At 50.7% G+C, this 57671-nt stretch carries 47 protein-coding genes; 19 read left to right on the plus strand and 28 right to left on the minus strand.

The features are described from left to right. Positions 1–93: 93 nt before the first annotated feature. Positions 94–420 (minus strand): thioredoxin family protein, encoded by a 327-nt coding sequence (locus tag ACNRUY_RS08855; RefSeq protein WP_488111295.1) that lies wholly within the window; start codon positions 418–420, stop codon positions 94–96. Between the two features lie 193 nt (positions 421–613). Between ACNRUY_RS08855 and ACNRUY_RS08860 the strand changes: the two genes are divergently transcribed. Beyond that, positions 614–1246 (plus strand): retropepsin-like aspartic protease family protein, encoded by a 633-nt coding sequence (locus ACNRUY_RS08860; protein WP_488111296.1) that lies wholly within the window; start codon positions 614–616, stop codon positions 1244–1246. A 3-nt stretch (positions 1247–1249) separates the two neighbouring features. On the opposite strand, the gene yieH is transcribed toward ACNRUY_RS08860, so the two are convergent. From yieH to ACNRUY_RS08895, 7 genes are all read right to left on the minus strand, one after another. Further along, a complete protein-coding gene (gene yieH, locus ACNRUY_RS08865) occupies positions 1250–1915 on the minus strand; it encodes a 6-phosphogluconate phosphatase (RefSeq protein WP_488111297.1) in 666 nt (221 codons plus the stop codon). A 41-nt stretch (positions 1916–1956) separates the two neighbouring features. Then, the gene (locus ACNRUY_RS08870; RefSeq protein ID WP_488111298.1) at positions 1957–2580 is read right to left on the minus strand and encodes a bifunctional 4-hydroxy-2-oxoglutarate aldolase/2-dehydro-3-deoxy-phosphogluconate aldolase; all 624 of its coding nucleotides are present in this window, start codon (positions 2578–2580) and stop codon (positions 1957–1959) included. Between the two features lie 23 nt (positions 2581–2603). Continuing rightward, a complete protein-coding gene (locus ACNRUY_RS08875) occupies positions 2604–3536 on the minus strand; it encodes a sugar kinase (protein ID WP_488111299.1) in 933 nt (310 codons plus the stop codon). Positions 3537–3605: 69 nt separating this feature from the next. Then, complete coding sequence (gene uxaC / locus ACNRUY_RS08880) at positions 3606–5045, minus strand: glucuronate isomerase (RefSeq protein ID WP_488111300.1); 1440 nt, start codon at positions 5043–5045, stop codon at positions 3606–3608. Positions 5046–5197: 152 nt separating this feature from the next. Next, positions 5198–5935, minus strand: a complete 738-nt coding sequence (locus tag ACNRUY_RS08885; RefSeq protein ID WP_488111301.1) for an FCD domain-containing protein — start codon at positions 5933–5935, stop codon at positions 5198–5200. Between the two features lie 174 nt (positions 5936–6109). Then, complete coding sequence (gene uxuA, locus ACNRUY_RS08890; protein ID WP_488111302.1) at positions 6110–7309, minus strand: mannonate dehydratase; 1200 nt, start codon at positions 7307–7309, stop codon at positions 6110–6112. Positions 7310–7381: 72 nt separating this feature from the next. Continuing rightward, the gene (locus ACNRUY_RS08895; RefSeq protein WP_488111303.1) at positions 7382–8932 is read right to left on the minus strand and encodes a mannitol dehydrogenase family protein; all 1551 of its coding nucleotides are present in this window, start codon (positions 8930–8932) and stop codon (positions 7382–7384) included. Between the two features lie 424 nt (positions 8933–9356). Here ACNRUY_RS08895 and ACNRUY_RS08900 point away from each other — a divergent pair, with 424 nt between their 5' ends. The 6 genes from ACNRUY_RS08900 (at position 9357) to ACNRUY_RS08925 (ending at position 16644) form a co-directional block, all read left to right on the plus strand. After that, on the plus strand, positions 9357–10358 hold the full coding sequence (locus tag ACNRUY_RS08900) for a TRAP transporter substrate-binding protein (RefSeq protein WP_488111304.1): 1002 nt from the start codon (positions 9357–9359) through the stop codon (positions 10356–10358). A 58-nt stretch (positions 10359–10416) separates the two neighbouring features. Next, positions 10417–10932, plus strand: coding sequence for a TRAP transporter small permease (locus tag ACNRUY_RS08905; protein ID WP_488111305.1), 516 nt, complete (start codon positions 10417–10419; stop codon positions 10930–10932). After that, on the plus strand, positions 10932–12233 hold the full coding sequence (locus ACNRUY_RS08910) for a TRAP transporter large permease (RefSeq protein WP_488111306.1): 1302 nt from the start codon (positions 10932–10934) through the stop codon (positions 12231–12233). The genes ACNRUY_RS08905 and ACNRUY_RS08910 overlap by 1 nt, the downstream gene beginning before the upstream one ends. 406 nt (positions 12234–12639) lie before the next feature. Beyond that, a complete protein-coding gene (locus ACNRUY_RS08915) occupies positions 12640–14436 on the plus strand; it encodes a glycoside hydrolase family 3 protein (RefSeq protein ID WP_488111307.1) in 1797 nt (598 codons plus the stop codon). Between the two features lie 111 nt (positions 14437–14547). Further along, on the plus strand, positions 14548–16035 hold the full coding sequence (locus ACNRUY_RS08920) for a UxaA family hydrolase (protein WP_488111308.1): 1488 nt from the start codon (positions 14548–14550) through the stop codon (positions 16033–16035). Between the two features lie 81 nt (positions 16036–16116). Continuing rightward, positions 16117–16644, plus strand: coding sequence for a YgjV family protein (locus tag ACNRUY_RS08925; RefSeq protein ID WP_488111309.1), 528 nt, complete (start codon positions 16117–16119; stop codon positions 16642–16644). A gap of 68 nt (positions 16645–16712) precedes the next feature. On the opposite strand, the gene ACNRUY_RS08930 is transcribed toward ACNRUY_RS08925, so the two are convergent. Then, positions 16713–17756 (minus strand): LacI family DNA-binding transcriptional regulator, encoded by a 1044-nt coding sequence (locus ACNRUY_RS08930; RefSeq protein ID WP_488111310.1) that lies wholly within the window; start codon positions 17754–17756, stop codon positions 16713–16715. A gap of 415 nt (positions 17757–18171) precedes the next feature. On the opposite strand from ACNRUY_RS08930, the gene ACNRUY_RS08935 reads away from it, so the two are divergent. The 8 genes from ACNRUY_RS08935 to melA all read left to right on the plus strand — a co-directional run bounded on the left by ACNRUY_RS08935 (position 18172) and on the right by melA (position 29987). After that, positions 18172–19968, plus strand: a complete 1797-nt coding sequence (locus tag ACNRUY_RS08935; RefSeq protein WP_488111311.1) for a glycoside hydrolase family 36 protein — start codon at positions 18172–18174, stop codon at positions 19966–19968. 246 nt (positions 19969–20214) lie between these two features. After that, complete coding sequence (gene melB, locus ACNRUY_RS08940) at positions 20215–21594, plus strand: melibiose:sodium transporter MelB (protein ID WP_488111312.1); 1380 nt, start codon at positions 20215–20217, stop codon at positions 21592–21594. A 190-nt stretch (positions 21595–21784) separates the two neighbouring features. Further along, entirely contained in the window at positions 21785–23971 is a 2187-nt protein-coding gene (locus tag ACNRUY_RS08945) for a metallophosphoesterase (RefSeq protein ID WP_488111313.1), read from the plus strand. A gap of 203 nt (positions 23972–24174) precedes the next feature. Next, positions 24175–25095 carry a hypothetical protein gene (locus tag ACNRUY_RS08950; protein WP_488111314.1) on the plus strand — a complete coding sequence of 307 codons (921 nt, stop codon included), beginning with the start codon at positions 24175–24177 and terminating at the stop codon, positions 25093–25095. A gap of 436 nt (positions 25096–25531) precedes the next feature. Then, a complete protein-coding gene (locus ACNRUY_RS08955; protein ID WP_488111315.1) occupies positions 25532–26428 on the plus strand; it encodes a sugar ABC transporter substrate-binding protein in 897 nt (298 codons plus the stop codon). Positions 26429–26430: 2 nt separating this feature from the next. Then, on the plus strand, positions 26431–27201 hold the full coding sequence (locus ACNRUY_RS08960) for an ATP-binding cassette domain-containing protein (protein WP_488111316.1): 771 nt from the start codon (positions 26431–26433) through the stop codon (positions 27199–27201). Next, on the plus strand, positions 27201–28223 hold the full coding sequence (locus tag ACNRUY_RS08965; protein ID WP_488111317.1) for an ABC transporter permease: 1023 nt from the start codon (positions 27201–27203) through the stop codon (positions 28221–28223). The genes ACNRUY_RS08960 and ACNRUY_RS08965 overlap by 1 nt, the downstream gene beginning before the upstream one ends. A gap of 396 nt (positions 28224–28619) precedes the next feature. Next, on the plus strand, positions 28620–29987 hold the full coding sequence (melA, locus tag ACNRUY_RS08970; RefSeq protein ID WP_488111318.1) for an alpha-galactosidase: 1368 nt from the start codon (positions 28620–28622) through the stop codon (positions 29985–29987). Between the two features lie 116 nt (positions 29988–30103). Here melA and ACNRUY_RS08975 read toward each other — a convergent pair whose 3' ends face one another. The 12 genes from ACNRUY_RS08975 to ACNRUY_RS09030 all read right to left on the minus strand — a co-directional run bounded on the left by ACNRUY_RS08975 (position 30104) and on the right by ACNRUY_RS09030 (position 43149). Further along, entirely contained in the window at positions 30104–30307 is a 204-nt protein-coding gene (locus ACNRUY_RS08975) for a hypothetical protein (RefSeq protein ID WP_488111319.1), read from the minus strand. Between the two features lie 83 nt (positions 30308–30390). After that, complete coding sequence (gene pepT / locus ACNRUY_RS08980; protein WP_488111320.1) at positions 30391–31623, minus strand: peptidase T; 1233 nt, start codon at positions 31621–31623, stop codon at positions 30391–30393. Between the two features lie 101 nt (positions 31624–31724). Further along, the gene (locus tag ACNRUY_RS08985; RefSeq protein WP_488111321.1) at positions 31725–33290 is read right to left on the minus strand and encodes an AbgT family transporter; all 1566 of its coding nucleotides are present in this window, start codon (positions 33288–33290) and stop codon (positions 31725–31727) included. 274 nt (positions 33291–33564) lie between these two features. Continuing rightward, positions 33565–33999, minus strand: coding sequence for an L-alanine exporter AlaE (alaE, locus tag ACNRUY_RS08990; RefSeq protein ID WP_488111322.1), 435 nt, complete (start codon positions 33997–33999; stop codon positions 33565–33567). A gap of 413 nt (positions 34000–34412) precedes the next feature. Beyond that, positions 34413–35732, minus strand: a complete 1320-nt coding sequence (gene pepQ, locus ACNRUY_RS08995) for a Xaa-Pro dipeptidase (RefSeq protein WP_488111323.1) — start codon at positions 35730–35732, stop codon at positions 34413–34415. Further along, on the minus strand, positions 35729–36193 hold the full coding sequence (locus ACNRUY_RS09000; protein WP_488111324.1) for a YjiG family protein: 465 nt from the start codon (positions 36191–36193) through the stop codon (positions 35729–35731). Before ACNRUY_RS09000 ends, pepQ begins: the two co-directional genes overlap by 4 nt. Continuing rightward, the gene (locus tag ACNRUY_RS09005) at positions 36186–36893 is read right to left on the minus strand and encodes a nucleoside recognition domain-containing protein (RefSeq protein ID WP_488111325.1); all 708 of its coding nucleotides are present in this window, start codon (positions 36891–36893) and stop codon (positions 36186–36188) included. Before ACNRUY_RS09005 ends, ACNRUY_RS09000 begins: the two co-directional genes overlap by 8 nt. A gap of 682 nt (positions 36894–37575) precedes the next feature. After that, positions 37576–38538, minus strand: a complete 963-nt coding sequence (locus ACNRUY_RS09010; protein WP_488111326.1) for an ABC transporter ATP-binding protein — start codon at positions 38536–38538, stop codon at positions 37576–37578. Between the two features lie 4 nt (positions 38539–38542). After that, positions 38543–39568 (minus strand): ABC transporter ATP-binding protein, encoded by a 1026-nt coding sequence (locus ACNRUY_RS09015; RefSeq protein ID WP_488111327.1) that lies wholly within the window; start codon positions 39566–39568, stop codon positions 38543–38545. A 66-nt stretch (positions 39569–39634) separates the two neighbouring features. Next, positions 39635–40555, minus strand: a complete 921-nt coding sequence (locus ACNRUY_RS09020; protein ID WP_488111328.1) for an ABC transporter permease — start codon at positions 40553–40555, stop codon at positions 39635–39637. A 12-nt stretch (positions 40556–40567) separates the two neighbouring features. Further along, on the minus strand, positions 40568–41494 hold the full coding sequence (gene nikB / locus ACNRUY_RS09025) for a nickel ABC transporter permease (RefSeq protein WP_488111329.1): 927 nt from the start codon (positions 41492–41494) through the stop codon (positions 40568–40570). 137 nt (positions 41495–41631) lie between these two features. Then, complete coding sequence (locus ACNRUY_RS09030) at positions 41632–43149, minus strand: glutathione ABC transporter substrate-binding protein (protein ID WP_488111330.1); 1518 nt, start codon at positions 43147–43149, stop codon at positions 41632–41634. An 851-nt stretch (positions 43150–44000) separates the two neighbouring features. On the opposite strand from ACNRUY_RS09030, the gene ribA reads away from it, so the two are divergent. After that, positions 44001–44594, plus strand: a complete 594-nt coding sequence (gene ribA / locus ACNRUY_RS09035; protein ID WP_488111331.1) for a GTP cyclohydrolase II — start codon at positions 44001–44003, stop codon at positions 44592–44594. A gap of 26 nt (positions 44595–44620) precedes the next feature. On the opposite strand, the gene ACNRUY_RS09040 is transcribed toward ribA, so the two are convergent. Further along, the gene (locus ACNRUY_RS09040) at positions 44621–45835 is read right to left on the minus strand and encodes an NAD(P)/FAD-dependent oxidoreductase (protein ID WP_488111332.1); all 1215 of its coding nucleotides are present in this window, start codon (positions 45833–45835) and stop codon (positions 44621–44623) included. 713 nt (positions 45836–46548) lie between these two features. On the opposite strand from ACNRUY_RS09040, the gene ACNRUY_RS09045 reads away from it, so the two are divergent. Next, positions 46549–47625: a hypothetical protein gene (locus ACNRUY_RS09045; protein WP_488111333.1), complete on the plus strand. Its 1077-nt coding sequence runs from the start codon at positions 46549–46551 to the stop codon at positions 47623–47625. Here ACNRUY_RS09045 and ACNRUY_RS09050 read toward each other — a convergent pair. From ACNRUY_RS09050 to ACNRUY_RS09065, 4 genes are all read right to left on the minus strand, one after another. Continuing rightward, a complete protein-coding gene (locus tag ACNRUY_RS09050) occupies positions 47583–48224 on the minus strand; it encodes a hypothetical protein (RefSeq protein ID WP_488111334.1) in 642 nt (213 codons plus the stop codon). The two genes, ACNRUY_RS09045 and ACNRUY_RS09050, sit on opposite strands and share 43 nt — an antisense overlap. Before the next feature lie 255 nt (positions 48225–48479). After that, positions 48480–50408, minus strand: coding sequence for a 1-deoxy-D-xylulose-5-phosphate synthase (dxs, locus tag ACNRUY_RS09055; protein ID WP_488111335.1), 1929 nt, complete (start codon positions 50406–50408; stop codon positions 48480–48482). Positions 50409–50532: 124 nt separating this feature from the next. Beyond that, complete coding sequence (locus ACNRUY_RS09060) at positions 50533–51486, minus strand: polyprenyl synthetase family protein (RefSeq protein WP_488111336.1); 954 nt, start codon at positions 51484–51486, stop codon at positions 50533–50535. After that, positions 51486–51734, minus strand: a complete 249-nt coding sequence (locus ACNRUY_RS09065) for an exodeoxyribonuclease VII small subunit (RefSeq protein WP_488111337.1) — start codon at positions 51732–51734, stop codon at positions 51486–51488. Before ACNRUY_RS09065 ends, ACNRUY_RS09060 begins: the two co-directional genes overlap by 1 nt. A gap of 103 nt (positions 51735–51837) precedes the next feature. Between ACNRUY_RS09065 and ACNRUY_RS09070 the strand changes: the two genes are divergently transcribed. Next, positions 51838–52413 (plus strand): cyclic di-GMP-binding domain-containing protein, MshE-related, encoded by a 576-nt coding sequence (locus ACNRUY_RS09070; protein WP_488111338.1) that lies wholly within the window; start codon positions 51838–51840, stop codon positions 52411–52413. Between the two features lie 62 nt (positions 52414–52475). Here the strand turns inward: ACNRUY_RS09070 and ACNRUY_RS09075 are convergent, their stop codons facing one another. Both ACNRUY_RS09075 and ACNRUY_RS09080 read right to left on the minus strand, forming a co-directional pair. Next, the gene (locus tag ACNRUY_RS09075) at positions 52476–53951 is read right to left on the minus strand and encodes an alanine/glycine:cation symporter family protein (protein ID WP_488111339.1); all 1476 of its coding nucleotides are present in this window, start codon (positions 53949–53951) and stop codon (positions 52476–52478) included. A 443-nt stretch (positions 53952–54394) separates the two neighbouring features. Further along, on the minus strand, positions 54395–55882 hold the full coding sequence (locus tag ACNRUY_RS09080) for an alanine/glycine:cation symporter family protein (protein WP_488111340.1): 1488 nt from the start codon (positions 55880–55882) through the stop codon (positions 54395–54397). Positions 55883–56192: 310 nt separating this feature from the next. On the opposite strand from ACNRUY_RS09080, the gene ACNRUY_RS09085 reads away from it, so the two are divergent. Beyond that, positions 56193–57620 carry a carbon starvation CstA family protein gene (locus ACNRUY_RS09085; protein ID WP_488111341.1) on the plus strand — a complete coding sequence of 476 codons (1428 nt, stop codon included), beginning with the start codon at positions 56193–56195 and terminating at the stop codon, positions 57618–57620. The last annotated feature ends 51 nt before the right edge of the window (positions 57621–57671 follow it).

The following is a 57671-nucleotide window of genomic DNA, read 5'->3' on the forward strand; positions in this document are numbered from 1 at the left end:
ATCATCTTCTGGATGACGGCCTCTTTCATTTCTTTGGAGTAGCGAGCCATAACTGCCTCTTTTAATCATCTCTCCATTGAAGAGAGTCATGAGTCAAAAGAGGCGACATCTATCCTGACACAGGGGGTCCATCAGATTGACCATTACAAACTCTTCACTGAGCTTTTTTAACTCAGGGCTATCGGCAAATTCATCCCTTAGTTGCTTGCAGACACCACACAATGAAGTGTGGATAAGCAGCATAAGCGGCTTGTGGTCAGGTCTGGCTACCTCCTGAGCATCTGCTAAATCCGTGCACCATAAAATTTGCTTATTAAACCCGCGGGCATAATCTTCACCTCTGCCGCAACTTTCAAAAGATGAAGCCGTAGTGGTGAATAGAACTGCCAAAATGACAAAGTGCTGGGGAGCAATTTTCATGGTATGTGCTCATTATAAAGGGCTAGCTTGAGCACTGATGGAAGTGCTGACGAAATGACTACATTGACTGTGGATAATAGATATAGACATCCTTTTTGTTATAGACAAGTTGCGATGTGTCTTTCCTGTAGAAGACAGCCAGGCAGAGCAGCTGTTAATATGATTTTTTAAATTGTCAATAACAATGATGAATATGCGACTCACAATCTTTATTTTTCTGGCTCTTTTCTATTCAATAAGCAGCTTTGCCAGTTCGGTTCAAGTGGTTGGCCTTTTTTCCCACAAAGCCCTGGTGATGATTAACGGCCAGCGTCATATACTCTCCGTAAATGAGAAGGTTGATGGTGTCCGGTTAATTAAGGCGGACAGCAATCAGGCGGTACTGGAGGTGGATGGCAACAGGAGGGTTTTCCAGCTCAGCCGGGATATGGGCAACGGGATTCAGGAACCGGAAACCAAGGTGGTGCGGATTAACCGTAACAATCAGGGGCAATACATTACCCAAGGTGTCATCAATAACCGGCCCATACAGGTCTTGATGGACACCGGGGCCAATGTGGTGGCCATTAACTCCCAGGATGCCGTACGCCTTGGCATTGACTACAAGCGTGGCAGAAAGGTTCTCGTAGACACCGCCAGTGAAACCATTAATGGATATCAGGTGATGCTCTCTTCTGTCTCCATTGGCGGCATCAAAATCAATAATGTCGAGGCCAGTGTCATCGAAGGTGAATACCCTGATATTGTGCTGTTGGGCATGAGTTATCTGAGGTATGTCAAATTGTCAGAACATGCCGGGGTAATGCAGCTGGAAGCGGCCTATTAACAACTACTGCCTGTGGTAGAAACCAAGCTGCTCAAAAATATTCCTGAGTTCATTCATATGAGTAAACCGGGTCACCAGAGGGTGAAGCACTGGCGGGGAGTGCTCATCAGCACAATAATGAAACACTGGGATGCCGGCGTTGATTCCAGCCTGCACACCGGGTACTGAATCTTCCACCAGAATGCAGTCTGAGATAGCTACCTCCATTTTTGTGGCCGCATAATGAAGCAGACCAGGATCCGGTTTCCAGCTGTTTGCATCAAATGCACTGTACAACCGCTTTTCAAAATTGGGTCGCAGCCCGGTCAGTCCCAGGGAGGTTTCCATTTTACTGACCGGACCGTTTGAGGCGACACAGATGGCTGGTTTCAACCCACCCAGCACCCACTGGACACCCTCAATGGCGGTCAGGCTCTCACGGAACAGCCGGTCCAGTTCAGTTCGGTAGACAGATTCCAGTCTGGCGCTGTCCTCATCAATGGAAAAACGCTGCTTAATGGCCCCCAGGATATCGTGTATTTTCCCACCCTTGTAATCCTGCAGGCATTGCTCAATGCTTAAATGGGCACCGTACTTCCTGAAAATATTCACCAGTCCCTGGTTGCACAGTATTTCACTGTCCACCAGGGTGCCGTCACAGTCGAAAATGATGCATTGAGTGTTTTTCATTATAAGTGTCTATTGACGTGTATTGGGTGAGTCACACGACTTTACTGCTTTTTCGTGGCCTTGCAAGCCAGCTCCGTAATTTGCTGCCACTGCTGGTCGCGAACCAGGCTGGCCGGTGCAAGCCAGGAGCCTCCGACACAGGCGACATTGTTCAGGGCCAGAAAATCGCGGTAGTTGTCTGGGTTGATGCCTCCGGTAGGGCAGAAAGTCACTTCCGGGAAGGGACCTGACAGGGCTTTTAACAGGGTTTCTCCCCCCAGGACTGTGGCTGGAAATAGCTTCATGCTGTCGATGCCGAAGGATTGTGCCAGCATAATATCCCCTGCAGAGGCGACACCAGGAATGATGGGGGGCGTTCCTTCACTGGCTTTCTGCAAAAGACTTTCGGTCAGGCCAGGTGTCAGAATAAAGTCCGAGCCTGCATCCACCGCCTGTTGGAACTGTTCCGGGTTCAGAACCGTGCCGGCACCCACCAGGGAGTCAGGCATCTCTTGCTTGATCAGGGTGATGGCCTCCAGGGCACACTGGCTGCGCAAGGTGATTTCAAAAACACGAATGCCCCCCTTGTTCAGAGCTTCCGCCAAAGGGAGTGCCTGCTCAATCTGTTCAATCACCATAACCGGCATAACCGGCCAGGCCTGTTGCAAAACATCGATGGCTTTCATTTTATAATTCCTTATCCGATTCGTTAGAGAGGAGGGCAGAGCTCCAGTGGCATGATGGCGCCTTTGTGCTGGATCACTTTACTGGCCAGAAGGTGGGCAAAGGCCGCTGCCTGCTCTGGAGTATTTCCTGCCAGTCTTGAGGCTAAATACCCGGCATTGAAGGAGTCCCCGGCGGAGGTAGTATCAACAACCTGTTCTACGGTTTCCGACTTCACTCTTCCCTGAAAATCCGGAGTGTCCACCAGGCAGCCATCCGCTCCATTCTTGACCAGGATCTCAGTAATCCCTGTTTGTTTGAGACGACGTAGAGTAGTTTCGCTACAGGTATCCCCATAAAGCATTTGCTCATCGTCGTAAGTCATCAGGGCGATGTCTGCTATCTCAAGGGCAGCATTCATGGTTGTTTGGGCCGTGCCTGTCGATTCCCAGAGGGCAGGGCGGTAGTTGCTGTCAAAAGCAATCCGGGAGCCCCTGTTTTTTGCGGCTGAAAGCAGTTCCAGCATTGTCTGTCGGCTCACAGGATCCAGAATGGCCAGGCTGATCCCGGAGAAATAAATCAAGTCAAATTCTTCTATCAGCTGTTGCTGTTGTTTCAGCGTCAGCCCTCCCTGCAGCAGCTTTCGGGCCGCAGAATCATTGCGCCAATAGCTGAAGGAGCGTTCACCGTTTGAATCCAGGTTAATGGTATAAAGCCCGGGTTGTTTTTCCGCAACGGTGCCAATCAGGGAACAGTCAATTTTTTCATGGGATATAAAGCCCAGCATATCCTGGCTGATGGGATCACTGCCAAGGGCTGTGATATAGCTGACTTGAGCAGGTTGTTCTCGAAGCGATCGCTGGAGATAAATGGCGGTATTCAGGGTATCCCCGGCAAAACATCGCCGGTAGGTCTCATTTTCGTGCAGGCTGAACTCAACCATGCATTCGCCGATACAGGCAATTTTAATTGGGGTCATGATCAATCCGTTTGGGCCTTTATTGTGGAATGCCAGGCTCCCTGGATGGGGAGCCCTTTGGCTGTGCTTTCAAAGTCGATAGGCCTGTTTGGGCAGAGAGTAAGTCAGGTCCCTCGCTACTTCATGGGCTTCTTCCAGGGTGAGGATATGCTCACCCACCTGATGGGCCAGGAAGTTAGAATCCACCCGGCGGGCGACATCATGACGTGCCGGGATAGACAAAAACGCTCGTGTATCGTCGTTAAAGCCCACAGTGTTATAAAAACCGGCGGTTTCCGTGATTTGCCTGCGGTAGCGCATCATTCCTTCAGGACTGTCGTGGAACCACCAGGCGGGCCCCACTTTAAGGGCAGGGTAATGCCCGGCCAGAGGGGCTATTTCCCGGGTATAGGTGGTTTCGTCCATGGAGAAGGCAATCAGGGTGACATTCGGGTCATTGCCCACTTCATTCAACAGGGGCTTAAAGCCTTCCACAAAATTCACCGGAGTCGGGATATCGCAGCCTTTATCCATACCAAAGTGACGATAAATCCACTGATTGTGATCCCTGTGGCAACCCACATGAATCTGCATGACCAGGCCATCCTCCTGGCTCATTCGGGCATTCTCAACCAGCATATGACCCCGAAATAACTCTGCTTCACTGGCGGTCAGGGTGTTTTCCAGCGCTCTGGTCAATAATTGCTGGCACTGTTCTTCAGGCAGAACTGTGGTGAACGCGGTTGGAAAACCATGGTCTGTGGCAGTGGCGCCCATGGCTTTGAAGAAAGCGCGGCGCTTGCGTATGGCGGCCAGGTAACCTTTCCAGCTGTGGACGTCTTCACCGGTCTGTTCTGCAAGAACGGACATATGCTGATGAAACAGGGCGTGTTCCGGGTTGGTAATGTCATCAGGGCGGAAGGTGGTGACGACTCTGCCATCCCATTCAGACTGAATTTTCCGGTGAGGCTCCAGCGTATCAACGGCGAATTCTGTGGTAGAAAGCACTTCAATATTAAATTGTTTGAACAGGTTGCGGGGTAAGAAATCTTCTGATGCCAGCCTGGCTTCGATGTGGTCGTAAATCCGGTTCGCCGACTCTCCGTTCAGAGGTTCTTCAACTCCAAGCACTTCAAACAGGGCATGATTCATCCACAGGCGGCTGGGGGTTCCCCGGAAAAGATGGAAGTGTTCGGCAAATCGTTTCCAGATTTTTCGCGGGTCCTGTTCGATGTCATTGCTGTTTTTTGAAGAGCGGTTCTTTGAAGCGTTGTTTTTTGTGGGGATGCCCAGGGATTCCAGTTTAACCCCCTGGCTGTAGAGCATTCTGAAAACATAATGATCAGGAATCACCATAAATGAGGCAGGGTTATCAAACCGGCGGTTATCCGCATACCAGTTCGGGTCAGTATGGCCGTGAGGGCTGATAATGGGCAGGTCTTTAATGCCCTGATAAATTTCACGGGCAATGGAGCGCACTTCAGGCTGAACTGAAAACAGCCTGTCCGGATGGAGCAACGAATTTTTCATGGTTCTTCAAGCTCTTGCTTAACGATGACAATGCCATCACTTTATGAGCGGCATTTTTATGGTTTTCATTGGGCCGCTCCCCTTTTAATAAAGAGCTGCCCTTAATTTATGATTTGACGATTTTAACGATTCTCTTCATTTTTTGATTTAATTTAAACGGCAGGGCTGCTATTGAATAAATACCGATCGAAAGAGTCCTCTGTTTTATCTGAAAGTCTTAACAACGTTGTCTTAACATTTTCCAGGTGTTGCCACATCGCCTGACGGGCAGCTTCCGGATTTTTGCTGGCCAGGGCATTGATGATTTTCTGGTGATCATCAATCCAGTTTTCCAGATAGTCGATCTTTTCTATCCATTGGTGCAGTCGCTTCCACATAGCGCTGTTTCGCCGAATTTCCCAGAGCTGTTCGACCAGCAGAACGAACACACTGTTCTGGGTCGCTTCGGCAACAGCAATATGAAACTGTTCATCCCCCTTCGACTCTTCTCCCTGACTTAACTCCTGTTGCTCCAGCTCCAGGGCGGCTTTCATTTTCTGAAGGTTGGTTTTGTTAACCTGAGTGGCCGCAAACGCGGCAATATGGCTTTCCAGAAGCTGGCGAGCCTGGAGCAGCTCAAAAGGGCCTACATCATTGTCGGTTATCTGCTCATTGGCGGCGATTGCCTGCTCGTTGGCAATGACATGGATGCCAGAACCTTTGCGGACTTCAATCAGCCCCTCCAGTTCCAGCATGATCAATGCTTCACGGACAATGGTACGGCTCACCGCCAGCTGTTCAGCAATATCCCTCTCTGCCGGAAGGCGGCTTCCCACCGGGTATTCGCCATCGACAATCTGTTGCCGAATATTCCGACCAATTTTCTGATACAGCCTTTTGGGTTCAGCCATGCCCAACATCAAGAGATTCCCCGGTTAATATTCATACTCAATAAGTGGTAAAGTCTATCACGAGTTACTCGCTGTGAGTCGAAACTGTCATAACCATTGGTAAAGCCAATTGACGTCAATGTGTCGATACCTTGGAAAGCCGCCTCTATGTCAGCCTGATTATAAACAGCTCGTTTACCGTAAATTATGTTCAATGGCTGCCATTAACCCACGAATTTCAGCCAGCCCACGCATCCGGCCAATACAGGAATATCCAGGATTAGTGACTTTATCCAGGTCATCCAGCATCTGATGGCCATGATCCGGGCGCATGGGGATGGTGATGTCTTTACGACCTTCTGTCTTTCGACGCTGCTGTTCAACCATCAAAGCCCGGGTAACCTGATACAGGTTGGCCATTCCCTCAAGATGGTTGGCTTCATAAAAGCTGCCGTCATCCTCTCGCTGGACACTGCGAAGGTGAACAAAATGGATACGCTCTCCCAGTCGTTCAACCATACCCGGCAGGTCGTTATCGGCTCTTGGGCTCAGGGAGCCGGTGCAGAACGTGATGCCATTGTGAATATTGTCTACCGCCCGGGTGATACGGACAAAGTCTTCTTCGGTGCTGGCAACCCTTGGCAGGCCAAGGATTGCCCAGGGGGGATCGTCCGGATGGATGCACAGCCTTACACCAGCCTTTTCTGCGGCAGGCACTACGTTACGGAGGAAGGAATACAAATGTTCCCTCAGTTGCTCGGCGTCAATCTCCTTATATCGATCCAGGGCTTCTTGCAGCTGGGCCAGGGTATAGCCTTCTTCAGCGCCGGGAAGGCCTGCGATCAGGTTGGCGGTTAACCGCTTAATATCGGCCTCTGTCATGACTTCAAAGCGGGTCCGGGCCTTTTCCTGCTCTTCTGTTGAGTAGTCCTGTTCAGCTCCAGGCCGTTTGAGGACAAACAGTTCAAAGGCGGCAAACTCATACTTGTCGAAGCGCAGTACCAGGCTTCCGTCTTTCACTTCATAGGCCAGATCGGTTCTGGTCCAGTCCAGTACTGGCATGAAGTTGTAACAAATCACCTCAATTCCGCACTTGCCAAGGTTCAGCAAGGTTTGTCGGTAGTTGTCCAGGTGTCTTTTAAAGTCCCCGGTATGGGTTTTAATGTCTTCTGATACGGGAACGCTTTCCACCACGGACCAGCGCAGCCCGGTAGCCTGGCCTTTTTCTTCATCCCATTGGATTTCACGCTTGCGCTTCTCAATCTCTTCAATGCTCCATACTTCCCCGTTGGGGATATGGTGTAGAGCGGTCACGATTCCGGTTGCACCGGTCTGTAAGATGTCACGAATGGTGACCGGGTCCTTTGGGCCGTACCAGCGCCATGTCTGCTCCATAAAGAAAATCTCCCGTTGATCCGGAGCGCGGATGGCCCCGGAAACATTTATTTGTCTGTGTTCAGTGCTATTTCAAAGCTGTCTGGCCAGTTCTGCCATGACCGTTCTGGCGCCTTTTTTCAGCAGCGACCGATAGGTTTCTGTGACCTTTTGAATCAGAACCTGACTGGTCGCCAGATCGGACCCAAAAACCGGCTCAAGAGAAAGGAAAGCTTTCACCATGTCATCGGGCTGGTCTCTGTGCCGGTCTGCCAGGGCTTTCAACTCTTCTGCCAGTGGGTCACGTACATCAATGGGCTGATGTTGTTCGTCCAGTGCGCCGACATATCGAATCCATCCGGCAATACCCAGGGTGATCACCGGGAAAGGTTTGTCGTCCGCCATCAGGGTTCGGACGGTATTCAGCCAGCGCTGGGGAATTTTCTGGGAACCGTCCATGGCAATCTGCCAGGTGCGGTGCTTAAGCCCCGGGTTAGAGAAGCGCTCGATCAGCAGCTCGGCGTAGCCTGCAAGGTCAGTTTCTTCTGGCATTTCCAGAGTGGCTGCTGCTTCCTGGTTCATAAAATAGCGGGTGATGCTGCGATAATTCTCGTCCTGCATACAGGCATCAATGGTTTCGTAGCCTGCCAGATATCCGAGATAAGCGAGAATGGAGTGGCTGCCATTGAGCATGCGCAGCTTCATCTCTTCGTAAGGCTGGACATCTTTTACAAAAGTAACGCCGTCCATGCAGTCCCAGCCGGGCCGGCCCATGGTGAAGTTATCCTCAATCACCCATTGGCGGAATGACTCGGTAACGATAGCGCCTTTGTCATGAACACCCAGGTGAGCGGTCACATCGGCAAAGCTCTTGTCTGTCATGGCGGGTACGATGCGATCCACCATGGTGCAGGGAAAAGTAACCTGTTCATCAATCCACTGGGCCAGCCCTGGATCAACTGCGTCAGCCATCTGGATAACAGCGTTGCGCGCACGCTTGCCATTATCAGGAACATTGTCGCAGCTCATCACAGTGAAGGGGGCAAGGTTGGCTTTTTTACGTCTGGCCAGGGCAGTGACAATAAGCCCAAGTGCTGATTTTGGGTGCTCAGGAGTTTTCAGGTCATGGGAGATCAAAGGGTTGTCTGTCATCAGCTCGCCAGTGGCCGGGTTCAGGCAGTACCCTTTTTCGGTAATGGTCAGGGAAACAATGCGGGTGGACTCGCTGGCCATGATGTCCAGTAGTGGGCGGCGATCGTTTTCTGCCGCGAGGGACTGGTATATAGCGGTGCACAGCTTTACATCACGACTGCCATCCGGCTTCATCTCAGTCACGGTGTAGGCATTTTCCTGGCTTTGCAGTGCGTGAACCAATTCCTGGCCTCCCAGAATGTTGGCAGCACAGATGCCCCAGTGATATTCACCGGTTCTGGCAATGGTCTCATGGGTGTAAAGCGCCTGATGAGCACGATGAAAAGCACCCAGGCCGATATGTACGATGCCTGTAGTTAGCTCCTGTGCATTGTAGGTGTTGGGGAGTATTGTGTCGTTTATGTAATCTTTGCTGATAGTTGTCATAGCACCTGTTACTCGCTTCAAACGTTCGCCGACATCATTGCCCCAGGTCATCAATACGTAAGACACTCATCTGCCTGGCCCGTACGATGACCGATAGGTCTATCCAGAGATCAGTCTGCTCATTGCTGGAGTGTATGGTGCATAATTGGTTGTACCAATGTCAAAATTAGTTGAGTAGGTTTTTGACTTGAGTCAGTTGTTCGGGCCTGGATTGAAAGCGAGTGATAATTGGTCCTAAGTCTTGCAGGCGTTGCCTTATGTGAGTTTCATGGATTGGGGTGGTGGAAGAATGGCACTCCACAGCTTTCTGGGAAGTAGGGTTGTGCTGATTTAATTAAAAGACCTATGACCACTGGTTTTCGTATTGGATGAACCAAATGAGTCGTAATTTTGATTTAAGGCAATAAATTGGTATGACATGGGGGGTATGGTACAGCCGAAGAAACTCAAAACTAATAAACCCAAACGTTCGATAAAGGGGTTGTCGTGTATGAGCAAATTATCCTTCTTTTTAAAGTCAGGCCTGAAACAAACTGCTGCTGCATTGCTTGTCAGCAGCGTTGCGGTTTCCAGTGCAATGGCTGCAACTACGCTTCGACTGGCTCATAACCTGAATCAGCACCACTCTGTCCATAAAGCGTTCGTTTATATGGGGGAGCAACTCAAAGAACTGTCAGGGGGGGAATTGCGGCTGCGAATTTACCCGGCAAGCCAGATGGGGGATGGTCCGGACACCCTGCAGATGCTTCAGAACGGGGCTCTGGATATGGCCAAAGGGAGTGGGAGTGATCTGGAAGCTTTTGAAAAGGCTTATGGCGTCTTTAATTTGCCTTATTTATTTGCAGATGAACAGCACTTTAATGATGTCGTTCATGGTGATGTGGGAAAAAAAATCATGGCCATGACGAAAGATAAGGGCTTTATTTCCATTGCCGCCTATGAAGCAGGTTATCGCAGCTTTTATGCCAGCAAGCCTATTCACACGCCAGCGGATCTTAAAGGTATGAAGGTGCGTGTTCAGGCCAGTCCTACGGTTCTGGAAATGGTGAGGTTGTTGGGAGGTGCCCCCACTCCAATCCCGTTTGGGGAGACGTATACTGCATTGCAGCAAGGTGTTGTGGATGCGGCAGAGAATAATGAGCCCTCCTATGTGGATACCCGTCATGTAGAAACTTCAAAGTATTTCTCAGAGGACCAGCATGCTTCTATTCCAGACTTCCTTGTGATTTCCACTCGTACCTGGAGCAAATTGAATGAGAAGGAGCGCAGCTGGCTGACAGAGGCGGCCAGACGCTCTGAAGGTTATCAGCATGATTTATGGAACCAATCTGTAGAGAAGGCCAGAGCTGAAGCTGAAAAGCTAGGTGCGAAGTTTATTTCCGTGGATAAAAAAGCATTCCAGGAAGCGGTGGCTCCAATATACGACGACTTCCGAAAAGACCCAGAGCAGGCCGAAATTCTGGATATGATTCTGGATGTAGCCAAAGGCTGATTTGAACATTGGGTGCGACCTGATTCAGGTGGCACCCCCCTGGCTACAGGATCTGAATATGAATGTTGATAGAATTAAGCGGCCGGTGGACGGAGTGCTTTCTGTCCTGGTGGTGTTGTTTATGATGGTTCTGGTGGCTGCAGTCGTCTGGCAGGTATTCAGCCGTTTTATCCTTAATAACCCGAGTACAACTACGGATGAGTTGTCCCGCTATCTGATGATTCATGTGGGTCTTCTGGGGGCTGCCTATACCACGGGCCTTAAGCGGCACCTGGCAATAGACCTGGTCAGTGGCGGGCTGAAGGGGGCTGCAAAGGCATCCGCAGACCTTCTCTATCATGGGGTCGTTGCTTTTTTTGCAGCAGGTGTCATGGGTTATGGAGGCTTCACCCTGGCAATAAATACCTTACGCACCGGGCAGGTTGCATCCTCCCTGGGAGTACCTGTCGGGTACTTTTATATCGTCATACCGGTTTCCGGGCTGTTTATTGTTTTTTACAGCCTGTTATTTATTGTGGAGCTGTTATCAGGCACCAACAACACAAACAGTATTGATCAAGAGGTGACTTCCTGATGGATATGATGGCTCCCATGACGTTGTTTATCAGCTTTTTTATCCTAGTTTTTGCCGGCGTGCCGATTTCATTTGCGATTGGCACGGCTTCAATTCTGTCCGTACTGACAATGCTGCCATTGGATGCGGCGATCATGTTGATTGCCCAGAAAATGCAAAGTGGCCTTAACAGTTTTTCCTTGCTGGCTATCCCTTTCTTTATTCTGGCTGGCATTATGATGAACCGGGGTGGTATAGCCGTTCGTCTGATCAATTTTGCCCAGGTGCTGGTTGGGCGGCTTCCTGGCTCCCTGGCTCATGTCAATGTCATGGCTAATATGATGTTCGGCTCCATCTCCGGCTCTGCTGTGGCTGCGGCTGCAGCTGTGGGGGGAGTGATGACGCCGGAACAGAAAAAGGCGGGATATGACCCGGCATTCTCAGCGGCCGTGAATGCCGCCTCTTGTCCAACAGGGCTGTTGATTCCGCCCAGTAATGTCATGATCGTCTATTCCCTGAGCAGTGGTGGGGTTTCAATTGCCGCACTGTTTCTTGCTGGTTATCTGCCAGGGCTATTGATGGGGCTAAGCCTGATGGCTGTTGCTGGTATATTTGCTCTTCGCCATAAATACCCTGTATCGGAGCGGCCCACACTGAGTATTGCTCTGAAAGCGTTTATGGATGCCCTTCCAAGCCTTGTTCTGGTATTTGTGGTTATGGGGGGGATTATTGGTGGAATATTCACTGCCACGGAAGCATCTGCAATTGCTGTCGTGTACACTTTTATTCTTTCTGTACTTATATATAAAGAAATCGGGCTCAAAGACCTTCCGTCAGTGGTACTTGAATCCGTAGTGACCTCCTCAATTGTTCTGCTACTGATTTCAGTCTCAGTGGGGATGTCCTGGGCCATGACCAACGCTGACCTACCCTATATGATCAGTGATGCCCTTCTGGCCATCTCAGAAAACCCGATTGTCATCATGCTAATTATTAACGTTATCCTGTTGATCGTCGGGATATTTATGGATATGACTCCGGCTATTCTGATCTTTACACCGATTTTTCTGCCTATTGCTACCCAGCTGGGTGTTGATCCTCTGCATTTTGGTATCATCATGATCTTCAATTTGTGCATTGGTCTGGTCACACCGCCGGTAGGCAGTGCATTGTTTATAGGTTGCTCTGTTTCTGGTGTGAAAATTCAGGATATGATTAAACCAATGTTGCCCCTGTATGCAGCCTTATTTATTGCTTTGCTATTAGTGACATTTATTCCTGAAATTTCTCTCCTTATCCCCAGGGTTCTTGGTTTTATTTAATGGAAAAGTATTATGGGCAGAGGATCTGCCTTTATGAATTCTGATAAGTGAAGATGTTTGATCAATAGAAACGAATAGACTGACTTCTCAAAAGAAAAACGTTTTGGCCATGATTGCTTGATTTACATAGGGGTATCGAATGAACATGTCGTTGGGTAAGTTGGCACCAATCTCCTTGGTTCTTGCTTTGTCTGGTTGTAATTCAGCCAGTGATGATGATACTAAGCCAGAATATATCCAGCCTGAAGTTGCATCCAAGGTTAAGGCTTTATTGTCCGTTGATGGGTTCACATTCAAGGACTCGAATGGGAATGGAGTTCTCGATCCTTTTGAGGACTGGCGGCTTCCAAGCGAAGATCGGGCTTCTGACCTTTTAGGGCGAATGACCCGGGAAGAGAAATCCGGGATGATGTTAATTGATACATTAAATGCTGAATTTGGTGGTGATATACCAGATAGTGCCGGGCAGTATATCAATAAAGAAAAAATGACTCGTTTTATTTTTCGAAACTCAATTGTTGATAAACCTCAGGAAAATAGTGGAAATGGGAGCCCCATGGCTGGCGCTGAACTAACCGCCAGGGAAACTGCGGAGTTTATGAATAGGGTCCAGTTAATGGCGGAAGAAACTCGCCTGGGTATTCCTTTACTGTTTAAATCCAACGCCCGGAATCATGTAGACCCGGATGCCAAAGCGGGTATCAATGTTTCTGCGGGCTCACTTTCAAGCTGGCCCAAAGAGGCAGGTCTGGCAGCCACCCGAGATATGGCATTAATCAGGGAGTTTGCTGAAACAATGCGGGCCGAATGGACAGCAGTGGGTATTCGAAGTATGTATGGTTACATGATGGACCTTGCTACTGAGCCCCGCTGGTATCGGGTTCATGAGACGTTTACTGAAGACGCTGACCTGATGTCGGATATTGCTTATGAATTGATTAATGGTTTGCAGGGAGGTCAGCTAGGCAAGGACAGTGTAGCGTTAACAATCAAGCATTTCCCCGGAGGGGGGCCTCAGGAAGGCGGAGCAGACCCACACTATGAATTTGGGAAAAACCAGGCGTATCCTTCTAACAACTTTGATTATCATGTTAAACCATTCAAGGCGGCAATTGCTGCCGGTGCTTCATCAATCATGGCTTACTACGGTATTCCCGTTGACCAAGATGTGATTCCAAACGATGTGGGTATGGCTTTTTCCAAAGGTATTGTAACTGATCTTCTGAGAGATGAGTTGGGGTTCGAGGGATATGTTAACTCAGATACTGGAATCATTGGTGATCGAGCTTGGGGTCTGGAGGACAAGAGTATGTCTGAGCAGATTGTGGTTGCTATTGAGGCCGGTACCGATGTGCTTTCCGGTTTCCATGAGAACAAAAGCATTCTTGATTTGATGAACTCAGGGGTGTTGCAAGAAGAACGAATAAACCTGTCCGTTCAGCGATTACTCAAAGAACAATTTGAACTGGGCTTGTTTGAAAACCCTTACGTTGACCCTGATTATGCTGAATCTTTAATTGGAAGTGATAAGCTTCAGCAGAGGGCCGATCTTGCCCAGAGAAAATCCATTGTATTGTTGCAGAACAAGCAGCAGGTGCTTCCCCTTCCTGTGCCAACTGAAGAAGCTCCGGTTACACTCTATACCATGGGGATTGATCCTAGTGTAGCTGCTGGTGACCCATGGGGTTTTGATGTTGTGGATGGAAATTATAACGCAGACAAAGGGGAGCAAAGACCAAATGCTGGTAGTACTGATTATGCATTGATTCGTGTCCGGGTAACCAATGAAGGGGCCGCCTCTGACCTGGTGTATGGTGGTGCCAATCCTGATGAACTGGACTTTTTGGCTTTGTCGGATATGGTGGGAAAAAATTCCTGGAAGATTTCACCTTCTCTATCTGATATCCAGGCGGTGATGGAAGAAGTGGGCGCTCAAAAGACAGTGCTTTCTATTTATTTCCGATACCCGTTTGTTCTGGACGATGACAGCGGAATGAAAGAAGCGGGGGGAATTCTGGCAACCTATGGTGTTACAGATGAGGCTTTAATGGATATTGTATCCGGGCGTTTCAAGCCTGAGGGTAAGCTACCGGTGTCGCTGGCAAACAGTGCCCAGGCCATTCTGAATCAGGATACGGATGCCCCAGGGTATATTGAGGCTGATACCCTTTTTCCCTTTGGGTATGGGCTGACGTATGAATAGCTGTTATTTATAGAACCCCTTGATGGTATTTAAACAATGAACAGCTATCAGTCAGTGGTTGGTCATTTTTGAGCCAGTACCCATACACCCATAGATGTTGTGTCGTTATTTATGAGAAAAAGCCTGGTTATCCATAAAGAGGATAATGTTGGAGTTGCTCTGAGACATCTGGTTACAGGAACGAAGGTTTCCTTTGAAGATGACCGTTTCTGGTTAAAGGAACCGGTCCGGCAGGGGCACAAGTTTGCTCTCTACGATATCAAGGCTGGGGAGCTGGTCATTAAATATGGCATGCCCATAGGCTATGCCTCTGAGGATGTGGAGCAGGGCGGCTGGGTGCATACCCATAATATGTGCACTGCGCTTTCGGGTTCCGAATCCTATAACTATACGCCGGACTTCCCTTCGTACACCGTCTCGCAACCCAACCGGGAAATAGAGGTTTATCATCGCGCTGACGGCGAGATCGGGATCCGTAATGAACTGTGGGTGATTCCCACTGTTGGCTGTGTTAATGCCATTGCACAACGCATCGTACAAAAGTTTATTGAGGAGGTGGTCCCTGATGATATTGATGGCGTCTATGCGCTGACTCATCCTTATGGTTGCTCCCAGATGGGAGAGGATCACCAGGCGACCAGAGCCATTCTTCAGAATATGGTTTGCCACCCCAATGCCGGTGGTGTTCTGGTGATCGGTCTCGGTTGTGAGAATAATCAAGTGTCGTCTTTCCAGAATGGTTTGGGAGCATTCAACCGGCAGCGAACCCGGTTTCTGATTGCCCAGGAGGTAGAGGATGAAGTGGCGTCCGGTGTGCAACAGCTGACTGAGATCTACCTAGCTATGAGAGAGGACCGGAGAGAGGCTGCTTCCATCGGTCGATTGAAAGTCGGGCTGGAGTGTGGTGGCTCCGATGGGCTTTCGGGCATTACCGCCAATCTTTTGCTGGGGCATTTTTCTGATTATCTGATCCATTATGGTGGCAGCTCTGTGTTGACAGAAGTGCCTGAAATGTTTGGTGCAGAAACACTGTTGTTTAATCGCTGTAGCACCCCGGCTGTTTTTCACAAAGCGGTGGCAATGGTGAACGGGTTCAAAGACTATTTTGAGGAACACGGTCAGGTGGTCTATGAGAACCCGTCTCCTGGTAATAAGGACGGAGGCATATCGACTTTGGAGGATAAGTCCATGGGGTGTACCCAGAAAGCGGGCTTGTCGCCGGTAAGGGATGTACTGAAGTACGGAGAACGGTTACGGGTACCGGGGTTGAATCTGTTGGAGGCACCGGGCAATGATGCTGTGGCGACCAGTGTCCTGGCCGCTTCCGGCTGTCACCTTGTTCTGTTCACCACAGGCCGTGGAACGCCCTATGGTGGTTTCGTCCCCACCCTGAAAATAGCCTCAAATTCAGAACTGGCCAACCGCAAGCCGGGCTGGATTGACTTTAATGCCGGCCGCTTGCTGGAAGAGGATAATGAAGAAGAGTTGCTTGCAGGGTTGATTGACCGGGTTACAGGCGTTGCCAATGGGCTGAACGTTTGTCATGAGAAGAATGGCTATCGGGATCTATCTATTTTCAAACAGGGTGTAACCCTGTAATTCAGGGCGAGGGCTCGTAAGGCCTCTGTTTTTCTGCCAATTATGAGTAAGAGTCAGCTCAAGACAAGCTGAAGAAACAAGATGATGGAACTGGATATTGCCCAGGTGATAGGGCTTGTTGGATTTTTTACGGGGCTCACCGCTTTACTGCACACTAAAGATCAGAACCTCCGGCTACAGATTGCCCTGTATACCTGCATTATGACGGTTCATTTTTTTATGCTCGGAGCAATGACTGCAGCCATTGCGTCTGCAGTGAGCTGTGCAAGGAGTTATCTGTCGACCAGAACACGATCAGCCTGGGTGATGTGGTTTTTCATTGCGCTCATGTGGGGGCTTGGGGTTCCTAATATACGGCAGCCATTTGAAATCATTACCATTGTCGGTGCCAGTGTTGCCACTTATGGCATGTTCAAGGAGCAGGGGATTACCCTCAGGTTGATGCTGACTTTCAATACCGTCTGCTGGGTGACCAATAATTTGCTGGTTGGTTCTCTGGGGGGAAGTCTTTCAGAGGGCTCTTTTCTTGTAGTTAACCTTTATATGATCTGGAAGCTAAGCCGCAAAAAGCCACAACAGACAGAGCCTGATATCCGCAAGGCTGTGTAGAGAGTAACATTATGCTCTGTCATATCGGAATATAAATCAGTAAAAATTGTATTCAGCTATGCACCTGATTATCTTTCTTTTAAGCGGCTCGACTCTCTTATCACCAGCTCAACCGGAATGGGTGTTGTGTCATGGGCTTCCGGTTTCAGTAATGCAGATATTGTGCGGTGAGCCATACCGACAAAATCCACTTTCATCGAAGACAAGGGGGGATGCTGGAAGTCGTTGAAAGAGGTGTCATCAAAACCAATAAGGCCCAGCCTGCCCAGATAGTCCTGGTCGATCCTGTGAAGTCTCTGGATCAAGCCATAGGCAATGGTATCTGAGGCGCAGACGACAGCTTCCGGGCGGGGCTTCATTGCCAGCATTACATCCGCAGCATGGACACCGGCTTTTTCAGAGTACTCTCCTGAAATGACGTTTGTACTGAGATTGCCTTTTTCCATGGCCTGGCGATAGCCTTCAGCTCTCATGCTGGCAGAATGTTTATTCCTGTCACCACTGATAAATGCTATACGACGATAGCCTTCATTAATAAGGTGGCGGGTTGCCTCATACATTCCCTGGCAGTCATCTGTATAGATATTGACCGCTTGTCTGGAAGTGTCAACGGGACGGTCGATGACCGCAACTGCCAGGTTGTCAGCAACCAGCCGGTCGATGAATCCGGCGGTGGTTGGCAGCCCCAGAAAGGCCGCGGCAGCAATGCTTTTCGACTCAAAATGCCGCTGAATCCGGTGTAGTACTTCCTGTTCATCTTCCCCGTGCTTGAGAAGCTCTATCATCATTCTGTGGCCGTGCTGGTTAGCTGCCATGATGAAGTTGGAGATAACGCTCATTACATAATGAGAGCCGAGCCGACAGAGAGAGTCTGTTTTGCTGTCAACGGCAGAAGCATATACATAGAGGGCGACAACACTCTGGGCCTTGCCCTTCAGGACCTGGGCAGAAGTGTTGGGGGTATAACGGTACTTTTTAATAACCGCGTGTACCTTCTTTTTTGTCTCTTCCGGGATTTCGGGGTAGTCATTGATGACTTTTGAGACGGTGCTTCTGGAAACGCCTGCTAATCTGGCTATCTGGGTACTGTTGACGGTTTTAGGCTTATTCATGGACAGGAATCAGTAAAGCCGGGTAAGCATTTTTAAACTGCCGTTACCCAATGGCTGAAGCGAATGAAACAGTGAGAGGCTGCGGCATTATATCAGCACATCACGGTGAATGAATCCAGCCTTCTCTCTCTTTATATATTCTGCCACTGACGTGCAGCTGTCAGGGGGATGATGTTTAGCTTGAAAAGGTTGATCTGTGTCATGGGGTGTTACAGTTTGTTTACTTTCAGCCTGAATATCGGATGAGGCGAACACGTGTTCTCGCTATCATAAGGAACAGGTGTTCGCTGGGTGGTGTTCGTTCCCGAGCTGTTGCTCCGGATACATACGACACCGAAGTTAATCCAGGTTCCCCGGCCAGCAAGGTTTGTATGCAAGCCTCTGGGGGGAACAGGATCCGATCTGAGGCTATTTCGTGGAAGCACTGTTTCATATTGAACAACTGTCGGTGAATTGGTTCATGCCCCAGAGCTCAGGCTCATTGAGCATGAGTCATTCTGAGCGCAGGGAAGGGAATATTCTTTTTATTGATTTTCACATTGCTTCTGAAGAATCGGTGGTTTTCCCTGAAACTATCGTTGATGTCCATTTTCCTTTTATCAATATCCACTCCTGCTGGACTCCCTGTATTCATGGGCATCCAAAGTCCATACGCAACAAAGGCATTCCGGAATGGTGGCCACACTATGACAGCCAGATCAGCCAGGTTGCGCCGGTGGGGTGCTTCTATAGCCAGACGGGTGAAAACCGACTGGGCTTTGCATTTTCAGATGCCAGAGAAAGTGTAAAAGTTCATGCCGGAGCCTATGAAGAAGACCGTGTCGGTCGCATCCGCATGCGGTTATTCAGCGAACCGTCGGCACCTCGTACCTGCTATGAGGGAACATTGCGTCTGGATATCCGCTGCATACCCTATTATGAAGCGATTGAAAGCATGGCCCACTGGTATGAAGAGGTGCTGGGCAATGACCAGATGCCGGTTCCTGATTCGGCCCTGGAGCCTGTGTACTCAACCTGGTACAGCTTCCATCAGAATCTGGATCAACAGGAAATCGAAGATCAATGTCGTCTTTCATCGGAAATGGGCTGTGGGACGATCATTCTCGATGATGGTTGGCAGACAGAAGACAATAACCGCGGCTACCGCTTTTGTGGTGACTGGCAGGTTGCCCTGAGCCGTTTTCCGGATATGGAAGGCCACGTCGCCAGGGTACAGGCAATGGGCATGAAATACATGCTCTGGCTCAGCGTGCCTTTTATCGGGCAGGGTTGCAAAATCTGGAATGAATTCAAAGATAACCTGTTGTTCTACAGTGAGCAGAACCAGACGGGAACACTTGATCCCAGATACCCAAAAGTGCGTGAGTATCTGATTAACACCTACTGCCGTGTTGTTGAAGACTATGGGCTGGATGGCCTGAAGCTGGACTTTATCGATGAGTTCAATATGGCCTCTGCCCAGGGGCGGGCTCTTGAACCTGATCAGGACCGTGATACAGAATCTCTGCCGGAAGCGGTTGATGCCTTGATGATGGGGGTCCGCAAGGCGCTGACCGCCATCAGGCCGAGCATTATGATCGAGTTTCGCCAGCGTTACATCGGTCCGATGATCCGCAAGTACGGCAACATGTTTCGAGTTCACGACTGTCCCAACGACTCCATCATGAACCGCATGAGTATCATGGATCTCCGGCTCTTTTCCGGAAACACTGCGGTTCATTCCGATATGTTTATCTGGTCCCCCGGGGACTCTGCAGAAAGTGCCAGCCTGCACTTTATCAATACCCTGTTTTCTGTTCCCCAGATCTCACCGGACATAAAAGAACTGTCAGAAACGCATCGGCAGATGATCCGGCACTGGCTGGGTTTCTGGCGGGCAAACCGGGCGCTTCTGCTCAAGGGCAAGTTAAGGGCTGTTTATCCTGAAATGCAGTACCCGGTTATTGAAAGCCAGCTGGGCAGTCAAAAGATCATTAGCGTTCATGCCCGTATGGTAGTGGATATTTTCTCCACAGGGGAGCGCGAGATCATTCTGGTGAACGGGGCAATGGAAGAGTCCCTGGTTGTGAAAAGTACAGTGGCAGGAATGGTAGAAGCCCGGGTCGTGGACTGCCTTGGTCGTGTGGTTAGAGAGGAGCTGCTGAGTCTGGATAAGGGGCTGAATGAGATTCCTGTTCCTGAATCCGGGTATCTGTCACTGGCAATGGGTTAATCTGAGCCTGCTGTCATTGTAATGGCTGCAGGCCCCATCAAAAAAGCAAAGACGACGGGAAATTTCCGGCACCGGTTGGTGAAGGGGAAATTTCATTCTGAACCAGTCTATACCCAAAGGATTTCAAGTTGCTACGCGACGGCAAAAGAGTGAACCCCCAGGAGCTTAGATGAACTAAGTGACTGGGGAGAGTGATTGCAGCCAACAAAGTAGCAACTTGAAAGGCGACGGGTATAAGGGGGAGTCATGAGTTCTGAACAAGCTCATAAAGTGAGTTTAACCACCAAATTGTCCTATGGGTTTGGTGGGTTTGGTAAAGACTTTGGTCTGGCGGTCATTAACACCTTCCTGTTCTTTTACTACACCGACATCGTTGGGGTTTCCGCCGCGTTTATTGGCACCGTTTTCCTTTTTGCCCGCATCTGGGATACGGTGAACGATCCGATGCTGGGGTACATTGTCAGTAAAACCCGGTCACGATGGGGAAAATACAAACCCTGGATTCTGGTTGGTAATATCCTCAATGCCCTGTTTATTATTGCTCTCTTTTCCGCCCACAACTTCTCTGGCTCACAGCAGCTGGTATTTATAGCAATCACCTATATTGGCTGGGGAATGACCTACACTCTGCTGGATGCACCGTTCTGGTCAATGATCCCGACCATTACCCTGGACAAGTGGGAAAGGGAAAGGTTAATGCCTTACCCGAGGCTCTGTGCCTCACTGGGTGGGTATCTGGCCAGCGGTACGGGCATTATGGCCGTCAAATTCCTGGGGGGCGGGGATGATGGCCAGGGATATATGCTGTTTGCTTTGATTGCCGCCGGATTGGCAGTGATCAGTGCAGTTGTTACCTGCATTTGGACAAAGGAGTCATTTGAAGTCAGTGAAGAAACGACGGCGGCCTTTAATCTCAAGGATGCTATGAAACTGATCTTCAAAAATGACCAGTTTGTTATTTTGCTGGTGCTGGCCCTGCTGTTTAACATTGCTGTGAATATGACCAGTGGCCTCAATCTTTATTTCTATACCTATGTTCTGGGTGACAACAACCTGTTTTCCACTTACATGCTCTGGGCCGGTATTTTCGGGGTTGGCTCACTACTGGTTTTTACCCGGTTGATTGACATTTTTGGACGACGTACCGTGTTTTCTGCATCCATCATAATGCCGGTTGTGTCTGCCGGAGTACTGTATATAGCCGCCAACTTTGCCCCTGATTCCAGACTGCTTATTGCTATTTCAGGTATTGCCTTCGGCCTGTCCAATGCACTTTACTGGTTGATGGTGCTGTTGATGGTGGCGGATACCGTGGATTACGGAGACTATAAACTGGGTATTCGTGCCGAGAGTATTTCTTACTCCACCCATACCCTGGTGATCAAGTGTACCGGCGCTCTGACAGGCTTTCTGGTGGGCATCAGTCTGACCATGATTGACTATGTGCCAAACCAGGTACAGACCGCTGAAACCATTGCTGGCCTCCAGGCTATTTACATTGCGCCTACTCTGCTCTGCCTTATTTCTTATCTGATTTACCGCAAATGGTATCGATTGAACGGTGGAGAGCTGGATAAAGTCCAGGAACGGCTGGAAGAAAAATACAGCGTTGCAGCACCGGCGTGACTACGGTGAAAAAACACGGATTGGCTGGCTGTTGGTCAGCCAATTTTAAGATAATTAATATTGAACTAAAAAATAATTAGCTGTCGTTTATATCGCGGCATTAACGGATCAAATACACATCAAGAATATTTTAAGACAGAAATAAAGTTCTGGATTGACTGAATCATTGTCTCCAGGGGGAGTCTGTACAATGAAAAGTGCAAGTAAAGCACTGCTTGATCAAAAAACACCGGTTTCTCTAATGTCTCTGTCCAGTCCCATCCGGGGGGCTTTGTCAGTGGCATTGGTTGCCTTCCTTTCAGGCTGCCAGGGCATCCAACATTCCGATCAGGTATCAGAGCCTGGCCCGGTACAAGCCAACGAGCTTCAGTCATTGAATAAAAACATGGAGCCCGTTCAAATCGCTTTTATGCCTGATATTCATTTTCATGATATTTATGGTGATTTTAGAGACGGTTCATTCAAGGGGATTTCCAACAGCAAAAGTGGGCAAAAGGCTACCATAAGGACCATGCACGCCCAATTGACCTCTACTCGACTGTTCAACGAAAACTACTTTGCACTGTTGGCCGCTCTTGATGATGTGGTTAAAAGAGGCGTTAAGTACGTTGCTCTGCCAGGCGATTTTTCCGATGATGGCCAACCGGTGCATGTTCGGGGGCTGGAAAAAATCCTGCGACGCTACGCTGATGATCACGGACTGGTGTTTTTTGCGGCGCCCGGTAATCATGACCCCGTGCGTCCCTATAATCTGCCCGCAGGAAAAAGCGACTACCTTGGGCGCGGCGGAAAGGAACAGCGCATCTTCAGCAGGGGAGCTAATGAGTGTAAGGGCTACAGTCAATCATGGACGACAGTTGATGCGGGTCACGAGTTGGCAACCATTTGTACTGAGGAAGTGCTACATCAGGGGTATGAAGGCCTGGTCAGTACCCTGTCGGATTATGGTTTTTTCCCACAGAAGAAATACCTCTATTGGGAAACCCCTTACAGCACCTATGATGAAAACCACTACGACTTCAAGCAGGCGCTTAATCAGTCCTCTTACGAAAAAAGGATGTATGAGATCTGCCATGAGGGCACTGGCGGTAAATATCGAAAGAGCAGTTATACCAACTGCTTTATGGTACCCGATACCAGTTATCTGGTAGAGCCTGTCAAGGGCTTGTGGTTAATGGCCATTGACGCCAACGTTTATATACCAAAGGCAATAGCCGATACCAGCAATCCACAGCATCCCGGCAACTTTGATGGTTCTGGTAACGCTGGTTACAACAAAATGCTGACCCATAAGCAGCAGGTTATCGAGTGGATGAAAGATGTGGCCAGGCGGGCTGAAATAGAAGGGAAGCAGCTGGTGGCGTTTAGTCATTTCCCAATGAGCGAGTTTTATAATGGCGCATCGGACACTCTGACAGAGTTGTTTGGGGAGGGCAATTTCCAGTTGAAGCGTAGCCCCAGGGATGATGTGACTCGCGCTCTGGCTGAAGCCGGCATTAAAGTTCATGTGGGTGGGCATATGCACTTCAATGATACGGGTGTTCACAAATACGACGATGGTAAGTTCTTGTTCAATATCCAGGCACCTTCAATGGCTGCGTATGTTCCGGCCTACAAGCTGATGAGCATTGATGCTGGCGATCAGATAGAGGTAAAAACGGTTGTTTTGGACAATGTGCCTCGCTTTGATGAACTGTTCGAGCATTATCAACAGGAATATCTTCACCTGAAGGCCATGGAATCCAACAAGCTATGGAACCCTGATATCCTGAAATCGAAAAACTATCGGGAGTTTACCAACTGGCATATTGCTGAGTTAACCCGCATGCGTTTTTTGCCAAAAGAGTGGCCAGAAGACCTGAGAAACATGCTCTTCCAGTTTACAGGTAAAGATATACTGATTCTTTCACGACTGTCTAACAGTGTGAGCCTGGGGCAGGTCAAGCGTGCAGGCTTTGACTTGAAGCGATTGAAAGCCGAGTCTGAATCCTTTAAACATCAGTGGCAGAAAGCCGAAGATGAAGTGCAGGTGCTTCTGGCTTCGAAAAACACCAGGCTGAAAGCACTGGATCAATGGAGTGGATATGACCTGGCAGTGGACTTTTACCGTCTGCGTAATGCTGACCAGCTTGCTCTCAGAGATATCAGCCAGGAAAGGCTTCGTGAGTATGAGCTGATAGCCCGCGAGTTAAAAAGCAGTCCTTATCTGCTGACTTGGCAAAACAACAGGATTTCCGATAACTCGCCATTCATGAGCGTATTCCAAAACAGATTTGGGAAAATATTCGAAACGCTGTCAGCGTTTCTTAATGGGGATCCCAGTGACCACTTTAGGCTGGATATAGGCAGTGGGGAAATCAAGGATTTGAGTAGCTGATTCGACGGTCATATTTGATCAGCAGTCGGGGCCGTAAGGTATTGTTTTCTTTATGGCCTTGAAAATCATATCTTATTTTTTGGATGAAAATTCTTGGTGGGTATTAATAATGCATTGTTTGTAAATAATTAGTGTGCATTATTTTGATGAAGTTGATTAAGCGTTTAGCGAAGACGTGCATAAAAATGAATGGGGTTGAAACAATGAAGAAGGTCGTCAGGTTATTGATTGCAGCTGGGGTTTTTGCGAACTCTTTGGCTGCTAGTGCAGATTATATCGAAATTGGAAGCGAAGTTGAAAAGTACAACTCCAGATATAGCAGCAATGATTTGTATCTGCCGTATATTGAATACAAGCTTGGTTTGTCAGAGCACTCACCCTGGTATATATCTGGCGCTTTTAGTTACTCTTATCGAGATGAGAGTGAACAGCGTGATAATAATAACTTTGGCCGTTATGAGTTTTATACAGGATATGAAAAAACATATGGGAAACTTAAAGTGAAGCCCAAAATTGGTGTTCGCCACGAAGTTTATAATAATCAGGCAACGTTGTCTGAAATTCGTATTTTTCCTAACTTTGATTACACAGTCTCTGACCAAGCGACTATTTTCCTGGGTGGTTTCCTGGCTCCCGTACCGAAAAAGGACTTTGATCGATCATCAGCCAGTACGGAAACATTGAAAAGCTATAACGATTACAAGCATGAACTCAAATTTGGTGTTAGTTATAAAATAGCCGCTGACCAGAAACTCAATGTTATTTTTTATAATGAATATAATAAAACCAATGACCTGATTGAAGCCATTGATCCTGTGGACGGCTCTGAAGAGGTCAAAAATGAGTGGCAGCTCAGATTGGAATACCAGAAGACCTATGATAAATACAGCATTACGCCCTGGACTAGAATTGGCTTACACCGGCAGAAGGAGAATATCAACGGTTTGAAAAAAGATGAGTTAAGACACCGCATTGGCTTTGATACCAGCTATCACCTCAATAAAGACTATGCCATCAGAGCCCGGCTTTATATTCAAAAAGAGAACAAAGAAAGTTGGGGAGGGGAAGAAGAGGATGCCAAGTATCGGCACTATTTAAAATTGGCTATCCGTCGTCACTTCTGATCGGCCCGGAATTTTATTGAAGAGTGAATACCTAATCTGAAAAATGTTTTCATGGAGTTTGTTGAAAAAGGGCTGTGGTAACCCATTCTGTGTTTGTACGCAAAATTGGCTCACAGCCTTTTTCGTTAACATCTTATGCGGGCCTCCATCTTTAAAGATGGGGGCGCTATATGTGACTATTACCATACCTCCGGGTATGGTTTTTTGTTCCTGTTTTTTGTGCTGACTTGTGTCAATATTTGTTCAGGTTAAGGGATTTCCGAGCTAGTGCTGCAGGGTTTTGTGAAGATAATGATCCTGTTTTAACCCTATTGAACGGTTATAAGGAAAACTTGTGAAACTCTCCAAAGTATTAGCTGCTGCAGTTCTGTCAGTCAGCTCGCTTTCCGCTGCTTATTCTTTTGCAAGCACCCCACTGATAAAAAGTGGTGAAGGTATGGATATCTGGTTTGATACCGGAGGTCCTGTGGGTGGTGCGTATAACACTGTCGTTCAAAACGGGGCACAACAGGCCTGTAATGATCTTGGCTGTAATATCCGGTTTATGTACTCAGACTGGAGTCCTCAAAAAATGATTGAGAACTTTAATAAAGCCCTGGGTTCAAAGCCGGATGGTATTGTGGTCATGGGCCACCCCGGGGATGATGCCTTTGCCAAATTGATTACAGAGGCACGGGAAAGCGGTATTCAGGTGACATCCAGTGATACTGAGCTGCCCCGCGTGATGGGTGAGTATCGCAGTGAAGGCTTTGGCTATGCCGGGACAGATAATCGAACCCGGGGAAAGATGCTTGCCAGTGAAACTCTGCGTCGTTTTCCATTAAAAGCCGGTGACCGTGCCCTGGTTTGGGGATTGAAAAGTAAGCCTAACCGCGGGCTCTCTACCCAGGGCATGCTTGATACCCTGGAAGACGCCGGGTTAAAGGTAGATTATATGGAAATCAGTGCCGAGCTTGATAAGGACCCGACCCTGGGGATGCCTCTGATGACCGCTTATCTGTCCCGTCACCCCGATACCAAACTGATTATGATTGACCATGGCGCCCTGACGGGGCAGCTTGAAAACTTTTTGCGGGCTGCCGGAGTGGAGCCTGGCAAGATTATTACCGCCGGTTTCAGCTTGTCACCTGCCACTGCCGCAGCGGTAAAACGCGGTTATGTTGACCTGGTTGGGGATGGTCAGCCCTTCCTGCAAGGGTATTTGCCGGTAGTCCAGCTGGTTTTGAGTAAGCGTTTTGGCTTCTCAGGTCTGGAAGTGGATACCGGAGGTGGCTTTATTACCCGTGACAATATTGATGTGGTTGCGCCCTTAGCTAAAAAAGGGCTTCGTTGAGCATGACAGCCCTGCTTCAATTGCAGGGCGTGAACAAGTGGTTTGGTGGTGTTCATGCCCTTCGGGATATTAAGTTCAGCCTGAATAAAGGCGAGGTCGTTGCTGTTCTTGGTGATAACGGTGCGGGTAAGTCTACCTTAATTAAGGTGATTTCAGGACTTCATCGCCCTGAATCCGGGGTGTTGCGTATTCAGGGAAAGCGGATCGGCTGGCATCAATATGATGTGAATAGAGCCAGAGCGCTTGGTGTTGAAACTGTCTACCAGGAGCGCTCCCTGGCAGAGAAGCAACCTGTCTGGCGCAACCTGTTTGTGGGACGACATTTACGAAACCGGTTTGGTTTTATTGATATTGCTGAAGAAAAGCGGATTACAGCAGCGTTATTAAAACAAATAGGCCTTCGCGGTGTCGGTATTTCACCGGACTCCCCTGTTAGCGTATTGTCGGGTGGTGAACGACAAGGGTTGGCTATTGGCCGGGCCATGCACTTCGATGCCGATATTATTATTCTCGATGAACCCACCAATGCGCTTTCGCTGGGTGAAACCAGCAAAGTATTGTCTTATATTCGACAAATACGGGATTCAGGCCGATCCTGTATTTTGATTTGCCACAATATGGCCCATGTCCATGAGGTAGCAGATCGTTACGTTTTTGTTGATCGTGGTGAAGTGTGTTGTGAGTGCAGTGCTGGTGAGATGACCCTTGAGTCCCTCAGCCAGCAGCTGATTGCCATTGCCAGGGGTGAATATACTCATAAGGAGAGTGTTTGATGAGTCAGCCTCAAGCCATCACTGCATCATCAGAAGCGATCGGTTACGGAGAAAAGGAGCCTCTCTGGCGCAGGCTTTATCCCTATCGTTACAAGCTCGGCACTTTATCCCTGTTGTTGATTCTATGGTTGCTGTTTCTGGTGATGAGCCCGGAGACTTTTGGTGCCCCAAGAATCTACCTGTCCCTGATGACCAGTATTCCCTTTCCGGCGATGTTAGCCCTGGCACTGACCCTGATGATTGTGGCAGGGGAAATGGACATGTCCTTTCCTGCCGTGATGGCTTTTTCCAGTTATATCTTTGCTGTCATTTTTGAGGCCACCGGGCAGGCAGGATTGGGGTTAATCATCGCATTAGCCGCTGGAGCCTGTGCCGGATTACTGAATGCCCTGCTGGTGGTCCGGCTGGGTGTGCCTTCCATTATTGCTACGATTGGTGCCCAGTTTTTCTGGTATGGCCTGGCGACCCTGTTGGCGGATGGTATTGCCATTAGTCTGATAGAGATCCGGGACACGGTATTGAACAGTGTTCTGACCGGTCGGCTGTTTGGCTGGCTGCCTATGCAGGCTGTCTGGTGTGTCGTGCTGGCGGTTGCCGGTTCCCTCCTGCTCCACCGTCATCGCTTTGGCGACAATGTTCGCTTTATTGGGGATAACCGGGAAACGGCCAGAATGATGGGCGTTGCTACGGGTAAAACCCGGACTGGCCTGTTTGTACTGATGGGGGCTGTCAGTGCACTGGTGGGGGTGATGGTTTGCAATGAAATGGGCTCCTGGTGGCCAACCCAGGGCGAAGGTTACATGTTGCTGGTATTTGCGTCGGTTTTTATAGGCGGTACTTCCGTTTTTGGTGGGGAGGGTACCCTGTCCGGAACATTAATTGGCGCCATCATTATTGGCATGATCGAGGCGGGCATTATTGCCGGTGGGTTATCGGGCTTTTGGACCCGTATGGTCTATGGCCTGATTATTATCGCTTCGGTATCCAGCTACGCCCTGGCCTTTAAAAAGCCGGGGAAATAACCACTTTATTATACAAAACACCTGCAAAAATAATTCGAATGCCAGGTTCTGCTGACATAAGACTGCGGGCTCAGCTCAACCGGGAGCGATTGTGGCAAGGCGCGATTGCGCAGGAATACCCATGTCTTTCAAGTAATCGCAACGCAGTTCACAAACGCTCCCGGTTGAGCCCTTCGGGTGGTTCGTAAAGCTGCCTTCCGACTGCGTTGAGCGGGATTTGACGTAGATGGCTACGCCTGCACCCGCTCCGCCTTGCGGAACACAGCTTTACGAACCACTGAGATCGCAAGCTTATGTCAACAGAACCTGAACCGGTATTGGGCTATATCGGCCTGCCTCCTGGCGGGCTGTAGGGGGAGCTCAGCACCGGCCAATCAGAGAGGTCAACAAAAGTCCATGAAAAAACTAACCATTATTGGCGCCGGCAGCATTATGTTTACCCGACAATTGTTGTCGGCACTGTTTGCCTGCAGAACGCTGCCACCATTAACAGTGGTCCTGGAAGACTTAAACCTTGAGAAGCTTGAGGAAACCTATCGCCTGATCGGCCTTATGGTTGAGCAGGCGGCTGTACCGGTTACCCTGACTATGACCACGAATCAGAAAGAAGCGCTGACAGATGCTGATTTTGTGGTCAGTGCTATTCAGGTGGGAGGACTCGAGCCCTGGCGACTGGAGGTGGACATTCCAAAAAAATACGGGGTTAACCAGGAGGTAGGCGATACCCTCGGTCCAGGAGGCATTTTCAGGGCTTTACGACAAATTCCGCCAACCCTTTCAGTGGCACGGGATATGGAAGAAGTCTGTCCTGATGCGCTGCTGCTGAACTATGCCAACCCTCTGGCACCACTGACCTGGGCCGTTAATAAAGCGACATCTATCCGTTGTATCGGGCTGTGTTACGGCGTTCGTTATACCGCTGCTCAGCTGGCAGGTTATCTTGGAGTGGGGCCCTGGGTGGAGCACCCCCATAGCCCGGAGGCCTGGCAGGCCTTGATGTACCATGATGTACCGGAAGACTTTGAATATACGTTTGGTGGTATCAACCATATGACCTGGCTGCTGGAGGTGAGCTATCAGGGCAAGGATCTGTATCCGGCGATTCGGGAACTACCACAAAACAAAAAAGCCTATGCCAGTGATGGCGTGCGTTGTGAAGTGCTCAAGATGTTTGATTACTGGTGTACAGAAAATCACTGGCATATGTCTGACTATGTGCCCTGGTTCCGTAAAAATGAAGCCATGATCAATCATTTCCTGCCCCAGCGATGGAATTTACTGGAACTGGAAGAGAAAGTTCACGCCAGAGCCCGGCTGGAAGTGGAACGTCAGCTGGCAGGGGAGCAGCCATTCCGTATTGAGCGGAATATGCTGAATGCTCCCAAATTAATTGAAGCCATGCTCACGGGTGAGGGCGTGCGAATCAATGGTAATTTGCCTAACCAAACGGATAACGGACTGTTGATTGCGAATTTGCCCGCGGACTGCATGGTTGAAGTCCCCATTCATGTCGATGCTGAGGGTCTTCACCCTGTAGAAGTGGGTCCCTTGCCAACAGCCTGTGCGGCCTTGAATAAAACCAATATCAATGTGCAGGAGCTGGTGGTTGAGGCTGCTTTAAGCGGTCATCTTCCCGCAGCCAGACAGGCATTAGCGATGGATCCGGTAACCGGGATGTCTTGTACACTTGAACAGTGTCATGCCATGTTTGATGAGTTGCTTGAGGCTCAGAAACCCTGGCTTGATCAATGGTATGATATTTAACCCACCGTTGTATCAGCCTCAGTTGCTTTTCCTCGCGGGGCTATCTGTGCCGGGTATCCAGGCTGACAGGTTTTGACCTGTCAGCCTGCAGCTTCCGTTTTATTAAAAAACCGGATTTATGGAGAGCCGGAAAGGGCCATCTGGCCTGATTTCTGGTTATGCTGGCGCCAGAATGGCGATTCTTTCACGAAGGTAACGGCGATTGCGGAAAGGATTGCCATGACCACAAATGCCTTCAGAAATAGCCCGAGATATTCGTCCCCTGCCCCCATGTCAATGGTAAACAGGATACCAGACACCTGTCCGGCCAGTAGCAGCAACCTACTGCATTCCAGAAATATTGTAACGTTTACGTAGGTTGCTGCTGGACGTAGTGAAGCGCTGAATCCGGAGATTCAGCGCTTCACTGGCCAGACTCAATACTGTTTCTGATTAATTGCTCGGTTACCCGGTATGAGCTTTCAAATGAGGACATGGGAAGAAATTCATAACGGGTATGAAAGTTATGGGCTCCAACAAAGTAGTTGGGTGTCACCAGTCCTCTGGCTGATAAAGCAGACCCATCGGTACCACCGCGCATGGCAAGGGTTAAGGGCTTGATGTTCAATTGCTCAAATGCCCGGTAGATGGCTTTGATGGCGGGATGTGATGCGTCGACATTGTTAGCGATATTGGCGTAGATATCATCAATGTCACAGGTGATTTCGGCCCGAGGGTAGGCTTTTCCCGTCTGATGAACTGCCTCTTTCAGGGCCTGCTTTTTTTCTTCAAACTGCTTTTTGTCATGGTCACGGATGGCTACCAGCAGAGTGGCCTCTGAGGCATTGGCAGTGAGGTCGGTAAACCACACATAACCTTCCCGTTCACTGGTATGCTCCGGGGTTGCCAGTGGATCAAACTGGTTGATGATATGGTTGGCCACCAGCAGAGGGTTGACCAGCACGCCTTTTGCCGACATGGGGTGAGCCGTGACCCCCTTGATGTCGATCCGGGCATGGGCGGCATTAAAGGTTTCATACACCACCTCTCCCAGCTCGCAACAGTCCAGGGTATAAGCGTAATCGGGATTGAATCTGGCAAGGTCTATTTTTTTGGCGCCTTTCAGCCCGACTTCTTCATCCGGAACAAAGGCGATATGAATCTCGCCATGGGGCATATCCGTGGTCATCAGTTTTTCCACAAGGGTCATGATGATGGCAATGGCGGCTTTGTCATCTGCTCCCAGCACACTGGTCCCATCGGAAAAGAAGATATCATCGCCCCGATAGCGGTCGATTTCGGGATGGGCCTGTTTATCGAAGGTGATGCCCAGTTCATCGTTCAAGACGATGTCCTGGCCTGTATAGTGAAGCAGCTGAGGCTTTATATCCGGGCTCAGGCCGACATCCACGGTATCCACATGGGCAACAAAACCAATGGAGGCCGCGGAAGCGTTGGCTGGAATCCTGGCGGTCAGGACACTGTGTTCACTGACAAGGCAGTCAGTGACGCCCATGTTCACAAGCTCCCGGTGGAGCTTGCTGACCAGGAGGGCCTGACCTTCTGTGGAGGGGACTGCGGACTGCCCGAACCGGCTCTGGCTGGTGACCGACAGGTAGCGAATAAAACGCTCTTGAAGTGTTGTTCTGATATCCATAAATGACCTTGATCTCTGATGATCACTGTAACGGCTGAACAGGATGCCCCTTGACGGGCTACCGTCGGGTTGAACAGGTTAAGGGACATCCAGAGGGGGCATTAAAGACCGGGTGTGTAGGTGTAGCCGGAATTAAATCCAAGAGGAATACCCAGCCCCCAGAAAATAAACAGGGTTGCTGTCAGAACGATAAGCAGTCCAAGGCTGAAGGGAAGCATCATTCCAACCAGGGTTCCGACACCGGTGTTTTTCACATACTTCTGACAGTACATAATGATCAGTGGGTAAAATGCGAACATCGGGGTGGACACGTTGATGGAGGAATCTGAAATCCGGAAGGCGGCCTGGGTCAGTTCCGGCGAAATGCCCACTGCCATGAGCATGGGGACAAAAATGGGAGCCAGAATGGCCCATTTGGAAGACGCTGAGGTAATAATGAAATTCAGCAGGGCGGTCAGCAAGATAATCCCGCTGACGGTCAAACCCGCAGGCATGGCCAGCATTTTCAGGAACTCAGCCCCGGAAACGGCAATCAGGGTACCGATATTGGAGACTTTGAAGGCATAGAGAAACTGTGCTGAGAAAAAAGCAAAAACAATAAAGCCGATCAGCGTTGTTACCACTTTTTCCATGGACTGGGTAACATCATTTGCGCTTTTGAAGGTACCGACTGAATAACCGTAGATCAGCCCTGGCAGGGAAAAGACGACCAGCAGAAGGGGGACGATGGCCTGCATGATCGGGGCTTGTGGTGAAGTCAGGGTGCCATCGGGTGCTCGGAGAATGGAGTCCTGGGGAAATGCCAGAATAAAGACCAGCGCACCGAATATCAGCAGGGCCATGGAGGCTTTTGAGAAAGCCCGGCTCTGTTCAAGCGTGAGTTTGCTGTCGATCTCCCGGGTATCGACCTTGCTGTCCACAGGCCACAACGTGTTTAACCTGGGCTCAACCCACTTGTCCGTGATCAGCCAGCAGACCAGGAGGACTCCTGCTGTCCCACCGAGGCTGACAAAATAGTTGCAGAGCACGTTGACGTTGTAGGCAGGGTCTATGATCCGGGCCGCATCCTGGGTAAATGACTGCATGATGGGATCAATAATGGAAGGGGTAAAGCTGGCGGTAAAGCCTCCGGCCAGCCCTGCGAATGCTGCGGCTATGCCCGCCAGTGGGTGTCTTCCGGAAGCATAGAACATCATGGCTGATACCGGCATCAGGATCACATAGGCACTGTCAGAAACGATATGGGAAAAAATGGCAATTAAAACAATGGAGGGGGTGAGCAGATTTAATGGCGTTAATTTCAGCATTTTGCGGATCAGGACCCCGACGTACCCGGACCCTTCGGCAATGCCAATGCCCAGAGTCGCCACAATGGTCATTCCCAGGGGGGGATAATTAACGAAGTTATGAACCATAGAAAGTACAAAACTGACCAGGCGGTCGGGGGCAAACATATTGTTGACAGTAACAGGCTCACCACTAAGGGGGTGAACGTAGTCAAACTGAATATAGGAAAGGCCAAAGCTGAAAACCATGCATAGGATCAGTGCATAAATGAACAGCATTGTGATGTTGGGAAGCGCATTCCCCACGCGCTCCACGATTTCAAGAAAGCCAGGCCGTGAGCGGGAAGGCTCGCTTCCGGCAGCCGCAACTGTAGACTCCATATTTTGGGTTCCGAATGGTTATTAGAAAAGAAGGGAGATCAACGGATGTGATTGTTATAGGGGATGGAAATGATGATTCTCTCCAGGCAGGAGTATACTCCCCGGACCACTAAGTGAGCATTGACTACGGGGGATTATCCCTCTTCCCGGCTTTTGTTGCGCTCGTTTACGTAGGTTGCCGCTGAACGTAGTGAAGCGCAACTGAAAAAGGCACAGAAGCGATCAGAGCCCGGCCATCACCGAGAGGTTGTTTGGGCACAGGCCCTTTCCTGTGCTAGGTTTTGGCAGGCAGTGGCGTATGCACCATTTTCCTGCGGACAAATTCCAGCCACTGACCATAGGGGGCGCCTAGAATCAGCAGGGCGATAACCTGACTGATGGAAGCGGCAATAATCCCCTGCAGGTCCATGCCAACCAGGATCAGAATGCCGATGTAAAGGGGCAGCTGGAAGGTGACATAGGCGAAAACATCCCCCAGGGTTTCTTTCAGCCGGTTTCTGCTTTTTCTGCAGAATCCCCCGATGATCCGGTCACGGTAAAGCCCATATATACGACCAAGGGTGATATTCAGTGGCTGGCACATCAAGCGTGACATCAAAGATTGCCGCAGTGTCATTCCGACAATCGCGATCTCGATAAATAGGCCGGTGACCACGGTAAAAGTGATCAGTGCGACGGTGTCGGCCAGCCAGTAGTGATTGATTTTCATGGCGGTGATTCAGTCAGGTTTGCCTTTTTTAAAGGCTTAACAGGCACTTTTCTGGAGTGCATGAATGCGCCGGTAAACAGCAGAAATGCTGACCGGCCCCGGAAGCTCTTTTCTTTGAAGATCGGAAGAGCGTCAGAGAACTGACTGAGTTCAGCCGTAATATACAGACAGGCAGCGGCCGCCAAACAGGCCAAGGGCAGCCCGAAGGCTGGTCAGGGATATTTGCAGATAGGCCCCGGTTTTCATGATCAAACTGCGCTGAGTGGAAGGGGTGGAATTGCCCATCACTGTTGTTCAATTACACAGTGATGGACGAACTTATTTTCTTTAAACAACATCTGCATTCTGAATCCAGTGAATAAGCACTTCACTGACCAGGGTCAATGTTGTCGCCTGATCCGCCTGTCTGCAGGTTAATCCAGCTCTGCAAAGGCGGGGCGGGTGAGGTTTTCATTCCCGTCTTCCGTAATCAGGATATTGTCCTCAATACGGATACCGCCATAAGGCCTCAACTGGTCAATCAGCTCCCAGTTGAAATCCGGGTTACCTTCCTGTTCTTCCAGCAAGGTCTCAATAAAGTACAACCCGGGTTCGACCGTGAACATCATTCCTGGCTCCAGTGTGCGCTGTAAACGCAGGAAAGGGTGTTGTGGGTGTTGACCGGCGTCCTTACCGTCTATATCCAGTTGCCATCCTGCCACATCATGACAGTTGATGCCGATGAAGTGGCCCAGGCCGTGGGGGAAGAAGGTTCGGGTGTATCCCTTATCAAGGATCTCCTGAGCGGAGCCTTTGACAATATTGAAGTCACTGAGCATCCCGGCAATACGACGGTGCATGTCTTCATGGACATGGGTGTAGTGAACGCCGGGTTTCAGGGTATCAATGATCTCCAGCAGCTCTTTATCCATCCGCTCAACCAGGTCAGCGAACAGACCCGGCTGTGCGGCGTAGGTCCGGGTAATATCGGCAACATAGTGTCGCACAGTGGTTCCCGCATCGATCAGGAAGGATCGTTTCTCCTCCACCGGAGTTCTCCGGTAACCGCTGCAGTGCAAAGTGGATGCCCTTTCATTCAGGGCAACCGTAGCGGGGAAGGGCAGTTCGCACTCCCGGTGGTCAGCAGCCTGCAGGTAAGCCAGCAGGATCTGCAGTTCTGAATGGCCCTGGTAAAAGGCTTTCTCAGCGGCCTTATGGGCCTTGGCCGCAACCCGGTTTGCCTGGCGAATGACCTCCTGTTCATAGGGGGTTTTATAGGCACGATGCCAGTTCAGGGCATGAAGCAGTTTTTCCGGATTAATTGAGTCAATTCCCCAGTCCGCCATCAGCGTTTCGTTTTCTGCCAGGGCTGCCAGGTTGGCACAGCCTTCAGGAAGAAGGTTCTGGAGCTGCTCCGGAGTACGGATCACTTCGATGTTGAATGAATCCACCCAATAGTCATCGGGGATTTGAGCCGGCGCGTGCCAGTAATCCCTGGGTTGATACCAGCCCAGAACAGGCCTGTGGCCAGGACGAATCACCAGAAGACAGTGTGGGTTAGAGTCACCTGCCACCCACTGACGGAAATGGGTATGGGCCCAGAATGGGTAGACCTTGTTATCCAGGTAGCGGGTTTTCTCCGCTCCGGAGTGGATAACCAGCGCATCCAGCCCGCAAGTTTGCAGAGCACTGGCGTAGCGTTCGTTTAACTGTTCGATGTGGTTAACGAACAGCGCTTTCCAGTTGATCGTCATATGAGCACTCTCATCAGCAGCATGGCAACCAGGCCATTGAGAGTGACCAGTCCAAACATCAGGGGATAAAAACGACCGTCAATGTTGACCACCCCAAGAAGACGACCGGCGTATTGTACGGTAGAGCCCATCAGGTAGTTGGCAGGGGCAAGAATGGCCAGGTGTTCACCGGAAAGAATGCCTTCCGAGAACAGGCTGATCATCACTCCGACACCGCCGCCAGCGGACATGAAGGCCGCCATCAGAACCGCAGCGCCTTCTCCGGGGACTCCAAACAGCGCCATAACCGGAGCAAACAGGTTGCCAAACAGTTCCATGGCACCGGTGATGCTCAGGGCCTTGATGACAATAAAGGCCATCATCACATTGGGGATAATGCTCCCCACGCCCATATTCCAGCCTTCTTTGGCTCCGCCCACAAAAATATCTGTGAGCATTGGCTTTTGTGCATTCTCAGCCATGGGCGGCCTCCATTTTAACCGATGCTTTTTCTTCAGACTGGAAGGAGCCTTTGCGTTCAAGGTGATTCAGGTAAAGCCGGAGAACGTTGGCGCCAACCATTTTGCAGATAAAAATAACTCCGAGGATCGTACCGATTGAGGCTGGTACCGCCAGGGAACCATCGGGGTTGGTCAGCGTCAGCAGTACTGCTCCGGAGCCCATGAAGTTGACGATGCTGGCACCGCAGGAAAACTGAAAAGCGGTAAAAATGTGCATCTCTTTATTGCTCAGTTCTCCTTTTTCCCGCAGCAGTCGGGTCATGGAAGCACCGGTATCGGTGTTCTGCAGGCTGGCAATCAGGGTCAGGCCGCAGACACCGGGAATGCCCATCAGAAAACGAAGCACGGGGGTCAGCAGCTTGCGGGCTGCTTCGAGGGCGCCAAAGTGCTCGAAGATTCGAACCATGCCCAGGGCAAACATACAGGTGGGAACCAGGGTAAGGGCAAATATAAAGCCATCACGGGCACCGCTGCCGCCAGTGCCACGGAAATTGCCTCCGCCCATAATGGAGCCAAAAGTACCGTTGAGGGTGGTGAAATCAAATACCCCCCACCACTGAGTGCTTTGCAATAAACCGGAGAAAAAGACAATGGCAAATAATAATGAGAGATAACTGCCAATGCCGATTTTCTCATTTGAATGAGAATCGAGCCTGTTCATAATTGAGTTAAAAATGACCAATTAACTGTCAGTGGATATTAAATAAAAAGAGTTGTTGAAATCATTAACTGCAGGTTTCAATCGAATGCGCCAGACAAGTTGAATCAACCTGTTGGGACAATAGGGCGATTGCAAAAAGCTTTGAACATTCCGGGAAAAACAGCAGGAGGGATTAACGCTCAACGTTTTCAGGTTAACGAAAGACCAGTGCCCGAGTGTTGACAAAGATCAATAAATAAACGCTTCTCTGTACGGAGAAGAATCAATTTAAAAGGAGGATTTACTATTCGGTCGAAATCAATCAGTTATTAACAGAATGTGATAATAATACGGGTTATTTTCTGTTTCCGGTTTTGTTTATTAATTAATCATTGGATGAATGCCTGTCTTTGCAGGGGAGATTTGTATAGGTTATATCGAGGCTTTGGTGGCTGGTTTTGATGTTTCCGCCTGTTTTCCCTCACCCCAGCCCTCTCCCAAAGGGAGAGGGGGTATAGCGGTGCAAACCTTTAAAGCCCTCACCCCAGCCGGGAGAGGGGGTTAGACAGTGCAAACCTTTGAAGCCGTCTCCCAGAGGGAGAGAGGGTTTGGCGGTGCAAACTATTAAAGCCCTCTCCCTTTGGGAGAGGGTTTGGGTGAGGGTGAAGGTGAAGGGAGCACCTGACCGGCTTTCTCTTATCCATTAATGAAGCGATTCATCCATCATACGACAGGCGACGAAATGCCCGTCACTGATCTCCTTCAAGTCAATATCCCTGGCGGTACACTGGTCGGTGGCGTAACGGCAGCGCTGGGCAAAGCGGCAGCCGGGTGCCGGATTGACCGGTGACGAAATTTCTCCTTCCAGTACCTCCCGTTCCATCTTGTGGTCAAGATGAGTGGAAGGAATGGCCGACAGAAGTGCCCGGGTGTAGGGGTGCGATGGCTTTTTGAAAAGCTCCTGGGCTGGTGCCTTCTCAATCAACTGCCCCAGATACATCACGGCGATTTCATCAGAGAAATGTTTGACCACCGACAGATCATGGGTGATGAAAATATAGGTCAGCCCCAGCTTTTCCTGCAGGTCCTGCATCAGGTTGAGGATCTGGGCCTGGATGGACACGTCCAGCGCCGAGACCGGTTCATCACAGATAATGAACTTCGGGTTCAGTGCCAGAGCCCGGGCAATACCTATTCTTTGTCGTCTTCCTCCGTCCAGCTCGTGAGGGTAGGTATTCACCAGTCTCGGGCTTAACCCCACCAGTTCCATCAGCTCGTCCACTCGCTGGGTGAGCTCCTGTTTACTCTTGACCATCTTGTGAATGATCAGTGGCTCACCAATGATTTCGCTGGCGGTCATGCGGGGGTTCAGGGAGGCAAAGGGGTCCTGGAAGATAATCTGCATATCTTCCCGGAGCTGCCTCATCCTGGCCTTATCGTACTGGCGGATATCCTCTCCTTCAAAGCGGATATCGCCGCTGGTGGCTTCCAGCAGGCGCAGGATGACCCGGCCGGTGGTGGATTTACCACAGCCGGATTCGCCGACGATACCCAGGGTTTTTCCCTTTTCAATGGAGAAGGTGACACCGTCTACCGCATGGAGCAGGCCCTTGGGAGTGTCAAAATGCTTTTTGAGGTTTGTGACTTCCAGTATGACGTCTGACATGCGGTTATCCCTGTGCCCTGATTGATTCAGATGGTTCCGCCATGGCATGCAGCTTCAGGCAGCGGGCGGTGTGGCCCGACTCCGTCATCACCGGCTCTGGCATGGCGGTTGAGCAGGTTGCGGTGGCTTCCGGGCAACGGGGGTGGAACTTGCATCCCCCTGGCAGGTGAGTGGGGTCCGGCATCAGGCCCTTGATGGGCTTGAGTCGTCGGGCAGTGCTTTCCAGGTCGGGGATGGAACCGAACAAGCCTTTGGTGTAGGGATGCTGGGTATTTTCATAGACATCCCGGATATCACCACTCTCTACTACTTCGCCAGCGTACATAATGGCGACTTTGTCGCATACCTGGGCGACCACACCCAGGTCGTGGGTGATCATGATCATGGCGGTGTTGTACTTGGTCTTCAGCTCCTTCATCAGATCCAGTACCTGGGCCTGGATGGTGACGTCCAGGGCCGTGGTGGGTTCATCGGCGATGAGCAAGTCGGGGTTACAGGCCAGGGCGATGGCGATCACCACCCGCTGTTTCATGCCGCCGGAAAACTGGTGAGGGTAATCACCGGCCCGGGCACCGGGAATGCCCACCATTTCCAGCATCTCCCTGGCCTTGCTGATGGACTCTTCTTTATTGACGTCCTGGTGGATCAGGATGACTTCGGCAATCTGGTCACCTACGGTCATCACCGGGTTCAGGGAGGTCATGGGGTCCTGGAAAATCATGGAGATTTTGTTACCCCGGACCTGGCGCATCTTCTGCTCAGAGGTCTGCAGCAGGTCTTCACCTTCAAAGATCACCCGGCCGTTGACAATACGCCCTGGCGGGTTGGGCACCAGGCCCATAATGCCCAGGGCCGTGGTGGTTTTACCGGCGCCGGTTTCACCAATCAGTCCCAGGGTTTCACCCTTTTTCAGGGTGATGTTGAGCCCGCTGACGGCGTGGGTCACTTCGCCATCGGCCTCGTAAACAATACTGAGGTCTTCAACAGACAACAGATTCTGTGTATCGACGTGTTCTGTCTGCTCTGACATAAAAACTATTCCCTAATACGGCATCTCGGGAGCCGTTGTTCTTTACGACGACTCCCGTTTGTCTGTTCAGTGCTTCAGGCGTGGATCCAGGGCATCACGCAGTCCATCCCCCAGCAGGTTCAGGGCCAGAATGGTGATCATGATGGCCAGTCCCGGGAAGGTCGTGACATGCCAGGCGTGACGCAGATACTGACGACCACCGGCAAGCATGGCGCCCCACTCCGGCTCTGGAGGCTGAATGCCCAGGCCGATAAAGCTCAGGCCGGCGGTGGACAGAATGGCCACAGCCACGCCCAGTGCCCCTTGAACAATGACCGGGGCCAGGGAGTTGGGAATGATATGCCGGAAAATAATCCGCAGATCGCTGGCACCGATGGCGCGGGCCGCTTCGATAAACTCCTGGTCACGGATGGAGAGTACCGATGCCCTAACCACCCGTGCATAACTGGGCACACTGGAGATGGCAATGGCCAGCATCAGGTTGATCAGGCTGGCACCCAGGGCCGACACGATGGCGATGGCCAGCAGGATACTGGGCACCGCCAGGAAAATGTCCATCACCCTCATGACCACGTTGTCCAGGCGGCCACCGTAGTATCCGGCGATGGCACCAAGTCCCCCGCCAATAACAATGGAAATGCCCACGGAGAGCACGCCGACCAGCAGGGAAACCCGGGTACCATGGACCATACGGGCAAAAATATCCCGACCGAATTCATCGGTGCCCAGCCAGTACTGGGCACTGGGGCCCTGGAGGCGATCCGACAGATTCTGGGCGATGACCACGGTTTCGTAATCGGCGATAAGGTCGGCAAAAATGGCGGCCAGTACTACCAGGGTGAGGATGAACAGGCCGAACATGGCCATTTTGTTCCGTTTCAGCCGGTGCCAGACTTCCAGCCACTGACTGCGTTTTTTCGGAGCCGCCCTGACGGGCTCATCAAGGGTTTTATCCCTGCCAGGCTCCAGAGCCATTTCCTGTGACATGATCCTTTCTCCTTATGCGTACTGGGACTTGATGCGCGGATCAACAAACCCGTAGAGCAGATCCACAAACAGGTTGACCAGGCTGAAGGTGGTGGCCAGGAAGACCACGGTGCCCAGAACGGTGGGAGTATCTTTCTGCCGGATGGCGTCTACCATCATCCGGCCGACTCCGGGCCATGAGAACACGGTTTCGGTCAGCACCGCACCACCGAGCAGGTAGCCAAACTGCAGGCCGATAACGGTAATAACGGGAATCAGGGCATTTTTCAGGGCATGCCGGTTGATCACTACATTTTCAGCCACGCCTTTGGCGCGGGCGGTGCGAATGTAGTCCTGGCGGATAACTTCCAGCATGGAGGAACGGGTCATCCGGGTAATGATGGCGGCTGAGCCGGTGCCCAGGGTAATGGCGGGTAACAGCAGAGAGCTCCAGCTGGAATAACCACCGGAGGGGAGCCAGCCCAGGTTAACGGAAAACACCAGGATCATCATCAGTCCCAGCCAGAAGTTGGGCATGGAAACCCCCAGCAGGGCAAAGAGCATGGAGCCACTGTCGATCAGGGAGTACTGGCGGGTGGCGGAAATAATACCGATGGGGATACCGATGATCACCGCAAGAATGACACCCAGGGCTGCCAGAATCAGGGTGTTGGGAAAACGGGAGAAAATTTCGTCAAACACATCCCGGCCACTGGTGTAGGAGCGGCCAAGGTCGCCAGTGACGGCGTTACCCACAAATCGGGCGTACCGGGCTACGAAAGGATCGTTGAGGCCCATTTCCTCCCGGAGGTCGGCCACGGCCTGTGCCGGGGCGTTCTCACCCAGGATCAGCTGGGCCGGATCGCCGGGCGTGAAGGACATGATGGCAAATACCAGCAGGGATACACCCAGCAGAACCGGTATCAGCAGCAACAGTCGTTTGAGAATAAATCTGTGCATGGTTCACCTGATAAGGGGTTGAACCCATCGGAGAACCGCTGTCAGATACCCGATGGGTAGAAACCGGATTCTTCCCCGGCCCGGCTTGAGGATCGGACTCAGGCCTCGGGCGGGAAAGAACGATGGAGTGCGTGGGATCAGCTCTGGAAGTGAACGCCCCGCAGCTTGTGGTGACCAGCCGGTGCCATGCTGAAGCCTTTGACATTGCTCTGAATGCCAATGTTCTGGTACTGATCGTAGATAGAGAAGGTGGGTACCTCCTCCTGGAGGATGACCTGCAGCTTGCCGTAGAGCTCTTTGCGCTGTTCAGGATCGGTGGATGTGCGGGCCTGGTTCAGCAGGCTGTCCACTTTCGGGTTGCTGTAGAAGGAGCGGTTACCGGCACCGCCATGGGTGGCGGAGTTGAACAGGGCGTAGAGGCCATAATCTGCATCGCCGGTGACGGCTACCCAGCCCAGAATAAACATGTCGTGGTCACCACGGGAGGTGCCGTCCAGGAAGGCGCCCCACTCAACGACGTCGATGGACGTGTCGATGCCGATCTGGCGCAGCTGGGCCTGCAGTACCTGGGCAATCTGAACGCGAACCGGGTTGTCATTGGTCCAGATGGAGGTCTTGAAGCCTTCGGGGTAACCGGCTTCCGCCATCAGCTTCCGGGCTTTCTCGTAATTCTGGTGGTACAGCTTGGCATCTGGGTTATACCCAAATACTTTGGGACCAATAGGGGAGTTGGCAGGGGCACCAGCACCCATCAGAACCGCTTCAATAATGTCATCGGCATTGATGGCGTAAGCGATGGCCTGACGTACCTTGGTGTTGTTGAAGGGGGCTTTTTTCACATTGAAGCCCAGGTAGGCTACAGAGAGAGACTCTTCTTCAACCAGGTCCAGGTTTTCTTTTGCCACCACGGTCTGTTTGTCAATGGGTTCCAGGTCATAGGCAATGTCCACCTCTCCGGTTTCCAGGGCGATGGCACGGCTGGTGCCTTCAGGAATATTTCGGAAAACCACATTGGGAATTTCCTGCTTGCCACCGTAATAATCGTCAAAGGCTTTCAGGGTAATCCGGTCACCCACCGCCCAGTCTGCAAACTGGTAAGGTCCGGTGCCTACGGGATGCTGGCCATAGTTTTCACCGGCCGCTTTAACCGCTTTTTCACTCAGAATGGAAGATGCGGTATGGGTCAGGTGGTGGAGCAGAGGGCCAAAAGGCTCTTTGGTGATGATATTAACGGTGTAATCATCAACCACCTCAATGGATTCGATGGCGTTGACAATATGGGCCACGGTGGGAGAGGCAATCATCCGGTCCAGGGTAAACTTGACGTCAGATGCCTTCAGTTCCTCGCCATTATGGAATTTGACGCCCTTTCTCAGGTGGAACTGAGTGGTTCTGTCGTCCAGTTTTTCCCAGGATTCGGCCAGCCCGGGAACGATGTTCATATCCTTGTCGGCTTCCACCAGCTGGCTGTAGATCTGAACGGCCACCCTGGAGGAGGGCTGGTCATTGGTGGTGTGTGGGTCGAGGGTTTTGGCATCTGCGCCCTGGGCGACGACCAGGGTATCCTTCACCTGCGACGACTGCTCTGGGCCACCGCAGGCGGCAAGGACTGCAGCCATACACAGGGTAACGGCAACCTTTACCGGTTTTATCATCACGATTCCTCAATTTAAAATTATCTATTGGTATTCTGGAAAGCTGCTTCATAAGCTTGATGGTCGCCACACAGCCATGGCGAAAGCAGAATGATCAACTACAAAACGAAGTGTTTTTGTTATTGCGAATGGGCGCGTCAACTTATTCTGATTCAATCAATAAAAAAGAGGACGGCTTGTTTAGAAAGCACACAATTATTTTAAACTTGAAAATTAAATAGACTCCCCCTGGTTATTTAAAAAACAAGTGCCGCCCGAGTTTACTGGATTTTACTTTTTCAATATTGACCTGGATCAGGAACAAGAGCAGCTAATAAAATACGCACGCTATTAAAAATAAATCAACGCAGAATTTCCTTATTGAACATGTCGTCTGTTTGTGTTTGTTACCGTTATAGATGGCTGATACTCAGTAATGATTCACTACTGTAATATTTAAAGGGGGCTTATTTAATAAGTGGCTTTGTAGCCATTGAATTTCCTGAAAACTGAATAATAAATATCCAGAAAGATGGTTTTTTATACAGCGAATGTTTGTTGATTAATCGTTTGCTGGCTGGAATCACATCGGTGATCTTGCACTATAATGTTGCTGCTCATGGCGCTATCCACTCGTTTTTCAAAAGAGCCATCGGGTTCATAGCAGGCGCCCTTACTGCTCAAGGCTGTTCTGGCCAGCAGATTGCGTTTTTCGCCATAAAATTGCTGAAAGCTGCTGGCCAGTCCGCTTAACCTGTGTGACCGGCCACCGGGATGCAGTTGATTTACCGGATCGAATAAGAAACCACCATACTCGCTAGAAGGGTCACAGACTGATACAATCCGACCACGCATAACTTAAGGAGCAGTGAGTGTCTGTTAGTTTTATTGCAGAGTCTCGCTTACCCACGCCCTACGGCGAATTCATCATGCATGGTTTCGAAGACAGTGGTACGGGCAAGGAGCATCTGGCATTGACCATGGGGAATGTCAGCAAGGGGGATCCTGTACTGGCCAGAGTTCATTCGGAGTGTCTTACCGGGGATGCATTGTTCAGCATGCGCTGTGACTGTGGACCTCAGCTGCAGGCCGCTCTGGAGCGGATTGCGGATGAGGGCCGGGGGGTACTGCTGTACCTCAGACAGGAAGGTCGAGGCATTGGGCTATTGAACAAGGTCCGGGCCTATCACCTTCAGGACAGTGGTCTGGATACCGTTCAGGCCAATGAAGAGCTGGGTTTTGCACCGGACCTGCGAAAGTATGATATGTGCAAGAACATGCTGGCTCACCTGGGTGTTACCCGGCTGAAGCTGATGACCAATAACCCCCGTAAGGTGGAAGCCCTGACCAATCTGGGCATTGAGGTTGCCGAGCGAATTCCTCATCAGACCGGGCAGAATCCCCATAATGAGCGGTATCTGGCCACTAAAGTCTGGAAACTGGGACATATGTACAACACAGCCTGATGTCGGTTTATTAAGCAAGCAGCCAGTTAACCGGTTCGTTTCTGGCTGCGAGCCTTCAGGCAGCGGAGTTGGAATTCTCTGGAAAATGGATTGATGGCACCAAAACGTTGCAGGGCATAGGGCTCAATAGACAACGTTGGCTTTTTCTGCAGTATCTGTTCGGAAATACTGAGGCCAATCCCACCACTCCAGGCGATGCCAGCCCCGGAACAGCCAGTGGCGACATAGATATTTTGCCAGCCTGGAGCTCGCCCCAAAACCGGTTTAGAGTCTGGGGTATAAGACGAAACCCCTGAAATGTAGTGTTTCAATTGCGCCCTTTCCAGCAACGGGCATGCCTTTATCAAAGCCTGCCAGTTTTCTTCCAGAGCTCCCCAGCCCTTGGGGTCCTCAGCAAATTCAAAGGAATGAATATCCCGGGGTAATGCTGTTGCATCCGCCAGGCATTGTTGGTTGTCCCGCAGTCCAAACAGCAGGGCACCGTTTTCAGGACGAAAATAAAAGCCCTGTTCAGGCATGATCAGCATCGGCTGGTCAGTTCTGACTTGTGGTTGGCTGTCTGTTATCCAGTAATGGCTGCGTACCGTGGCCATGGGCAGTGGAACATCATAAGGGCGGAGAAAGACCTGGCTCCATGGGCCGGCGGTCACCAGAGCGGCATCACACCAAAGGGTTTCATTCTGGCTGGTCTTCACGCCTATTACCCGGTTATTCCTGTGAATCAGCTGCTCCACTTTTACGTTGGAAATGCACTGTGCCCCGGCCTTTCTGGCTTCTGATAAGTAAGTACTGGCTAATAGATAAGGGTCGATAAAACCGTCGTCGGAATAGACCAGTGCCATGGTCTGGGGATGAACAGTCAGCCAGGGAAACCTCCGCTGAATGGCAGCGCTATCCTGCCAGATTGTGTTCTGATCCAGCTCGTTGGCTGTCTGCTGATAGCCCTGCAGCAAGGACTGATTGCCCGCACTGTTAATCAGGTGCCAGCAGCCTGGCCGGTGCATTAAGCGCTCACCCAGCTCATGCTCCAGTGTCCGGATAACATCATGGGTCTCAGCCACAAAACGACTGGCGTTGAGGTCGGAGCGTGAACGGGTGATTAAGGCGGCTGCCTGGGATGTAGTTGCGGCTGCAAACTCGCCAGCATCCATAACGGTGACCTGGGCTTGACCACTGCGTTGTAAATAATAAGCGCAGGCCAGCCCGAGGATTCCTCCCCCTACAATCACAACCTGCTGCATTATTTTTTCCTTCAGTCTGCCTTTTGGATGGTCTGATTAGACCTCGGGGGAATGACAGTTTGATGACAGCATTAAGGGGATGATTGTGACTGGTATAAATACCCAGAGACTATGATTCAAGGTTATTCCCATTGTTGGTGAGTAAGGTGCAGAGAGGCTGTTTCGGTCTGGAGCGAGTATGGATAAATTTGTAGTCAAAGAAGAGGTTTCACTTTGTGATTGACTTCACGTCTTATTCCTTCTCAGATCTCAGTATGCGGTCGGTTAATTGACTTTAATCAATGTTTCTTATTTTGGGGTGGCTTAACATGTTGATTGTCACGATAACTGATTTGTTGATAATTTATAAAAAGTGAGTTATCTAAACTGGGCGTCATTTTCTCATTTTCTCATTTTCTCAGGCTTGATGAATAATCGTGCTGGTTGTTTTTTGTCATGGTTGTTCAGTGGCAGATCGTATCTCCTCCTCTTTAAAGGGTGTCAAAAATGAAAAAATAGTAATAAAAAACACTAAAAAAATAAATTCCCACTGGTTTTGCTCTGTACTCGGCATTACGTCTAGCTAGGAAGAGTCTCTCTCTTGGCTGAACACGTTAAATGCCTTTAGATGGAGTGCTAGAAGAATGTATTTATGCATTTTTTGAACAAGTTAAAACCAGATGTGGAAAGGTGTATGTTTAAATTTGCTGTAGTTTATTTAAAGCGAGCTTCTTATGTATAAGAAATATGTTTTTTTGATGTTAACATTGTTTTTATCGAATGTTGCGTTTTCTGAAAACTTTCAACTCAAAGAAATTGGTGGTGTAGATAGCAGTTTTCCAGAGTCGGCCCGGGAGAAATTTTTTATATCGGTGAATGGGGGTGGGGATCTGTATGTTGGTGATGGTTCTGGTTCTCCTTTGAATGTTCATTCGGTGATACTGTATCGTACAATTAACGAGCACCATCCGGATAGATACAGTTTCTATCTGGCTGATTCGGATTCAGGAAAAGTGTTGGGCTTGCCTGAATACGGTCGAGGATTGGAGTTAACCAATAATTATTCAACTAAAGCTGTTTTTTCCCTGCTGGATGAGTACCCTGTTTTAAAAAAAGATGAGGATGGAAGAAGCTATTTTACAGCATCAAATCTGATCGTATCCAGGGAAGTTGACAATCTTTCCAGGAGCGAGGATCAGTCGATTCCTGTGACCATTGGTTTTCAAGGTGAAAGAGCAGCTTTTTTGACTACAGACCAAATAAAAACAGCGGATTATGAGATCACATTTTCCAAGACTCATGAATACAGTAGCTTGTATAGCTCTAGCGTCAATACTTATGTATGGGCTTCTAAAAATCATGAACAGCGTTATGTGTCTGGTAGTCATCCAGGAGGTTATGAACACTGGCATCGCATTACTCATCCTGAGGGAGCTGAAAGTTATTTCTTTTGGGAGTCAAGGAATCCTAAGGAAAATTATGCGTGGAGAAGGTGTTTTGCCTATACGGGTGAATCGAATAATATAACCTGTACGAATGCTCATGGCGTTCAGGCGAGTCAGTTTTATAAGTTTAACCTTGATGAGTGGGCTTATTTTTCAAGTGGAGTGAACGCAGGCAAGAAAGGCTATAAAATTTCGGCTCCTGGGGTTGGTGGCTGGATTGGGTATAAGGGAGGATGCAGTCCTGACTGTTTGTCTGTTAATCAATGGGTGATAGAGAGTAAGCATGCACGAGTTTTCATTTTCAATGGTATTAAAGATCCAACTCAAGGCCCGGGTGGCCCCAGCGGGGCTGAATTAATACAATAAGTGCAACAGGCTGAAATTTGAGATGTGAGGCAGCTGTCGGTCAGCGATTCAAGCTGCCTCATTATTGAAGAGGTTCGATGAATCCCGGCGGTTCTTTCATTCTGGCTGATCGATTCTATTTCCATGGCCAGTTGCCAGAACTGGATAAAATTCTCCGTTGTTTCAGGAGAAAGTCCAAACGCGGTGGTCAGGTGGTCGGCTGCGTTGTGGTTTCCCTGCAATGCGGAGTCCAGAAACAGGTTGCAATGCAGTTCTGCCTTAAGATGGTTGGGGGCTTCACTGTTTATGGCTTGAGAGACTTGATCATGAATGGCGTCACCGTTGTTTTTTCTCCAACAACTGTCTTCGGGAAGCGGTGGGTGGGGGCAAGAAGAAATGGCAATCAATACCTCTCTATAGGGCTGGAGTACTTCCGCCAGTGCATTCAGGGGTGTGATTGACCGGGTTTGGAGTGATTTCTCCGCTGAAGGCGCCTTTGATGCTTCGGCTTGTCTGGAAGGGGCATCCTTGAGCCTCAGCCCTTGTATAGCAAGGTCTGTTTTCTCAAGTGTCGGCCCTGTCCGCTCCGCTGTTACCAGGGGTGTTGTTACCGGGTCCATTTGTGATCAGATTTCTCTGAAAAACGGCAGATGTTCCATCCGAAAGAGAATGGATGGGCTTCAGGAGATTTCACTCCCACCGCTTATTCGCGTAATAGCAATGGGAGGTTAGATCAGTGGCAGGGGCTTTAGTTCCAGATTCAGGAAAAAAGCGGCCTGATGGTGAGGTAAAAAGGTGGAGATGGGGGGAGTGCTCAATGAAGGATTCGCTCCGTCGACTTCCTGAAAAAGCCGACGGAGTGCTGCCGGTCAGGATCAACCCAAGCTGACAGTGGTTTTCTGGTGATGTACGGCGCTTAATTCGGTGCGGCTCAAACGCTGGCTGATGGCATGGATAATACCGTCTTTATCAAGACCGCATTCAGCCAGCTGTTCACGGTGACTGGCCGCCTCGATATAGCGATCTGGAATGCCCAGGTTCAGTATGGGAACAGGGATCTTCTCCTGCTGCAGGTATTCAAGGACACCTGCGCCCGCTCCACCGGCAATGCAGCCTTCTTCCAGGGTGACCAGCAGTTCATGCTGGCTGGCCAGCTCTTTGACCATGGCTTCATCCAGGGGTTTAACGAAACGCATGTTGGCTACGGTGGCGTCCAGCTCTTCAGCGGCTTCAAGAGCATTGCCCAGCAGTGTTCCAAATACCAGCAGAGCCACGCGGTGGCCCTTGCGCCGGATTTCACCTTTGCCAATGGGCAGGGGCTCCAGGTCGGGTTGAATCTTGACACCGGGCCCGGTCCCCCTTGGGTATCGAACAGAGGCTGGGCCTGAATAGTGGAATCCGGTACTGAGCAGCTGCCGGGTTTCATTCTCATCTCCGGGGGTCATCACCACCATTTCCGGAATGCAGCGCAGAAACGCAATGTCGTAGCAGCCCCCATGGGTGGGGCCGTCTTCACCGACCATGCCAGCCCGGTCAATAGCGAAGAGCACGTCCAGCTTCTGTACCGCCACATCATGAATCAGCTGGTCGTAAGCCCGCTGAAGGAAGGTGGAGTAAATGGCCACTACCGGTTTCAGCCCTTCGCAGGCCATGCCTGCTGCCAGGGTTACGGCATGTTGTTCGGCAATGGCGGCATCAAAATAGCGTTCTGGAAAATGGTCGGCAAAACGGATCAGGTCAGACCCTTCTTTCATGGCCGGGGTGATGCCCAGCAGGCGATTGTCTTCCGCGGCCATGTCGCAAAGCCACTGCCCGAACACATTGGAATATTTTGGGCGTTTTGGGGTGTCGGGTTTCCTGCTTTCAGTGGATTTCGGTTCCAGTTTGGTAATGGCGTGATAGCCAATAGGATCCTGTTCCGCGGGTGTAAAGCCTTTGCCCTTGCGGGTGACTACATGAAGAAACTGAGGACCTTCCAGGTCTTTCATATTTTTCAGGGTGTGCAGCAGCATGGGCAGGTCATGGCCGTCAATGGGGCCAATGTAGTTAAACCCCATCTCTTCAAACAGGGTTCCGGGAACCACCATGCCTTTCATGTGTTCCTCGGTTCGTCGAGCCAGCTCCCAGGCATGGGGAATGGCGTTTAGGACCTTTTTGCTGCCCTCGCGGATATGGTGATAGGTGCGGCTGGACAGTACCCGGGTCAGATAGTTGGAAAGCCCGCCCACACTTCTGGAAATGGACATGTCATTGTCATTCAAAATCACCAGCATATTGGCTTTGAGATCCGCGGCATGGTTCATGGCTTCGTAAGCCATGCCTGCGGTCATTGCGCCATCACCGATAATGGCAACAGTGCGCCTTTTTTCCCCTTTGGCCCGGGCGGCAAGAGCCATGCCCAGAGCTGCACTGATGGAAGTACTGGAGTGGCCCACCCCGAAAGTGTCGTAGGGGCTTTCCTCCCGCTTTGGAAAGGCGGCCAGGCCGCCCTTCTGGCGCAGGGTTGGCATCCGGCGGCGGCGACCGGTGAGAATTTTATGAGGGTAGGCTTGGTGGCCCACATCCCACACCAGCCGGTCTTCCGGGGTGTCGAACAGATAATGGAGAGCGATAGTCAGTTCCACTACGCCCAGGCCTGCACCGAAATGCCCGCCGCTCTGGCCAACGGAGTAAAGGAGAAACTCGCGAAGTTCCCGTGCCAGCACCGCTAGTTGTGACTCTTCCAGGGTGCGCAGTTGTTCCGGGCTGTCTATCTGATCCAGGAGGGGCGTTTCTGGTTCTGTTTTGGGAATTTCGTGAAACATGTGCTCGCAATCAAGTCTGAGGCCAGTCTACCGGTGGGGATTGTACACCCAAGTTGACCGGAATAGCATCGATATTGGATCCACCTGAACGGATGGCTCGCAGGGTATCGACTTCAGGGGCTGATCAGTAATTTCTTTGAACAATATAATGGGCAATCTGACGTAAACGATCAGCAGATCCGTCAAAGTCCTCCAGAGCAGCCACCGCTTTTTGATGCAGCTCTTCAGCGTATTTCCGGGCTTTTTCCAGCCCCATCAGAGAAACATAAGTCGGCTTGTCCAGCGCAATATCGGCACCCTGTTGTTTTCCCAGGACTCCGGTGTCAGCTATTACATCCAGAATATCGTCCTGAACCTGGAATGCAAGACCTATGGCCTGGGAGTATTTATTCAGTTGCTGTAATTGAAGGTCTGTTACCTGTTGGTCATTCTGCTTTGCGCACAGTGCTCCCATTCTTACGCTGGCATTGATCAGGGCCCCGGTTTTGTGGGAGTGCATAAGCTCCAGCTGTTGCTGGCTGAGCCGGGTGCCCATGGCGTCATTATCCATGGCCTGGCCGCCGGCCATACCGGACAGTCCTGAGGCCTGGCTGAGGGTTCTCACCAGCTGCAGCCGGGTGGCCTCATCGAGGTGAGGGGCTGAGCAGAGATCATTGTTACTCAGGGTTTCAAATGCCAGGCTCTGGAGGGTATCGCCCACCAGAATGGCCGTGGCTTCATCGTACGCTTTGTGGCAGGTGGGTTTGCCCCGGCGCAGGTCATCATCGTCCATGGCGGGCAGGTCATCATGAACCAGTGAATAGGCGTGAATCAGCTCTACCGAACAGGCGGCAGGCACTGCCTGTTCCGGTGCCCCCCCGGCTGCGCGGCAGGCGGCAACGGCAAGGATGGGGCGGATGCGCTTGCCACCATTAAACACGCTGTAATGCATGGCTTCCATCAGCCGGGGGCTCACCAGGCTTTCCCGGGGCAGAATGGACGACAGTGAACGATCAACCAGTGTCCGGCAATCGTCTACAAAGGCTGACAGGGAGCCTGAGAGAGAATGTCTGTCGGAAAGGGGAGGCGCGTTGACCATTAAAGCTCTTCTCCATCCGGCGCAGTGAATGGCTGGCTGGTGAGTTCGCCATTTTTCTCCAGCAGAATCTGGACTTTCTGTTCTGCCTCGGTCAGGGCCTTCTGGCAGTCGCGGGTTAACCGGATGCCCTGCTCAAAGGCTTTCAGGGACTGCTCAAGGCTCATATCACCGGACTCCATCTGTTTCACCAGGGACTCCAGATCGGCGAGAGACTGTTCAAAGGCAAAGCCTTCTTTCTTTTCTGGCATGAAGTTAGCCTGCTTTGGACTGAGTTCTGGAAGCGTACATTCTGGGCGAGTAAATCGCTGGAACGTGTAAAACTTCACCCGATTATCCCGCTGGCCGATAGCTATGGCAATGGTATCGGAGGGGGCGATGATGAATAGTGAGAAACGCAGGCAAGCATACCATAAATCCAGACTGGGCCGGATTCTTGTGAAAAAGGGGTATCTCACGGGTCAACAACTGGACAGTGCTCTGGAAAGGATGGAAAACCAGTCGCAGCGGTTGGGAGAGTATTTGGTGGACCAGGGCTTGATTACCCGCTGGCAGCTCCGCCGGGCTCTGTCCAGCCAGAGTCAGCTTCGCCTTGCTGCGTCTCTATCCATGGCGTTACTGAGCCCGGTTCAGCTCATGGCCGCTGGTGAAGAAAATTCTGAGGCGCGTCCTCTGGTGGCGTTGATAAAACCTCTGCTTGAGAGCGAAGCCTCTGAAGGGACTCCCTTCCAGCTGGAATACGACCCGATTCAGGCCAGGGCTGAATTCAGAAATGACGGGCAGATCCGTTTGCGGCTGCCCAGCTCTCTTGGGGAGTTGAGTTTCGACCGTCTGAAATTGAAAAAGTCACAGCTCCCTGATGACCAGCCTCTGGCGCTGGAGGATATAGACCTTTCAGAAGCCAGCCTTCATGTAAGAACGATTTTCTGAGCTTTTCTGAAAAGCCGGATCACCTGAGGAGTGACCCGGCAGACTTCAGCAGGAGGCCGTTATCAGGCTCCGGTGGCAGGAGAGACTTTAATATTGGCTTTTTCACCTTTGGGAGAAGGGCCGGAGCTGTATTCCGTCCAGACATCCTTGTCCATGGTTTTATCCAGGAAAGGAAACTTGCGACGGTTAAAGACGGGCTTGATGCCCGCATTGACTTGCTCGTCAAAGTCTTTCAGAACCTGGGTGACAATGCTGGACAACACCAGAATGGCCGTCAGGTTAATGAGTGCCATGATGCCCATGGAAACGTCCGCAAAAGCCCACACCGTAGGCAGGTTGCCTGTAGCTCCCCAGGCAACCATAGCCAGAACCCCGGCCCGGTAAGCCATTACCAGCTGCTTGTTGTCCAGAATAAACCGCAGATTCGATTCGCCATAGTAGTAGTTGGCAATGATTGAGCTGAATGCGAACATCAGGATGGCTCCAGCCACCAGGTGTTTGCCAACAGGGCCCACCTGACTGGCCAGGGCGGCCTGGGTCAGTTCAATGCCGGTGACGCCGCTGCCCGGTTCAAGGGCTCCGGACATCAGGATAATGGCGGCTGTGGCAGTACAGACAATAATGGTGTCCATGAAGACGCCGAGCATGCCCATCATTCCCTGATTGACGGGATGGGTGGAATGGGCGGCTGCCGCAGCGTTAGGGGCACTGCCCATGCCGGCCTCATTAGAGAAGAGACCCCGCTTGATGCCTTGCATCATGGCCTGGGATACCATATACCCCATACCACCACTGGCAACGCTTTCCAGTCCGAAAGCGCTTTTGAAGATCAGGCTGAAGACCGCCGGGAGTTCTCCAATATTCATGGCAACCACCACCAGGGCGACGGCCAGGTAACCCAGGGCCATAACGGGAACAATCATCTCCGTTACCCGGGCGATGGATCGGATGCCTCCGAAGATCACCAGGCCACTGGTCAGGGCCAGCCCGATGCCAATAGCGATGGGAGGGACACCATAGCTATTAAACGCCGCGGCAATGGAGTTTGACTGAACGCTGTTGAAAGCGAAGCCAAAGGCAATGATCAGGGAAATCGAGAAGACAATGCCGAGCCAGCGTTGACCAAGGGCTTTCTCAATGTAATAGGCTGGGCCACCTCGATAAGTGCCATCACCGTTATTGGTTTTGTAGATCTGGGCCAGAATATTTTCCGCCAGGCTGGTGGACATCCCCAGCAGGGCAATTAACCACATCCAGAAAACGGCTCCGGGTCCCCCAAGGTAAATGGCCACAGCAACACCGGCCATATTACCAGTGCCAATCCGTGCAGCGAGGCTGGTGCAGAAGGCCTGGAATGGGGATACGTGGGTTTTGCAGGCTCTCTCTCTGCTGGCCAGCATGGTTTTGGCGGCCATGGAGAAGCGGCGGAACTGGACAAAGCGAGTCTTGACTGTAAAGAGCAGGCCTGCACCCAGAAGCAGGTACATCAGAATACTGCCCCAGAGCAGATCGTTAATGGACGCGATCAGATTATTCATAGATTTTCCGTGGCAATGGTTACCGGGTGATTCTTATTTCAAAATGATTTTTATAATATTAGGGAATAAACCCTGTGGTTTAGGTGTATATACCTAGCTGCGATGATGGGGTGATAAGGTGTCTGTTGAGTGCTTGGTGCGAAGAACAAAGGGTTTATGCAGGAAGCGGGTTTATTGGTTGTGAGGCGGTTGTGCGGCAATTGCTTATTCTTTGTGTAAATGTACTTGTATTCATGCTCGGTGAATTGACCTGGCTTATAAGAAAAAGCTGATGAATTTTTACCCGCTTTTTGCAAAAAACATAAAAAAAGACTGACGTTGTCTTGTGTTGAGATTCACTTTGTTCATAAGCAACCCGTACAAATGCCAGCATCAACAAAATTGTCTGGAGTTTTGTAGGTTGCTGCTGAGCAACGCGAAGCGCAACAGCAAGTTGGCGCGGCTTACAGGCCCTCCGCCTCAGGCAGGCTTCCCGGGTAGTCATCATCCTTTTCATCCAGCTTGCTTTGATCGCAGGTATCCACCCAGACGTCCTGGTCAATGGTTTTGTTCAGGAAAGGGAAGTGGGTTTTGTTGAATACCGGTAACTTTCCAGACTTGAGCTGGCGATCATAATCCTTCAGCACCTGCATGGCGGGTCCTGACAGCAGTACAATAATCAGCAGATTGATCAGGGCCATCAGTCCCATGGTCAGGTCCGCCATGATCCACACTGCTTCCAGGGGGCTGATGGAGCCAATGTAAACCAGAATAACGACGGCAGCCCTGTAACCAAAAAGCGCCCAGGGGTGGTCATGGATAAAGCGAAGGCTGGATTCTCCGTAATAGTAATTGGCGATCACTGACGTAAACCCAAAGAAAATCACGGCGATGGAAATAAACCATTGTCCCCAGGTCCCCACAATGCTGCCCAGGGATGCCTGGGTCAGCTGGATGCCATTGAGGGTGCTGCCTGCTTCCAGCTGGCCTGACAAAAGAATGATGGCCGCAGTGGCGGTGCAAATGACAATGGTGTCAATAAACACACTGACCATGGAGATGATGCCCTGGGTTGCCGGATGATGGGGCCAGGGGGTTGCTGCAGCAGCGGCGTGGGGGCCACTGCCCATGCCGGCTTCATTGGAGAACAGGCCCCGCTTGATGCCCTGCATCATTGCCTGGGCGACAGAGTAGCCAACCGCGCCTCCCGCTGCGGACTGAAGGCCAAAAGCGCTTTCAAACACCAGGCGAATGACATCAGGTACTTTATCGAATTGCAAAATGACCACCAGAATCGCAATGAAGAGATAGGAAAGTGCCATAAAGGGAACCACCAGCTCGGCAAAGCGAACAATGGAATGAACCCCCCGGAATACGATCAGCCCGGTGATGCCCGCGATGACAACACCGATGAGCTCGGGGCTGAAATCGATATGCCCGGAAACGGCCTGGGAAACGGAATTGGAATGAACGGCATTGAAGACGAAGCCAAACGTTACCAGCAACAGCGATGAAAACAGCAGGCCCAGCCACCGCTGCCCAAGGGCTTTCTCTATATAGTAAGAGGGGCCTCCCCGGAAGGTGCCGTCCCGGTTATTGGTTTTGTACAGTTGTGCCAGAGTGTTTTCCACAAAACTCGACGCCATGCCCAGCATGGCCACCAGCCACATCCAGAAGACGGCTCCCGGGCCCCCTATATAGATGGCAATGGCTACCCCTGCCAGATTCCCGGTGCCTACATGGGCGGCCAGACTGGTGCAAAGGGCCTGAAAAGATGAGATTTCATTACTGTGGGTTTTTCTTGAGTTGAGCATGATCTTCCAGGCGTGGAAAAAATACCGGATCTGGACAAAGCGGCTCCGAACGGTGAAATAAACACCTGCGCCCAGCAACAGATAAACCAGAACATATTCCCAAATAGCGGTTGTCAGGCCTGAGATCAATGCGCTCATACACACTCCGGTTATAAGAAAGTACCAGGAAAGCATAGCAGAGGGATTACAGGCGTCGTTTTCGTTACTGGCTATGGAAGTGTCGGAAAGTCCTCAGGGGGGCGCTGGAAAAGTAATGATCCAGGTCAACAAAAAGTGTCAGCAGATTGTTATATTGCTGATCAAAATTTGAGCTTTCTGGATTTGTTGTGAAACACATTTAGCGATGGGCATCTGGTTTTCCAGAACTTCCATGGTCAGGAGGCCAATTGAAAAGCAGTCAGATCCGTGGCTGTTTCAGGCAGGGTGAAAAGCACCCGGGAGCGTAGAAATGATCAGTTTTTTTGGTGCGTTAGTCATTCTGATAGTGGGGTACCTGATTTATGGTGCCTTTGTTGACCGGCACTTTGGCGCGGATGCGAACCGGGAAACCCCTGCCCACTCCCTGCGTGACGGGGTCGACTTTGTACCTCTGCCCTGGTACCGGATATTCCTGATCCAGTTCCTGAATATTGCCGGACTGGGGCCCATTTTTGGTGCCATCATGGGGGCGCTGTATGGGCCTGCCGCTTTCCTCTGGATCGCTTTTGGCTGTGTGTTCGGTGGTGCCGTCCACGATTATTTCTCCGGCATGCTCTCGGTTCGTCACCAAGGGAAATCCATCCCGGAAATTGTGGGTAACTACCTGGGAGAGGGAGCCCGGAAAGTCATGCGTGGCTTCTCGGTTATTCTGCTGGTACTGGTGGGTGTGGTCTTTATGATGGGGCCTGCCGGCTTGCTGGCCAACCTCGGAATGAGCGGGATCTTTGCCCAGTCTACCTTCTGGCTGGCGGTGATTCTGGCTTACTACTTTATTGCCACTATCCTGCCGGTGGATAAACTGATTTCCAAAATTTATCCGCTGTTCGGTGGGGTTCTGCTGATCATGGCAGTGGGTGTCGGAGGCATGATGGTCTTTAAGGGCCTGCCCATTCCTGAAGTGGGTGCGGATCTGGCTCATCCCAAGGGGCTGCCCATCTGGCCTATGCTGTTTGTGACCATTGCCTGTGGTGCCATCAGTGGTTTCCATGCCACCCAGTCACCCATGATGTCCCGTTGCCTGCCCACTGAACGTTATGGACGCCGGGTGTTTTATGGCGCCATGATTGCTGAAGGTGTGGTTGCCCTGATCTGGGCTGCAGCGGCCATGTCTTTCTTCCCCGGTGGAATTGAAGGCTTGAATGAGACTCTGGCCCAGGGTGGTGCCGGTCTGGTGGTTAAGGAAGTTTCCGTAGGTCTGATGGGTACCTTTGGTGGAATGCTGGCGGTGCTTGGGGTGATTGCCTGTCCGATTACCTCTGGGGATACGGCTTTCCGGAGTGTCCGTCTGATTTTTGCCGATGCCATGGGCATGAGCCAGACCGGTGTCCGCAACCGTTTGATGCTGGCTATTCCGGTATTTGCGGTGGGCTTCGCCCTGACCTTTATCGATTTCAATATTATCTGGCGTTACTTTGCCTTCTCCAACCAGGCGCTGGCTACCGTGGTACTCTGGGCTGCAGCCATGTACATGGTGCATCAGGGCAAGGGACACTGGCTGGCCTCACTGCCAGCAACCTTCATGACGGCTGTCTGCACCACTTATATTTTGATGGCACCTGAGGGGATTGGTCTCTCTTCAGACTTCGCCTACCCTGTGGGCATGATTGCAGCCATCGCATGCATGGTGTGGTTCCTTTACGCTGCCGGTAAACGCAATACAGCTGTTCAGACTGCCTGATTAAAGCCTGAGTAGTTCTTTAAGGCTGCAGCTCCTGCTGCAGCCTTTTTT

The sequence above is a fragment of the Endozoicomonas sp. Z74 genome, assembly GCF_057680865.1.

Excerpts from the sequence above, each read along its gene's own strand:
- ACNRUY_RS08855 (WP_488111295.1), bottom strand. The coding sequence starts at position 420 with ATGAAAATTGCTCCCCAGCACTTTGTCATTTTGGCAGTTCTATTCACC.
- ACNRUY_RS08860 (WP_488111296.1), top strand. The coding sequence starts at position 614 with ATGCGACTCACAATCTTTATTTTTCTGGCTCTTTTCTATTCAATAAGC.
- yieH (WP_488111297.1), bottom strand. The coding sequence starts at position 1,915 with ATGAAAAACACTCAATGCATCATTTTCGACTGTGACGGCACCCTGGTG.
- ACNRUY_RS08870 (WP_488111298.1), bottom strand. The coding sequence starts at position 2,580 with ATGAAAGCCATCGATGTTTTGCAACAGGCCTGGCCGGTTATGCCGGTT.
- ACNRUY_RS08875 (WP_488111299.1), bottom strand. The coding sequence starts at position 3,536 with ATGACCCCAATTAAAATTGCCTGTATCGGCGAATGCATGGTTGAGTTC.
- uxaC (WP_488111300.1), bottom strand. The coding sequence starts at position 5,045 with ATGAAAAATTCGTTGCTCCATCCGGACAGGCTGTTTTCAGTTCAGCCT.
- ACNRUY_RS08885 (WP_488111301.1), bottom strand. The coding sequence starts at position 5,935 with ATGGCTGAACCCAAAAGGCTGTATCAGAAAATTGGTCGGAATATTCGG.
- uxuA (WP_488111302.1), bottom strand. The coding sequence starts at position 7,309 with ATGGAGCAGACATGGCGCTGGTACGGCCCAAAGGACCCGGTCACCATT.
- ACNRUY_RS08900 (WP_488111304.1), top strand. The coding sequence starts at position 9,357 with ATGAGCAAATTATCCTTCTTTTTAAAGTCAGGCCTGAAACAAACTGCT.
- ACNRUY_RS08905 (WP_488111305.1), top strand. The coding sequence starts at position 10,417 with ATGAATGTTGATAGAATTAAGCGGCCGGTGGACGGAGTGCTTTCTGTC.
- ACNRUY_RS08910 (WP_488111306.1), top strand. The coding sequence starts at position 10,932 with ATGGATATGATGGCTCCCATGACGTTGTTTATCAGCTTTTTTATCCTA.
- ACNRUY_RS08915 (WP_488111307.1), top strand. The coding sequence starts at position 12,640 with ATGATGTTAATTGATACATTAAATGCTGAATTTGGTGGTGATATACCA.
- ACNRUY_RS08920 (WP_488111308.1), top strand. The coding sequence starts at position 14,548 with ATGAGAAAAAGCCTGGTTATCCATAAAGAGGATAATGTTGGAGTTGCT.
- ACNRUY_RS08925 (WP_488111309.1), top strand. The coding sequence starts at position 16,117 with ATGATGGAACTGGATATTGCCCAGGTGATAGGGCTTGTTGGATTTTTT.
- ACNRUY_RS08930 (WP_488111310.1), bottom strand. The coding sequence starts at position 17,756 with ATGAATAAGCCTAAAACCGTCAACAGTACCCAGATAGCCAGATTAGCA.
- melB (WP_488111312.1), top strand. The coding sequence starts at position 20,215 with ATGAGTTCTGAACAAGCTCATAAAGTGAGTTTAACCACCAAATTGTCC.
- ACNRUY_RS08945 (WP_488111313.1), top strand. The coding sequence starts at position 21,785 with ATGAAAAGTGCAAGTAAAGCACTGCTTGATCAAAAAACACCGGTTTCT.
- ACNRUY_RS08950 (WP_488111314.1), top strand. The coding sequence starts at position 24,175 with ATGAAGAAGGTCGTCAGGTTATTGATTGCAGCTGGGGTTTTTGCGAAC.
- ACNRUY_RS08955 (WP_488111315.1), top strand. The coding sequence starts at position 25,532 with ATGGATATCTGGTTTGATACCGGAGGTCCTGTGGGTGGTGCGTATAAC.
- ACNRUY_RS08960 (WP_488111316.1), top strand. The coding sequence starts at position 26,431 with ATGACAGCCCTGCTTCAATTGCAGGGCGTGAACAAGTGGTTTGGTGGT.
- ACNRUY_RS08965 (WP_488111317.1), top strand. The coding sequence starts at position 27,201 with ATGAGTCAGCCTCAAGCCATCACTGCATCATCAGAAGCGATCGGTTAC.
- melA (WP_488111318.1), top strand. The coding sequence starts at position 28,620 with ATGAAAAAACTAACCATTATTGGCGCCGGCAGCATTATGTTTACCCGA.
- pepT (WP_488111320.1), bottom strand. The coding sequence starts at position 31,623 with ATGGATATCAGAACAACACTTCAAGAGCGTTTTATTCGCTACCTGTCG.
- ACNRUY_RS08985 (WP_488111321.1), bottom strand. The coding sequence starts at position 33,290 with ATGGAGTCTACAGTTGCGGCTGCCGGAAGCGAGCCTTCCCGCTCACGG.
- alaE (WP_488111322.1), bottom strand. The coding sequence starts at position 33,999 with ATGAAAATCAATCACTACTGGCTGGCCGACACCGTCGCACTGATCACT.
- pepQ (WP_488111323.1), bottom strand. The coding sequence starts at position 35,732 with ATGACGATCAACTGGAAAGCGCTGTTCGTTAACCACATCGAACAGTTA.
- ACNRUY_RS09000 (WP_488111324.1), bottom strand. The coding sequence starts at position 36,193 with ATGGCTGAGAATGCACAAAAGCCAATGCTCACAGATATTTTTGTGGGC.
- ACNRUY_RS09005 (WP_488111325.1), bottom strand. The coding sequence starts at position 36,893 with ATGAACAGGCTCGATTCTCATTCAAATGAGAAAATCGGCATTGGCAGT.
- ACNRUY_RS09010 (WP_488111326.1), bottom strand. The coding sequence starts at position 38,538 with ATGTCAGACGTCATACTGGAAGTCACAAACCTCAAAAAGCATTTTGAC.
- ACNRUY_RS09015 (WP_488111327.1), bottom strand. The coding sequence starts at position 39,568 with ATGTCAGAGCAGACAGAACACGTCGATACACAGAATCTGTTGTCTGTT.
- ACNRUY_RS09020 (WP_488111328.1), bottom strand. The coding sequence starts at position 40,555 with ATGTCACAGGAAATGGCTCTGGAGCCTGGCAGGGATAAAACCCTTGAT.
- nikB (WP_488111329.1), bottom strand. The coding sequence starts at position 41,494 with ATGCACAGATTTATTCTCAAACGACTGTTGCTGCTGATACCGGTTCTG.
- ACNRUY_RS09030 (WP_488111330.1), bottom strand. The coding sequence starts at position 43,149 with ATGATAAAACCGGTAAAGGTTGCCGTTACCCTGTGTATGGCTGCAGTC.
- ACNRUY_RS09040 (WP_488111332.1), bottom strand. The coding sequence starts at position 45,835 with ATGCAGCAGGTTGTGATTGTAGGGGGAGGAATCCTCGGGCTGGCCTGC.
- ACNRUY_RS09045 (WP_488111333.1), top strand. The coding sequence starts at position 46,549 with ATGTATAAGAAATATGTTTTTTTGATGTTAACATTGTTTTTATCGAAT.
- ACNRUY_RS09050 (WP_488111334.1), bottom strand. The coding sequence starts at position 48,224 with ATGGACCCGGTAACAACACCCCTGGTAACAGCGGAGCGGACAGGGCCG.
- dxs (WP_488111335.1), bottom strand. The coding sequence starts at position 50,408 with ATGTTTCACGAAATTCCCAAAACAGAACCAGAAACGCCCCTCCTGGAT.
- ACNRUY_RS09060 (WP_488111336.1), bottom strand. The coding sequence starts at position 51,486 with ATGGTCAACGCGCCTCCCCTTTCCGACAGACATTCTCTCTCAGGCTCC.
- ACNRUY_RS09065 (WP_488111337.1), bottom strand. The coding sequence starts at position 51,734 with ATGCCAGAAAAGAAAGAAGGCTTTGCCTTTGAACAGTCTCTCGCCGAT.
- ACNRUY_RS09070 (WP_488111338.1), top strand. The coding sequence starts at position 51,838 with ATGGCAATGGTATCGGAGGGGGCGATGATGAATAGTGAGAAACGCAGG.
- ACNRUY_RS09075 (WP_488111339.1), bottom strand. The coding sequence starts at position 53,951 with ATGAATAATCTGATCGCGTCCATTAACGATCTGCTCTGGGGCAGTATT.
- ACNRUY_RS09080 (WP_488111340.1), bottom strand. The coding sequence starts at position 55,882 with ATGAGCGCATTGATCTCAGGCCTGACAACCGCTATTTGGGAATATGTT.
- ACNRUY_RS09085 (WP_488111341.1), top strand. The coding sequence starts at position 56,193 with ATGATCAGTTTTTTTGGTGCGTTAGTCATTCTGATAGTGGGGTACCTG.